Below are 56,667 nucleotides of genomic sequence, written 5' to 3' on the forward strand. Positions count from 1 at the left end.
ACGGTGCGAGAGGGCCACGACTTGGCGCGGACGGCCTACGCACCGCGCTTGAAGCGTATAGGCATCCAGAACTGCCGCAGGGCCTCAACGGCTACGGGAATGTCGCGCCGGACGTTTTGAGCGACGGGCAGCGTTCCCAGCGTGTGCCGGGCCGGGGGTAGCAAGGGCCGACCGGCGTCGTCGATGCAATGGACCAAGATCGGCCGCAGCATAAGGTGTTCGGTTCCGTTCGGGGAGAGAAGCCGCGACCAGACGAGAAGCCGAAGCTTCATGACGGCGTAGAAGCCCATGCACCAGGGCTGCGGGTCGACTTCGCCGTCCGGTGATCGCACGAACAGCGGCTCGAAGCTCTCCGGTCCCGTCGACAGCGTCTCGCTGATTGCGTTGTGGCGCATCAGCGTGGCGGCGATCGCCGAGAACTCCTCGGTGTCGTGATTGAAGGCGTCGCGATCTACGCCGAGGAGCGGGCACACCCATTCCTCGGACGCCATCGAGACCGGCCCGGCAACGACCGCGGCCACCGCGCCGTCGAGCATGGAGAGCGACGTCGCCCGCGGACGCCGAAGCGTCGGCGACCTGGCGCGCTCGCTGATCCATTGCCCGAGCCGTTCGAACGACATGGCATAGTCCGCCATCGTCGTCTTGGCCCGTTTTCCTCGCCGTTGCTTCGGCTTCGTCATGCCACGGCCCGCTTTTCGGCTTCGCGTGCGGCCTTCCAGTTCCAGGCCAGAAGTTCGTGCAGCTGGTTGGTCTTCGTGGCGCCGCTCACCATGCGATCGAGAACGTCGATGAGATACGCCTCGGGGTCGAGACCATTCAATTTCGCTGTGTTAAGAAGCGAAGCGAGTATCGCCCAAGTCTCGCCCCCGCCTTCGTCACCACTGAACAACGAGTTCTTTTTTCCGATCGCAATGGGCCTGATCGATCGCTCGACCGTGTTGGTGTCCGGCTCGAGCCGCCCGTCATCCAGGAACGCCGTCAGGCCCTGCCAGCGTTCGAGCATGTAGTCGATCGCCTTGATGAGCGTCGAGCGGCGGGAGATCCCGTCCTTCACCGCGATCAGACGGATCCTCAACGCTTCCATCAGCGGCTTCGTCTCGGCCTGTCGCGTCGCGCGGCGTTCCCCGGCGTCGAGACCGCGGATCCTCTCCTCGATCGCGTAGACGGCCGCAATGCGCTCGATGACCTCCGCGGCGAAGGGTGAGTTCGTCGTCTTGTGCACCCTCACGAAGTTGCGGCGCGCGTGAACGAGACAATACGCCAGCTGGATCTGGCCCGACATCTTCGCATCGCCCGCCAGCGAGGCGTAGGCGGCATAGCCGTCGACTTGCAGCACGCCTTCGAAGCCGGCCAACTGCGCCACGATCTCCTTCTTGCCGCGACCACCTGCGAACACGTAGGCGACCGCCGGCGGCGCCGGCCCCTTCCACGCCCGATCGTCCGTCGCGTGCGCCCAGAACTGGCAGATCCTCGTGCGGCCGCGTCCCGGATCGAGCACTGGCATCGGCGTCTCGTCGCAGAACAGCCGCTCGAAGCCGTGCATAGTCTTCAGTTGCAGATCGTAGAGGCCCCTGACCAGCCACGCCGCGCTCCCCATCCAGCGCGCCAGCGTCTGACGGTCGACGACGACACCCTGACCCGCCAGGATCTGCGTCTGGCGGTAGAGCGTCGATTGCCAGGCATATTTGGCCGCGGCGATATGCGCGATCAGCGCCGTCGTCGCCATGCCGCCCTCGACGAGCCGCGCCGGTGCCGGGGCCTGGACAATCGCGCCCTCACAGGAGCGGCAGGCGTATTTTGGACGGATCGTGCGGAGCACACGCAGCCACCCGATCGAGCGCTTCGCTGCTCTCCTCGCCGATCCGATGCATCTGACCCGTGCAGCACGGGCACCGCGTGGACGCCGGCTCGATCACCCGCTCGATCCGGGGCAGATGCGCCGGCAGTGCGCCGATGTTGCGCCTCGCTTTGCGCCGCTTCGGTCTCGGCGCGTCCGGTTTGTCGTCATTGGCCGGGAGCTGTGAGCCGGCGGTCGGTTCCAGATCAAACGCGATCTGTTCGGCGCAGACGATCGCCGAGCGCTCCGATCGTGCGCCGAAGATCAGGCTCTTCAACGTGGCGATCTCTGCGCGCAGATCATCGTTCTCGCCTTCGAAAGCCAACACCATCTCGGCAAGAGCTGCAGGGTCACAGGGGAGATCTTCGGGGCGAAGCGCCATATCGCAGAGCTACACGAACACACTCACAATCGCCAGCAAAACAAGACGCGTCAGGCAACCTTCGTCGGCCGCTTCGTCACCTTGGGGACCACACGCGACCACTCCGCAAGACCTTCAATCAGCATCGCCAGTTGCGCCCCCGTTACCGGCATCGTACCCTCGTGAACAGGTGGCCAGGCGAAGCCCCCATTCTCCAGCCACTTCGTCGCTAGAACCATTCCCGAGCCGTCAAAAACCAGTAACTTCAAACGATCCGATCGCTTCGATCGGAAGACATAAACGTCACCGCTGTAGGGCTTGCCGCCCAATCCCTCCGCTACCAGCGCGACAAGGCCATGAACGCCTTTACGAAAGTCAATCGGCTGCGTCGCGACGAACACACGGACCATTGGACCGAAAGAGATCATCGCGTCGATCTCACCGCCGCCAGCACGCGCTCCAGCGTCGCAGTGTCGACGCGGACAGGCACGCGCACCGTCGCGCCCGCGATCATCACCTCGATCCGCTCGGCCGGCCCCGTCAGAACATGCGCCTTATCGATCGCGTTCGGCTGCGCCTCGACGGCGGCGTCGAGCCTGACTTGCACGAACTGCGGCGCTTCGCTCGACGCGAGCCGCGCCTGGCGCCGCCACACACTGAGCAGTCCCCGGTTCACCCCGTTGCGTCGAGCCACCTCGGAAATGCTCGTCTCCGGATCGGCGCTCTCGGCCACGATCCGCGCCTTCTCCGCATCGCTCCAACTGCGCCGTCGCCTTTCCCCTGTGATCACCTCGATCCGTTGATAGGAGGCGGCATCATGCCTGTCTTGATGTCTGTCTTGATGCATGGAACGAGCGTCCCTCGCGTTGTCAAATCCACGCGCGAGTCTCGCTCATCCCGTCCACTTAAACGAGGTGGGGTTGTCGTACCGCTATCGATAGACGAAGCCTTGCGCCATCGGGATGTAGGTGATGTCCATCGCCCAGACCTGGTTCGGACGCGTGATCTCCATACCACGCAGCAGGTACGGATAGATCTTGTGGCCGGGCTCGGGTTGCGTGGTGCGCGGACGGCGATAGAGCGCCTCTATCCCCATCCGCCGCATTAGCGTTTTGACATGCCGGCGGCCGATCTTGCACCCCTCGGCAGCCAGCAGGCCTCGCAGCATTCGCGAACCGGCGAAGGGAAACTCCAGATGCATCCGGTCGAGCCTTTGCATCAGCGCGAGGTCTTTGGGCGGCACTGGACGCGGCAGATAGTAGACGCTGCCGCGGCTGATGTTCAGAGCTTCCGCCTGCTTGCCGATCGGCAGATCGTGTTCACGGTCGATCATCGCTTTGCGCTCAGCAATCCCGCCTTGGTGAGCGCTCCTTCTAAAAAACTGAGCGGGCGCTGCGCGCCCCCTGTGGGATATAAACGGGCGTCAACTCGCCGATCTTGGCATGCAGCGACTTCACGTCGACGGTGGGTTCGGCGATCCGACTCCCGCCGCCCGGACCGAAAACATCGGCAGCGCGGCCTTCGAGCTGGCCCTTCCACGATGTGATCTGATTGGGGTGAACGTCGAACTGCTCCGCTAGTTGCGCCAGCGTGCGGTCACCCTTGACGGCGGCAAGCGCCACCTTCGCCTTGAAAGCCGGAGTGTGGTTCCGCCGTGCTCGTCTGCTCATCGTCTCTCCTGATTCGCGGGTCAATCTTGCCCGCCGTCAGGCAGAAACTCCACTTATCGCACTGTTCAGATTTGCGGGACCGGCTCAATCCTCGAATGGCTCGGAATAAAAACGTCAAAATCACTGTGATGAACCACTAGCGAGAACGCCCAATTGCAACCCTTCTCCACTGTAGCAGGTGTTCTGACGCGTGATCGTTCGTCATAACGCAATCAACAGAGTTGTCGAACGAAACGTTCCGCCCATAAAAAGCGAGCCAAGGTGCTTGTTGCGGAAAATTCGTGTGTTGTTATCACCCTGTTCAAGAGCGCCATGACAGCCTCTTGCGAAACCAAGCCGAAGTCGGCCAAGGCGCAAGAAGCAAGCTGTGATGAAATTATGTCCGCACGAGCCGCAATCGCCTTTGGCAGTACAAGCGCGAAAGTCTCCTTTGCGTATCCGTGTGGAAATACGTCAGAGCCCAAGCGCTCACGCAAGTAAGAACGGAGGAGTTCCTTGCCCGAGCGAAGTGCAAACGGAAGCTTCGCTCCAAAATTGATCAATCTCGGATCGCCGAATGGGCGGACGGGCCAAAGACCTCGCGTCGCGAGTGGGCGAGCATGACAAAGACTTGCGAGCAGAGTTGTGGATAGAGTGGCGCTGAGGGGGGCGCTAAAAAGGAAGGATGAACGAGCGGCGTCGAGCCCACGTTTCGTCAACAGGTCTTCTGCAACCCCAAGCGCGATATCCAGATGCGGTGAAGAGGGAGATCTGGGTTCCCCCTCGTCGCTGCTGAAGCGAGCGCAAAGCTCGTCTCCTCCTATGCCGGACCAGATTATTTCGCAGCCATCGCCGCGAAACCGATCCCAGAGTGACCCGAACGCCTCAAGGTAATACTCTGAATTGAGTGGCAGGCGTCCTTTCAGGTCAAGATCTAGATCAATCGCCGGCATGTGGGCGCACATTTCAACTTTGTGATCGCGGCAGTTCAGTGCGCTCAAAGTGCTCGCTCGGCGATCAATCTGCTTGGGGCTACTCCCGTCGCCCAATAGTATCCCGCCACATGCTAGCGATGCTACGCTCTCGCCAACAGCAATTGCGACGGAAGCGGAGTCCATTCCTCCGCTCAGCTCCACAGCGCTTGCGCAGAAGGTCGTCGGCCGCGAACGAACAACCGCCTGAAGAGTATCAGAAAACTCAAGGACATGATCGCCCTCCTCTCGTCCGGAGAGCTCAGGAGCTGATGAAGTTGTCGCGCCGTACTCAAATGACGTTTCCGATCTGTCGACGTACAAGGTGGAGCCAGCAGTCAGCAGGTTAACGCCAACGCAGGCCTGTCGCGCAGAGTAGAACGTTCTCATCGACAGCTGATGCGCTATAATCTCTGCATCAATCGCTCGCGATTTATCCAAAAACTCGACAAAATCCCAGGAGAGCGTAACCGTGCGAGCGCGCTCCTCCACGTGGAAGTAAATTGGGAGGCTGCCAATATGGCCTGCTCGTACACGCAACCGAGGACCCCGGCGAGCGGCCTCGATCACGATAAAATCGAGCGGCCAGTGCATGCATTTCTGGTAGTGCTGACGAAACTGATCTGTAGACGCATGGTCTATTACGACCGAATGAACGCCAGCCCCGTCCGCCGCTCCTTGACGCTCACGTATGACGAAGAACCATTGCTCAGTGCTCTTCACTAACGAGCTCTCAAGACTCTTATGTTGGAAAGGCCAGATGCAGCTTTCACCAAACTCTATCGAACAGCCTTTGACAACAGGATCGAAGTTTTCCAGGTCGGCTATTTTCAGAGTGGCCTTGAGCATTTGTTCCTCGACTTAAACGTTACCGCCTCTCGTGTGAGAGGCGGTAACAGAGTGAAGAATGATCTTAAAGGTAACCTTCGTTAGCGCTGTCGCTAGGGAAGGGGCCCTTCGGATACGAAGTAGTGGGAGGTGGCAGCACCGGTAAGGGGAGGTCAGTTGTATCGGGCCGCGATGGCCGCTTAGACGTGTCTGCAGTTGCGCTCTTCATGTCGTGTTCCTATTGATAGCGTGATCGGGCTTCTCGTCGCGTGGCGCGGCAGCGTGTCGAGCCACTCTATAGCGTCTCTCATGTGAGAAGCCGGGCGACAACCTACCAAGATTTGCGGGTTGGATGACGGTGCTGGACAGAATTGGGTTGGAGCTTAGTAACGGTAAACGGCAGCAAATTCCGCAGAGCCGCATCTTTACGTGAGATCGTATGGAATCCAGATCGCAAGGCCATGTCGGCTCTCTCAGTGCAAGCAAAGCCCCATTCCCTGGATCCGCCGCAGATCAGGTCAACGACAGCACATTGTCGCCGGTTTCCGAACTTCTGCATGCGTACTGGCGATCCGATCGGCGCTTGCTTCTCATCGTTGCCACAGTGGTGCTGATCTCCAGCACGAGCAGCGTCGCAGCCCCCTATGTATTTTCGGGTCTCATTGATCGCCTCCCGCGGGGGGAAGGCATGTCGGCGTTTGCCTGGGGATTCGCCGGCTATGCGGTCCTGCTCGGCATAGCCTCCGCATTGCAGCGCATGCTGCAGTATCTTTTCTTCATGACAGCCGAGAACCTGGGCTTCATCGCTGCAACTCGCTTTTTCGATCGCATCCTGAGAAAAACCTCAGCCTTTCTTCTTGAGCACAATCCCGTGGAGATACAGAGTGCGGCTGCGCGCGGGTGCAGCGCGTTGACGACGTTGGTCCAGCTTGGAATTATGATATTCATCCCGGCTGCAGCGCAGCTTCTGCTTACGCTCGCTATTCTCGGTGTGCTCGTCAATATCCAGATCGCTGCAATCGTCGTCGCTTATGGGGCTGTCGCGATTACATTGGGGTGGAGTTCCACGCGTCGGGCGCGCGTGTTTCTGGACCGGGCCATCGAAGCCGGACAGGAGAATGCGCGTTTCGTCGGCAACGTCATGAACTCCATGGACACGTTGCGCCATTTCGGCAGTCATTCCTGGACGAGCCAGCGCTTTACGATGAAGGCGCGGGAAGTGCGCGATAACTGGCGAACCTACGTGTTTCAACGATTGGCCTACATAGCCGTGCTCGGCTTAGCCATCGCGCTACAATTTGCCGTCACACTTCTCCTTCTAATACCTGAATACCGGGCCGGCGCGGTCACGATCGGCGATATTGTGCTATTCAACACGCTTCTACTCCAACTCAATATGCCCTTCGAGATGGTCGCGCGCGCGATCTCTGACGCGGCGCGGTCGCGAGCCGACCTCATTCCTCTCGCCAGACTGTGGGTCGCACCAGAAGAGCGGCGAACATCTCATGCTCATGATTTCACGCCCTCCGCTGGCCAGCTATCCTTCGAGGGCATTGGTTATGCCTACAACAACGGTCGTGGCGTTACGAATGTCTCGTTTCTGGCTAGGCGCGGCGCCATTACCTTCCTTGTCGGCGAATCCGGATCGGGGAAGTCGACAATATTCAAGCTCGTCCTGAAATCGATTGAGCCAGACTGCGGCCGTATTCTGGTCGATGGAACCGATATAGCGACCATCGATCACACGGATTGGTATGCCGCAGTTGCTGTTGTGCCGCAGGAGGTGATGTTGCTCAATGAGTCGCTAGCCGACAACATTCTGCTAGTGGTTCATCACAGTGATTTTGACTCTTTGACGACGGCCGGATAGGCGCGGCGGAGTTTGGCGCGGGCTTTGTCGGTTGTGAACATCCACTTGATGCGGTCTTGCGCCTTGTTTCGCTGCCGTTGCCATGCCGCGATCTCGTTTCGGAGCTTTTTGGGGTCGTCGATGCGGCGGCCGAGACACTGGCGCTGCAGCACGCTGATCTCGCGCTCAACCATGTTGGGCCAACTGGCGTGTTTCGGGGTGTAGTGGAATTCGAGGCGGCGCAGGATGCGCCGGGCTTCGGCGGGCGCAAATGCTTGATACAGCGCACCGGCGGTATGGATCGACAGATTGTCCTGCACGACACGGATGCAGGCGGCTTCGGGATAATGGACGTCGACGAGTTCACGCATGCAATGGGCGTAGTCGACGGCGGCGCGGCGCTCGGTCGCCTTCACGTTGCGCCACCCCCGATGTGGATCGAAGGTAACGAAGAGATTGACGGTGCCATTGCGGCGGTACTCGTAATCGTAGCGCTCGCGCTGTCCGGGCTTGGCGGAGACCGGCTGGCGCACCTCGCCGATCAGCTGGACCGGGGTCTCGTCGAAGCAGACCAGCGGCCGGGCCGGATCCGGCCTCTCGGCGTAGAGGTCAAGCACGTCCTCCATGCGGGCGACGTATTCGCCATCGACATGAGGAATGCACCACATGTCCCTGCGCCATGGCTTGAGGTCGTTCTCCGCCAGCCGGCGGCGCACGGTCTCGCCCGACAAGCTGTCGTGATCGGTGAGCTTGACCATCGCGTTGGCCAGCAGCGTCAGCGTCCAGCGTTTGCGGCCGGCCGGCGGCTTGGCGCATGCGGTCGCCACCAGCAGGGCCTCCTCCTTGCCCGTCAGCTTGCGTTCCGCCCCTGGACGCGGCTCCTCGCTCAGGGCCCGCTCCAGATTGCCTTCCACGAAGCGGCGCTTGGTCCGATAGACGGTGGAGAGGCTGACACTTACGGTCCGGGCAATCCCCTCGTCGCGGCGCCCTCCATCGGCCGCCAGCAAAATCTGCGCCCGCTTGAGCTTGCGGGCGGCGCACTTGCCGCCGCCGAGCATCGCCGTCAGTTCGTCTCGCTCGGCTTGGCTCAATTCGACCCGATAACGGACATTCATCCTTTGCCTCCTTGTCGGAAGACCGGGACGAATCGATCCATGAGTCAAAAATCAGGCGCGCGCTTCACCCAGAAGCAGGGGCACTACCTCGCTTTCATCTACACATATTCCAACATGTTCGGACAGCCGCCCGCCGAGAAAGACATCCAGCGCCACTTCCGCGTCAGCCCGCCTTCGGTCCACCAAATGATCGTAACTCTCGAACGAAACGGATGCATCCGTCGTCAACCCGGCGTCCCAAGGAGCATCGAAATTCTCGTGCCGCCGGAAAGCTTGCCGATCCTCGAATGGCTCGGAATAAAAACGTCAAAATCACTGTGATGAACCACTAGGACGGCCCCGCGACGAGGTGCGCCTTCGCGGTGCATCGGAAAAAGCCGCTATTCTCCCCATTATCGAGGCTCTGCCGGAAGGATTTGAAACAACCGTTGGAGAACGCGGTTTGAAGCTTTCAGGCGGGGAGCGCCAGCGTATTGCTATTGCCCGCGCGCTCTATGGCGAGCCGGCGATCCTTCTTCTCGACGAGGCCAGCTCCGCGCTTGACGAACGAGCCGAGCGGGACATTTTGGACCATATTCGCAGCCTAGCGGAAGATGTGACCGTGCTGGCAATCACTCATCGCAAAGGGGTCATTTCTACAACCGACGTCGTGGTCGAGCTGACCGACTGCGGCTTGTCCTTGACATAGGCGAAGGGGATGATCAGCCCGGCGCGTTGATTGTCTGCACTGCAGGCGCATTGCTGGACGAGATGTGACCTTGCCCCCAGATTTTATCCAGTTCTGAGTTCGCTCAAGCCATTGGATTTGCCCAGTTGGGCGGTGGTAGCGACGGGAGCTGGCGCGGAGCCATCGGCATAGCGCAGCGCCAGATCCCGGCGCGGGTGGCAGGTGAAGGCGAACTCGGAGGGTGTCTTCCATCCGAGCTGTGAGTGCGGTCGTGTGTAGTTATACAACAAGGCTCAAGAACGCCCACAGGACCGTTCTTCGCGAGGTTCTTTATCGGCATCATCCCTGGTTTGGTCGCCGAGTTTGCGTTCATGGGGCGGTCGACAAGGTTGACGATGTCGTTTTTCGCTGCACCCTGGACGGATCGCAAGCAGACCGTTGGCTGGAAGTTCCAGCATGGATGTTCGACCGGACGGCCTGCCCTGACGCCGAGCTTCTGACAGCTCAGCCGTTTGTTAGCATCGATGCACTTGCGGCGCTCGCTGCGCTTCTCGATCTGGCGTTGAAGGATCGAACGCCATCAGCTGCCCCGCTTTCTGGCGCATCCAGAGGCTCTCACGACCAGAATCGGGGAGCGACTCATGTCACGCGAGACGGCAATGCCAGGGAGCGGATACCGACACAATCGACAACCGCGGTTGCAGCAGCAGATGGATCTGTTCGGGGGCGGCCTGTCGAACGGCGCCCTCGGCGCGCCGGCATGGTCGGAGCTGCCGGGGGAAGCGCGGGCGGCCCTCACAAGCCTGATGACGCAGTTGATGCTCGACCATGCTGCGATGACAGCGACGCCGCCCGCGAAGGGGGGCGATCATGATCTCTGACAAGGTCAGGCCTCATCATCTGGAGCGTAAGGCGATTCTTTACGTGCGCCAATCCTCAGCACATCAGGTGTTGCACAATCGCGAGAGCAGCGCATTGCAATACGCCATGCGGGACCGGCTGACGGCACTCGGGTGGTCAGAGATCGAAGTGATCGATGATGATCTCGGTCGTTCAGCCGCCGGTGGCGTGCAACGCGCCGGTTTCGAGCGAATGGTAGCGGAGGTTTGCCTCGGTAAGGTCGGTGCCGTTTGCGCCCGCGAGGTCTCGCGCTTCGCCCGCAACAGCCGGGATTGGCAGCAACTCATCGAGATGTGCCGCGTGGTCGATACCGTTCTGGTCGATCAGGAGACTATCTATGCGCCAAGGCACGGCAACGACCGCCTGCTGCTCGGGCTCAAGGGCAGCCTCAACGAGTACGAACTGGATTTGTTGCGCCAACGCTCGCTCTCGGCCCGCTACGAGAAGGCGCGCCGGGGCGAGTTGGTTGTGGCGGCGCCCGTCGGCTTCGTGAAGGCCGGCGACCATTATGAGAAAGATCCGGATCGGCGTGTCCAGGAAGCGATCAAGCTGGTGTTCGACAAGGTCGACGAACTGGGCAGCGCGCGACAGGCGCTCTGCTGGCTCCACGAGTACAATCTCGATCTACCAGTGAAGCAGTCCAACGGCGACACAGCCTGGCGGCGACCGAGTTACTCCGCCATCCACCGGATCATTGAGACCCCGGTCTACGGCGGCGCCTATGCCTATGGTAAGACGGCTGTGGCGGCGGGATACAGCGCCGGGGGCGTGAGCGTGAAGATCCGCCGCAAGACACGGAACGAATGGCTGGCGCTGAAGCCCAACACCCACGACGGGTATGTGAGCTGGGAGAGGTTCGAGGCGATCCGCACCATGGTCAGCAGCAACGTTCCCACCGGTCGGCATCACGGCGCACCCAAGCATGGTGACGCGCTGCTGGCCGGTCTGATCCGGTGCAAGCGCTGCGGCCGCAAGCTCACACTCCGGTACTCCGGCATGAAGCACCATATCCCACGCTACAGCTGCAGCCGCGCCTGGATGGACAATGGCGGTCCTCACTGCATCGCCTTCGGCGGATTGCGTGTCGATGATGCAATCGAGGAAGCACTGCTTGGCGTCGTCGGTCCGGGCGCTATCGCCGCTGCAACCGCTGCCGCCAAGGAAGCCAGGGAACGGCGGGATCAGGTGCGCGATGCGCTCAGTCGCGATCTGGAAGCGGCGCGCTATGCCGCCGACCGGGCTTTCCGGCAATACGATGCCGCTGACCCCGCGAACCGGTTGGTGGCGAGTGAGCTGGAAGCGCGCTGGAACAGGGCACTCGCTCACGCGGCGGAGGTCGAGGGCAAGATCGCCATGCATGATGCGGCCACGCCCGCACCCATTGCCGATCCAGCTTCGCTCGGCGTACTGGCCTCGAACCTCAAAACGGTCTGGGATGCGCCGACGACGGATGCTCGTCTCAAGAAGCGCATTGTACGCACCCTCGTCCATGAGGTCGTGGCCGATATAGACGACGCGGCGTCCGAGATCGTTCTCATCGTCCACTGGGTGGGTGGCGCTCACAGCGAGTTGCGCTTGCCCAAGCGCCGGCGCGGACAGCGCAACAGCACTTCCGCCGATATTATCCAAGCCGTGCGTCAACTGGTGCTGATCGCCAGCGACGATCTGATTGCCGGCCTCCTCAACCGAAACGGCCTCAAGACGGGCAACGGCAATCGCTGGACCCGCGAGCGCGTCACATCGATGCGCTCGAGCTACCACCTCCCGGTGTTCAAGCCCGCCGATGACGGGATCGAACCCTGGCTCAACCTGAGCAACGCCGCAAAGCTCCTGAAGGTCGCGCCCAAGACGCTCCGGCTGGCCGCGGAAGCAGGCGAAATCGCAGCCATCCATCCGCTATCGGACGGCCCGTGGATCTTTGCTCGCGCCTCGCTGATAACAGCTGCCGCTCAGTCTATCGCCGAACGAGCGCGACAGAACCCAAGATACCCCACAGGATCGCATCCCGATCAGCAAACTCTCTTCTCTTCAACAACATAGACAGATGGGTGTTCTGATGCGCGGTTGTAGAAGTCGAGGTATCGGCCAATCGAGGCTCGAGCTTCGCTGACGTTCTCGTAGGCCCGCAGATAAACCTCCTCGTATTTGACGCTGCGCCACAGCCGCTCGACGAACACGTTGTCCCGCCAGGCGCCCCGGCCGTCCATACTGATGGCGACTAGGCAAGGTACGAGCGAGGAGAAGAACGACACGATCTCGCCTGGCCGGAGGCGTTGGCGACAGGCCACTTGGCCTTGGCCATCAACGGCATGGATGTGAAATACGTGCTTCGAAACGTCCAACCCAATTGTCGCGACTTCCATTGGTGAACTGCTGCTGTTAGCGGGTTCGTCCATCGCCAGCATATCGCCGGCGCCGAGGGAGCGGGCCGTCTTCCCCATCAATGGCCGGATGCGCGATGAGCTGCTCAACGAGACCCTGTTCTTCGATCTTGGCGGTGCCCGCGCCAAGATCGAAGAACAGGGTCGACGATGACAATCTCCGGCAGCCTCACTCGTCGCTGTAATATGTTACCCTCCGCGGCCTATGCAGCCCACCTCACCGCAACGGACGATCGGCTACGCAACCCCGACCAGCTTCGCCGATCGTTCGTTGCTCCAACCGCGCCACTTGGCGTCCAAGATCCCGACACTCTAATGCCGCTGGATGAAATTTCAGTGGCAGGTCCATTCGTGAATCCATGATCGCTCCTCCAGATTGGTTAGAAGCCGACATTGTGGTTCGATAGATGCACAACTTAAATTCCGATTCGAGTTTTGCAGGTGTCAGGGTTGCAGTCGCGCGTAAGCGCGCAATCAATCTGCAACCCCGCACACTCGGATCAGCGCATTCGGTCAAGCTTAGAAGCACCAGGCCCCCCCGTTTCATATGATGATGCCACGGCTCAGTTTGATAGAGGCAGTGATACGCCTCATTCACCGTCGTCGAGCGAGTCGTTCTTGGCCCGGCTCGGTACTTTCGAACGAGCAGTTCACTTGTCGATTGGAGACACCCAAGGCCAGAGGCGCGGAACGTGCCAACATCAACATCAATACGGTGGCGCAAAGTTCGCTACGCCCAGGGGAGGGGTCAATCGAGCCGCGCGATCAGGCCGATCCAAGGGGATTGGCGGAGACAGATGCCCCACGTGGGCGACGGAAGTCGTACAGCGGAAAACCGTGGCCAACGACAGGATAGATCGGGGCCGTCTGTATAAAATTGCTCATCGCCAGAAAAAGATTGTTGGCGGAGAGCAATGGGCGCTTGGAACCATCGATGAACCGGAACCATTAGAATTGTTGGGTGCCTTCCCGCGCTGGGGCGTGCCCGGGGCGGTCCCGGTTTTTGCCCCCCAGCCCCGACCGGGACCGTTCACTTAAAAGCTGGCTTCAGCCAGACAAATTTAGCTTGTGCGTTTGCGCCATAATACCGCATTTTTCGCCGGCAATCCCCCGCTTTCCCGGGCCAGTCGTCAGATGGATAGGGCAGACCGGCAGCCGCTTAGTCTTACTGCGTCACAAATCATGACGGCGCATCGACCTGGATTTGGACTGCGCAGCACGGACATCTACGTAGCCGGCTAACCAATGCGCTGGTAAGGCGCCGCCGCATGGTAGCGATCGAATTCGGAATATGACGCTCGGTTCTGAGCGGTAGCGCCCCGCGGCTTTTGATTTTTGGGAAGCGCAAATTCTTTGACGAACGCGGGCCGACGAGGTCGTGAGGGGGGAATCGTCTCCCTTTCGGAGATCAGGAAGCCGTAGGCGGCGATGCATAACGTGGCGTGGTGATGGAAGCCGCGCCAACCACGCCCTTCATAATGCCCCAGGCCGACCTCCTGCTTGAGCTCTTGGTAGTCGCGTTCGATGCGCCATCTGAGCTTGGCGAAGTTGACCAGGGCGCGGAAGGAGATGTTTTCAGGCAGTGTCGAGAACCAGTATTTGGTCGGCTCCGCCTCGCCGTCAGGCCATTCGATCAACAGCCATTCCTCCGCACGGGGCTCGCTCAGCCAGTAATCGCGATTAGCGGGACGGACCCGAACGCGTGCAAAGCGCGAGGTCAGCCAATCAGCACTGCCTTCGCGCCATCTGACATTGCGCCAGGCCGTTCTCGGCAGCGCGAGCGCGAGCGCCTTGACTGAGCAGGGCTTATTTTTGTCGTCGCGCCGGATCAGCTTTGGCGGCCGCCCATTCCCAGACCATCGCTTTGGTGGCAGCGGTCTCGTGCCTGGTGGCCAGACAGAGGTGTGCGGCAAGATACCGGCAACATAGCGCAACCCCAGTGCCGTCACTTCCCCGCGCAGCGCGGTATCGGCCCCATATCCCGCATCCATCAGCACAACACCGCGTGCAATGCCCGCTGCACACGCCGACCGGATCTGCTCCAGCGCGATCTCAGGCTTGGTCTTGAAGGTGACATCCTTTGGTACGCCCGCCTTCTCTCGGCGATCCTCATCCTCGGCCCAACTTTCCGGCAGGTACAAACGGTAGGCGATCGGCAAACTCGCATGATGATTGGCAATCGATAGCGAGACCGCCACTTGGCAATTGTCCTGCTTGCCAAGCTGACCGCAGTATTGCCGTGCCACGCCAACCGAATGCCGCCCTTTCTTGGGAAAGCCAGTATCATCGATGATCCAGGCCTCGATCGGACCGTGTCGCTCGATCTTGGGCTGGACCATCTCTCGCACCTTGCTCAAGACCTTCTCGTCCGACCATCCGCCCGCGCCGACGAAATGCAATAATGATTGATGCTGGGCCGCCGTTCGCTCCGGGGCTGTTATCGCCGCCATCGGCTCGACGCTTTTGCGATCCCCGGGCAGCATCAGGCCAACACAGTAGTCCCTCAGCGGTCTCGTCCGATCCGCGTGCCCGATCACGCTCGCCAAACCCTCGACATTAGGCCGTAAATCGCGATTCACCCTGGTTACCGCTTCGGCTACCCATTCCAGCTCCCCCTCGCGTGAGTCCCTCGGGTAGCCGATTCGTCGTCAAAAACGTCCGCGACTTTCTGACTCAGTAAGATTAGGAGGCCGCGCAGATTCGGTGGAAAAACGGGTGCCGGACTATTCACGCTCGCTACGTCCGCGACGCCACATGCAGGTCGTTCGGATAGGTCTAGATCTGGCGAAGTATGTCTTCGAAGTTCACGGCGTCGAACAACCACGGGAACGTCGTTGTGCGAAAGAGGTTGCGTCGCGATGATGGCCAGCTTTTTCGCCAGGTTACCGGCCTGCCTGGTCGGCATGGAGGCTTCCAACGGGGCGCGTTATTGGGCGCTCGCGTGCTCACGGAGCTTGGCCATCAGGTCCGACTGATCAGTTCGTGACGCCCGACAAGCGGAAATCGTCAGCGCAGCAGAAGCTGGAGGAGTGCATACAAACCGGCCACGCCTACGCCGAAACGAATGCAGAGACCGAAGACAGATCAAATTGACCTTGAACGGAGACCGATTAAACGACCCACAAGTGCTTGCTTTAATTGCGGGGGCTTCGATCGAAGACTCTTGAATCAGATGAATCGCTTGTGATTCATTGTTGAACACCTGAATCGCGACGGCGAGGTGCTTTCATGTGTTCAAGCGGTGCGACATTCGTCGATCGACCGGCTCGAATAGTCGCCAGAATGATCGTGATGAAAGCACCCGCCAACGGGCGCGTAGAGAAAGCCGACATTCTCAGCGGCCACTTCGCCGCCACGCGCACGCGTTACGATGATTGTGCAGGCCCGATTCTCCTCATTCAGGAACACACGGCGCAGCGCAAGAACAAGATCAACCCGACCCGCGTTCTCATCGAGAAGAAGGAGAGCATTCGTTGACTCGACAGTCTCAGACAATCGATCGATCGGTTCGGACAACCGGAGTATTGCATTCATATCGGTGACCGCGAAAGCGACATCTGTGAATTTACCTGACGCAAGACCTTGGCGCTCACTTCCTTCTCCGCGCCTGCGTCGATTCGTTGGTGAGCGATGGCGGCCATACGATTACGGCCGAGATGGAAGAGACCAGCGTCAAAGGCCTGCATTACATCGACGTTCGGGACGACAAGGGTGCGATGATGAAAGCCGCGCTGGAAATTAAGTTCAAGCGGATTGCCGAGATGGTGTTGACGGACACCGAGATCGCATTCGATGAACTCATCAGCGACGCCGACAATCGACGATGTCGCCCTGGGACCCTGGCATTCTACCTTACCAAACTTGCCCGATTGGGTGGCCACCTGGCCAGGAATGTTGTCATCTGGCGCGGCCTCTCAAGACTCACCGATATCGAACTCGGCGCGGCTGGAAATGTGTAATTGAAAGCTTCACCGGACGGATACCCGGATCGTCACCCTGCTGCCAGAGCGTGAGCCAGCGAACCGCACAAGCCTGGCTCGACGTTCATCCCACACGCGCGATCGTCGCCCGCGATCGCGGCGGGGATATGGCGAAGCTGCGGCAAAGGCTCTGCTGCACGCGGTTCAAGTCGCAGATCCTTGGGAGAACGCCACTCGAGCATTCCTCGATGCCGTCCGCAAATCGAGGCGCCAGATTCCGCAGTCAATCGGAGCGACAACAATCGATCCAAACTGCTCACGATCCGTGAAATCCGCACCCTGTCGAAAAGCGGAACGCCAATCAAGCAGATCGTTCGCCGAACTCTTGACGGAGCACAAGGAAGATAGAGGCTGCTCGATTAGCGTCGTCCGACCCGGAATTCGCGTCAAACCTCCACTCGGCTCCTTCGCCGTTTCCGCAATAGCGATGGCGTTTCTCAGCTTCGCGATGCTTCCCGTATAAATCTGCTACGGCTCTCATCCTGTGATGAGGATTGGCTCGGACCGCCCGAGCAACCCTCGGACGCGCAGCGTAGGGCGAGCCACCTCATCGGCAGAGGCGGACATACGGGCTTACGCTCATTCGGGCGAGCGTACTTGACAAACAGATAGGGTCAGCGGACAAGATGCTGGCTTTCGGACCGCGAGGGCCAGCACATGCTGCGGACTCGGCCGCTGCTCGATGAACTGCCATTGAGGCGCATCATCGGCCTCGCCCTGGCTAAACGAGATGGAAGCCGGATTCAGCGAGAAGGAAAAACTGTCGAGTGGGCGACTCAATCCCTCGCCGGTCGCCTTGATGAAAGCCTCCTTCAGGGTCCAGAGACGGAAGAAGCATTCGGCTTGCTCGTCTGGCGGTGCGCCGCGCAAGATGGCGACCTCCGACGGGCTGAAATAGCGTTCAGCGATATCGAGGCTCGCCCGGCTCGGCGTGAGCGTCTCAACGTCGATCCCGACGTCGACGCCCACGCTGACCGCACAGGCAACGAAGCCCCTGGTATGCGACAGATTGAACCGAAGTTCGGACCGGCCGAGGGCTCGATCGATCTTGGGCTTGCCATGCTCTTCGACGATGAAACGCCAGTTCGCGGGCGGCAAGTTGCCTACCGATGCAAGCGCGCTACGAACCAGCCAATGTGCTGCGACGTATGTCGATCGATCGGCCTGGACATAGAACTTGTCCGCCTGTGCCTGCTCAGAAGGGTCCAGACAAGCACGCCATTGCTTGACAGCTGCGGCCGAAGGAGAGCCCAGCCTCATCCACCACACCGCGACTTCGGTCGATCTCGAGGTGCAGATCATTACTTCACCTGACGCGAGCGGGACCGGCCCGCCACGATCACGCCGCACTTCCGGCCGCAGGCGTCTGGAGGTGCCCGCCGTTCGAGTGCGAATCCCGGCAACCGGTCAGATACGTCGATAACAGCAAAACGTCATTTTCGGAAATCCGGTCAAGCCCGAATGCCGAGCCAGGAGAAATTGTCGTATTGGCGGCTCAATGGAAGGATCTGACCCGAGGAAGAAATTCATTGTCGATGAAATGTGATACGCAGGTTGAGAGCAAACCTCGATCGATTGACGGACACGAGATATCACTGCCAAAGAGGCCGGCCAACGTATTCTGGCAGCTGATGGTGACCGGAAGATCCGCACCTTGGGGGTATTCCTCCGAGCAACGGCGCGATCCAAAAAAGGCCGCGCTCACACCACGTTGCGAACGGGACAACTGAAACTGATACCCGTAGCTACCGAGCACCTCGAGGATCGAGATCCAGCGACAGACGCGCCGTTGGCAAGTGGAATGTCTGTCCGGACAAAAGCTGCCAAGCGACAGGTGACGATGGCTTTGCTCGCATAGTCGACGGGAATAACGTTCACCGGGCTGTGTTTCGGCATGGATGCCGATAGGGGGGTCCCAGTCAAACGCCGATTGACACATAAAGGAGAGCAGCGCCATGACGAGAGATATCACACCGGCTGGTTGGCCGGCGACCGGGGCGGTGGACGAAGCGTTTGCAGAAGTACGGGCGAGCTTCGATCGGTTCTGCCTTGCGGCAGGGATCGAGGCGCTCGGCACGATGATGGAGGCGGATGTTGTGGCGGGCCGCGCCACGATCGCGAGGCGGCGCGGCGGACGCACCTTGGGCCGAACGCGGGGACGGATCGGCTTCCACGGCGGCAAGATCGAGGTCGAGCGCCCGCGGGTCCGGGGCGTGGATGGCGGCGAGGTCACGATCCCGAGCTGGGAAACGGCGGCGCAGGAGGATTGGCTCGGTCGCGGGGCGATGAACCTGATGCGGATCAATGTGTCGACGCGCCGGTTCAGCCGCGCCGTCCGGCTGCCCGAAGGTGACGTGCCGGTACCGCCCGGATCGGGGGTTTCGAAGTCGGCGGCCTCGCGGAGGTTCGTAGCGCTGTCGGCGGCGCGGCTGGCTGACTTCATGGCTGCCGATCTGTCCACGCTCGACCTTCTGGTGGTCCAAATCGACGGGCTGCATCTCGGCGACGATCTCGTGCTGGTCGCCGCAATCGGAGTTGACGGCGAAGGCAGCAAGCATCCGCTGGCGCTGGTGGAAGGGGCGACCGAGAATGCCGCAACGGTTCAGGCCCTGCTGGACAACCTGGTCTCGCGCGGGCTCGACCCGACGGTGCCAAGACTGTTCATCGCCGACGGCGCGAAAGCGTTGTCGAAGGCGATCCGCCGCACCCTCGATTCGGCCGCTGCGATCCAGCGCTGCCAGATCCACAAGGCACGCAACATCATGGAACGCCTGCCGAAAGAGCATCATGCGGCCACCCGTCGGGTGCTGCGCCAGGCCTGGCAGCTCGATGACGCCGACAAGGCTGAAAAATTGATCCGCAATCTCGCGCGTCGACTCGACCAGCAATGGCCCGGCGTAGCGGCCAGCATCCTCGAAGGCCTCGACGAAATCCTGACTGTCGTCCGGTTGAAGCTGCCGAAGGAGCTTCGTCCACGAGACAAGCGCCATGCGCGCCGATGTTCGGGGGACACGCAGCGCGCAACGCACGCCGAATTTCCGGACGTTCGCATCGATTGTCAACAGTTCGACCTTCACGCGGCGCGGTCGTCTGGGCTCGTACCCCCAATCAGCTCAAGCCGTGGTGGTTGCGCGTAGCTATCGCGCCAAGCCCGTAGAGGATGCTGATCGGCACATCATAGGTGATGGAGGGCCGGCACATCGTGAATCTATCGCCTTCAGATATCCATGTTCCTTAGGGCCGTAATTGCTTTGTTGAGCGCGTTCGAGGCTTGCTTGAGGCCGTCCACATATTCGGTTGTGACAACGGCCTCGGAGCCACCCACCGCATGGACACGGACTTGGCGACCTCCAAGACCTGCCCAAAGCTGATCAATGTTCGCTCGCTCTCGCTCCAACTCTTCAATGATCGAACCATGTTTTGCCATCCCGCTTCCTTACTCCTCAGGTTTGACTGTTGTACTCGCGGCCACCGTTAAACTCGACGAACCGGCGTGTTCGCTCATCGTATCGCCAGCACGCTCGGGTGGTGTGTCCGCTTGTGAACGTGCCGCGATACCGAATGAAGCCCCAGAAGAACAGACGCATGCCGCCGAAATCGGGGGGGGGGGCACCTTCGTAGTCATCAAGCTCCACATCATTCCACGCAAGCCCCTCATCCAGATCGTTGCGGGGCTCGCCAGGCACGAGGACAGCAGAGATCGCAGGGGGATGGTTGTGGTCGTAGTTGACCGGAGCTGGCGGCTCTGCGTGCACGCTCAGGCTTACTTGCATAGCTTCGATGACGGCAGGGAGCTTCCCATAGTTTGCGACCGAGTAGGTGACGGACAACCTCACACCCTCGGTCCCGTTTTCCCAATCCTCCCAACGTACGATTTTGAGAGAGCTCACATTGAAGACGAAGCCATAAGGGCGCTCGATCTTGGCGAGGGCGTCTTCGGCAACACGAGCTTGCCGAGTGGCCGCCTCAGATGCGACCTTGGCGTCATCCAAACTGAGCTTGATCACACGAAGCTGATAGAAGAAGAGTGCCGCTTGGACTGTCGCGACAACGACTTGCACCGAAGTGAAAATGCCACTCGCATCCTTGGTGAACCAACTGAGCAAGGGTTCGCCTGCTCTCGCAGACGGCATGAAGACCATTCCCACCGCGAAAGCGGCGACCGTGAGCAAGCAACCTATAACAACCTCGGGCACTCGGAACTTCATGCTCGCTCGTCTGTTGAGAGGTGCCATTATCCGTACCAGTAACGCAATCTAAGGATGCTGCACCAAACGGTGGTTCAATTGAATAGCTGGCTTCCAGCCCGATCCGTATTGGGATTTGGTTGCGGGAGGACGGACCTTCTCCCCGCGATGCGTCAACGAGATATTCCGCAGGTTGAGCGTGCTAACGTCTAATGGCTTCGCCGTCAGGTTGGCACCTATGCAGACAAGTAGGTGTGCCGCGCCTCGCAGCGGACGCCCCGTGAAGTGCTGGAACTGTGTAGTGCGTGGCGACTTTCCGTTGATCGCATGCGTCATTTTGATAGGACCAGATCGCCTTAGCGGTCGCAATATTCATCCAATGAGGCGGCCGACCCTCGTGTAGAGCCGCCTTGTCCGATGCCGGTGCCGATCTGAAGATTTACATCGCGACGCGGCCGATCGACTCCGCTGTGGCCACGATGGGCTTGCGGCGAAGGTGCGGGAGATGCTTCGTCTCGACCCGTTCAGCGGCGCAGCCTTCGTGTTCCGATCGAAACGAGCCCAACGCCCGACATTCTGCATACAGTCTTCGAAGCGCGACAATTGCATATCCGTGGCTTCCCCGTTTTGGACGAACGCTTCAAGTCGCACCGTTCCGACGCGGCAAGGATTTGAAGTGCATCTACACGGAGGAACGCCGTGGGTTTATTCGTGAGGTACCCAACTGGATGTTCGACAAAAGCTATTGCTCCGGCATGGCGCTTGGACCGCCGTGGGTCAGTATTGAGGGGCTCAACGAATTTGCTGCTGTTCTGAAGCTTCTGGGCGCGACTCAGGCGTCGGGTCCCGTCCTTCTTTGAAGAGGGAGAAAGGACGTGCGGAGAAAAAGCCAATATCGCGAGCCGATGCAACTGGGTCTGGATCTGCGTCTTCGGATTCCCCAGAACCCGCTGGGCGCCAATCCCAAAGGTCTGATCGAGGCGCTCGCCGATCTGTTGCTGGAAGCGGCTGGCGTCGAACCCGCTCAGATGTCGGGAGGTGACCATGAGTGTCAAGATCACACGTGATCACCTCGACCGCGCCGCCGTCGTCTATGTTCGCCAATCGACAATGTCCCAAGTTATGGGGAATCTCGAAAGCCAGCGGCGGCAATATGACCTGGCGCAGGCCGCGGAAACCGCCGGATTTAAGTCGGTGGCGGTAATTGACGATGATCTTGGCCGCTCAGGCTCTGGCAGCACTCAACGGCCCGGATTTGAGCGGCTTGTGGCGATGGTTTGTTCGGGTAACGTCGGTGCCGTTTATTGCATTGAGGCGTCGCGGCTGGCGCGCAATGGACGCGACTGGCATCACTTGATCGACCTATGCGCCCTCGCGGGCGCGTTGGTCATTGATCCCGACGGCGCCTATGATCCGCGGCTTGTCAACGACCGCCTGCTTCTCGGACTGAAGGGAACGATGTCGGAGTATGAGCTGAGCCTGCTTCGCCAACGTGGAATCGCCGCTCGGGACTCTAAGGCCAAGCGCGGCGAGTACCGCTTCATGCTTCCACCTGGATTTTGTTGGAGTGAACTCGGCAAGATCGAAATGGATCCCGACGAACATGTGGCGGGATTGGTTCGACTCGTCTTCACGAAGTTCCGCGAGCTCGGTAGCGCCCGGCAGGTCTTTCTTTGGCTGCGTGCTGCCGACATCAAAATGCCTGTGGTTCTAAAAAACGTTCAAATCTACAAGCTCAGCTGGAAGGCGCCGGCCTATCACACGGTGATGCAGATCCTGCACAATCCGCTCTATGCTGGCGCCTATGCGTTTGGCCGAATCGCCCAGAAGACACGGATCGTGGACGGTCGCGCCCGCAAGGTCAGCGGGTTCAAAAAGCCGCGGGAGGAATGGAATGTTCTCCTGCGCGACAATCATCCCGGCTATGTCAGCTGGCAGGAGTATGAGGACAATCAGAGGCTGCTGCTGGAAAACGCCCACATGAAGAAGAACTGCTCGCGAAAATCGGCGCGCGGGGGACGCGCACTTCTGACCGGATTGATGCGGTGCGGCCATTGCGGGCGGATGATGCGTGTGTTCTACGGCCAGGCCAAGGGGAATGCCCATCGTTATCAATGCCGCGGCGATGACGCCCATGTCGGCGCTGGCCTATGTATCGGCATCGGCGGGGTGCGGGTCGATCGTGCGGTCGCGCTGCAAATCCTTGAGGCCGTCTCCGATCGGGCTGTTGAAGCAGCGATATTGGCGTCCGACCAGGTTGAGCGCTCAAGACAAGAGATCATCACGGCCGTCGAACGGGAGCTTGAAGTCGTACGCTACGAAGCGTCTCTTGCGGCACGCCGATACGAGCTTGTGGATCCGGCCAAGCGCCACGTTGCCCGCGAACTCGAGGCGCGCTGGAATGGCGCATTGGAGCGGGTTGCCGAGCTTGAAGGTCGTATAAAGGAGCTGCGCACCGCATCGGCGGAAAGTCCCAAGATCGACCGCGCCCTGCTTCTGCAACTTGCGCATGATCTTCCGCGGGTTTGGAATGCACCGTCCACGGACACGCGCACCAAGCAGCGGCTGGTTCACATTGTGGTCCGAGAGATTGTTTGCGATCTCGATGAGGACACCAACGAGGCCGTTCTGCTCATCCACTGGACCGGCGGCCGGCACACGGAGGTTCGCGTTGCTCGCGTTAAGACGGGCCGATATCCGGGGGATATGGCGCCCACTGCCGTCGAGCCGGTCGACCCGGTCCCTGGCGACGCGAACTGCTTCGACCATTTCTTGTAGCGCGATCTGATGTGCGGGGTGGTCGAACTGTTGTTCCTGGAGCCAACGCAAATAGCGCATCGTCCAGCCCTTTTTGCGGGGGTAGCTGCGGCCATGCTTGAGCATGAAGGCGCTCACCTGCTGCCGGTGGATCCGCAGCGTCTCAACGTGAGCGTCATGCGGAGACCACGCGCTGAGGGTTGATCTGGTCGGCTAGGAAGATCTCGCGGAATGGTTTGTCGCGAGGTCACAATGTCAAAGGATAGTCGTAAGGATAGCGATAAGGATAGGCATATGCCTATCCTCGAACACGGCGCCGACACGCTGCAGCGTGTCGAGATCATCACCGGGACGGGCCGACGTCGGCGCTGGTCGACCGATGCGAAGGCGGCGATTGTTGCGAAGAGTTTTGCGCCGGGTGCAAGCGTGTCCGCAGTGGCGCGGCGACACGACATCAGTCCAAGCCTGTTGTTTCTCTGGCGTCGCCAGGCTACGCGGGCGCAGGTCGCGAGCGCGGGGACAGAGGCATGCCACCTGGCTTTGTGCCGGTCGCGATCACCGGCTGTGGGCGCCCGAGTGAGGAGCAGGCGGCGATCGAGATCGAGGTCGGCGCGATTCGCATCCGTGTCAGGGGGACAGTGGACCGGGAGGCACTGTGCGAGGTGCTGGCGGCGGTCGGGACGGTTGGTCGATGATCGGGCTTCGAGCTGGGTTGTCGATCTGGATTGCGACGCAGCCGGTCGATTTCCGCCGCGGCATGGACTCGCTGGCGATGCTGGTGAGCGAGGCCTTTGGAGCCGATCCGTTCGACGGCGGACTTTATGTCTTCCGCTCCAAGCGCCGACAGCTCGTTTCATTGTACGTCCCTTTGTCAGATGCCGGGTAGGCGGATCATTCTATCATATTGATAATCAATGTAGTTTCTCGGCCGACGCTCGATCACGCGCTGCACCGCTATACGTACTGTTTCCGAGCTCAGCGCGTCGACAGGAACCAACCATTGCGGGCCCTTGATTGCTTGTGTGGCCGGCAAGATGTCCTTCAGCACCAAGCTCTTTGCTGATCCGACGCAAAATCCAAAGTGTGCCGCAGCCTTCGCAAGGCTGATCATTTTGCCGTCGGACGATGCGGGGTCGTATTCCGGCAAGCCCAGGCGTTCGCGCATTTCCCGCACGCGAACAGTCGTCCAGGTCTCGCCGTCGCCGGTCTTGCAGCGCATCCGATTGAGCGACACGGCGAGCTCTCGATCAGGCCAATGACCAGCGAGTTTACGAAGTGCGTCAACGGCAGTCGGTGCCATGTCGCCCGGATATCGGCCCGTCTTAACGCGAGCAACGCGAACCTCCGTGTGCCGGCCGCCGGTCCAGTGGATGAGCAGAACGGCCTCATTGGTGTCCTCATCGAGATCGCAAACAATCTCTCGGACCACAATGTGAACCAGCCGCTGCTTGGTGCGCGTGTCCGTGGACGGTGCATTCCAAACCCGCGGAAGATCATGCGCAAGTTGCAGAAGCAGGGCGCGGTCGATCTTGGGACTTTCCGCCGATGCGGTGCGCAGCTCCTTTATACGACCTTCAAGCTCGGCAACCCGCTCCAATGCGCCATTCCAGCGCGCCTCGAGTTCGCGGGCAACGTGGCGCTTGGCCGGATCCACAAGCTCGTATCGGCGTGCCGCAAGAGACGCTTCGTAGCGTACGACTTCAAGCTCCCGTTCGACGGCCGTGATGATCTCTTGTCTTGAGCGCTCAACCTGGTCGGACGCCAATATCGCTGCTTCAACAGCCCGATCGGAGACGGCCTCAAGGATTTGCAGCGCGACCGCACGATCGACCCGCACCCCGCCGATGCCGATACATAGGCCAGCGCCGACATGGGCGTCATCGCCGCGGCATTGATAACGATGGGCATTCCCCTTGGCCTGGCCGTAGAACACACGCATCATCCGCCCGCAATGGCCGCACCGCATCAATCCGGTCAGAAGTGCGCGTCCCCCGCGCGCCGATTTTCGCGAGCAGTTCTTCTTCATGTGGGCGTTTTCCAGCAGCAGCCTCTGATTGTCCTCATACTCCTGCCAGCTGACATAGCCGGGATGATTGTCGCGCAGGAGAACATTCCATTCCTCCCGCGGCTTTTTGAACCCGCTGACCTTGCGGGCGCGACCGTCCACGATCCGTGTCTTCTGGGCGATTCGGCCAAACGCATAGGCGCCAGCATAGAGCGGATTGTGCAGGATCTGCATCACCGTGTGATAGGCCGGCGCCTTCCAGCTGAGCTTGTAGATTTGAACGTTTTTTAGAACCACAGGCATTTTGATGTCGGCAGCACGCAGCCAAAGAAAGACCTGCCGGGCGCTACCGAGCTCGCGGAACTTCGTGAAGACGAGTCGAACCAATCCCGCCACATGTTCGTCGGGATCCATTTCGATCTTGCCGAGTTCACTCCAACAAAATCCAGGTGGAAGCATGAAGCGGTACTCGCCGCGCTTGGCCTTAGAGTCCCGAGCGGCGATTCCACGTTGGCGAAGCAGGCTCAGCTCATACTCCGACATCGTTCCCTTCAGTCCGAGAAGCAGGCGGTCGTTGACAAGCCGCGGATCATAGGCGCCGTCGGGATCAATGACCAACGCGCCCGCGAGGGCGCATAGGTCGATCAAGTGATGCCAGTCGCGTCCATTGCGCGCCAGCCGCGACGCCTCAATGCAATAAACGGCACCGACGTTACCCGAACAAACCATCGCCACAAGCCGCTCAAATCCGGGCCGTTTTGAGTGCTGCCAGAGCCTGAGCGGCCAAGATCATCGTCAATTACCGCCACCGACTTAAATCCGGCGGTTTCCGCGGCCTGCGCCAGGTCATATTGCCGCCGCTGGCTTTCGAGATTCCCCATAACTTGGGACATTGTCGATTGGCGAACATAGACGACGGCGGCGCGGTCGAGGTGATCACGTGTGATCTTGACACTCATGGTCACCTCCCGACATCTGAGCGGGTTCGACGCCAGCCGCTTCCAGCAACAGATCGGCGAGCGCCTCGATCAGACCTTTGGGATTGGCGCCCAGCGGGTTCTGGGGAATCCGAAGACGCAGATCCAGACCCAGTTGCATCGGCTCGCGATATTGGCTTTTTCTCCGCACGTCCTTTCTCCCTCTTCAAAGAAGGACGGGACCCGACGCCTGAGTCGCGCCCAGAAGCTTCAGAACAGCAGCAAATTCGTTGAGCCCCTCAATACTGACCCACGGCGGTCCAAGCGCCATGCCGGAGCAATAGCTTTTGTCGAACATCCAGTTGGGTACCTCACGAATAAACCCACGGCGTTCCTCCGTGTAGATGCACTTCAAATCCTTGCCGCGTCGGAACGGTGCGACTTGAAGCGTTCGTCCAAAACGGGGAAGCCACGGATATGCAATTGTCGCGCTTCGAAGACTGTATGCAGAATGTCGGGCGTTGGGCTCGTTTCGATCGGAACACGAAGGCTGCGCCGCTGAACGGGTCGAGACGAAGCATCTCCCGCACCTTCGCCGCAAGCCCATCGTGGCCACAGCGGAGTCGATCGGCCGCGTCGCGATGTAAATCTTCAGATCGGCACCGGCCGCGCGATTACCTGGTGCCCAGGTGTCCGAGGTGGCGCGCAAGCTCTCATTCCGTCATCACCCAGGTTCCCGCATAGCTCACGCTGCCTGAGCGGCTCAGCGTGGCGCTTACGCCCCATTGCGGAAATGGTCGGTTTTAAGGGCGCGCGCCGTAAACCTTCGTATCGTTCCGTGGCCCCCTTGGATGCCCGACGATTACCTACGTTCAATTGAGTCTCTGATCGCAATCGTCCTAGGCTGCAGCGTTGGAAAAGCGGACAGGCTCATGAAGTAGGAGGTGAAAACGGACGATCGACGAACAGGGACGATAATACCAAGAGGAGACTACAATGCCCAATTGCTCCGATAATCTTGGATCTGGTAGAGCCGCGCGATGCGCAGGTTGTGATGGCACGTGTGGTCTCGTCCGGTACTACTCATGGCGCCCCATTTGTTCCAAGTAGTGTTTCGATCGCTTCAGAACGCGCCGGGCAAGTGACCGCGGTTGGCTACCCTGGCGCCACATCGCCTTAGACCAGGCGCCTGAGAACCGCGCGAGGGCTCTGTGATGTTCCAGACACAAGGAGAGCCGCGTCGCATGACCATTTTCACCGGATTGCTGTTCGAGATGATCTCCTTGTCCTGGGGGCCGATGTGGAGCGCGCTGGCGGTAGGCTATGCGGTGATTGGCTTGGATGGCCAAGTTTATCTGACAGATGCGGGCGCGGAATACCTAGCGTGGGCGGGAGCTTCAGCTTACAACGAGGCAAGGAATACTTACAAACCGCATAGACTTTGCTCCGCGCTGCCCAAACCATGACCGACCGAGCGATTGCGGGTCAGCTTAAAGCCCTAGCTGACGACTACCAGTGGCGAGCTGAGAAAGCGTCGCGTGTTGATGCTGCCAAAGCACTGGTTCGCTCACCTGCCAGCGCTGAACGCGATGCCCGTGGGGTCTCGTGGAGTAACGGCGTGTCTGGGCGTGAGCCTCAGGCCGATGCAAATTTGATTTCGGCGTTTGCGTTGACGATCGGCGGCGCGTTGGGTGCCGGCCTCCCGATGGCGTTCCTGATTATTTGGCTCTGCTCCTGAAATGTCCCTGACAGCGCCGCACCATGCATCACATTGATCTGGCTCGCATAACCATTCTCTGACATGTACATCGCTGCATAACTGCCAGCCAGACGTCCGGTCAGGTCGAACGTGCTGACGATCGGACCGTGGATTTCGTCGAGCATCGGGGCCGGCTTGCTGTCCATCGTGCGAATATACAAGCCACGATATTCGAAGTTATTGCCAGCGGGTTGTTGCCAAAGTCGAAACTTGCCTCGCCGAGAGCCTGCACGTTGCCACGCTGGGTGAATGTGTGATCCTTGCCATAGGCGAACATGACGCCGCGCGCATAGGCGCCGTCCGCATAGACACGGGTCCCGGGCAGGATTGTTATCGAATTGTTTCCGCCATCTACACGGATGCCAGAGCCCCCGGCTCCGCCTGAAAGCAGGTCGGCGCGCTGAACCACGGTGTTGCTACTGCCATAAACGTGCAATCCTAGTCCGAGCGTGGCCGTGTTGTAGGTATTCGCGAGATAGGCGGTGCCGTCAGCGTTACGGGCGAAGAAGGGGTCATCATTCACCAGAGTCTGGCCGTTGCCGTAGATGGAGTAACTGAAGAAATTGCGCTGATCGATGATGTAGCCGAGATCCTGCAACGTTGCGATCTCCGCCTCCATCAGATAGGTGTAGTTCCGGTATCTCTGGTGGCTCATCAAACTGTTCTTATGCTCGGTATGCGACGCGAACGGTATATCCGGCTGACCATTCTCCCTCATCGCTCGCACCGGAATGCCGGGCATGGCCACCGGCTAGCACTTCATTCACATGCTTCCCGGCGAAATAGCCTTGATCGTGCCACAGATCAAAACCTCGTCAGCTGGCGAGTTCGCGCAGCCGGAACAATAAATCGCCTGTCCCGGCTTAGCCTGCTTGCCATTGTCATCGTACAAATGGCTCGTCCAAGCATTTATCGCGTCAGGGAAATACGGTGAGTGTGCAAAATAGGCGAAAATACTACTGCCGATACCGAGCTGATGTGCGCCCTCGTGAAACACAACGGCTGTCAGATTCGCCTGCGGCGTCATCGACAATTGCGATGGGATACATGCCTCGGATGAAACACCCATCTCGCCGATTGTTATCATGCCATGCGCCCCATAGATCGGTTTGCCCGGATCCTGACCGGTGAGTGCCGCCTGCACCTTGGTGCCGGCACCCTGTATATCGCTGGACGTATGGATAGAGGCATGTGCGTTGTTATCGAGAAACCCGCCGATATTGACACTGGCCGGCGATTGACCATGTACGACCTTGATGATTTCAGCCCAATCCCGAATTGCCGCCAGTGATTGATCTATTTCCCCTCGCGACAGATTGCGCAGTGAAGCCTCAGGCTTCCTAGTTTCACCGCAACAGTAAGGGCCGTCGCCGGTACCGAATATCCGCACCCGCATGAACGGCACACCGTTCGAATCCCTGATATCGTAGGTTTCAATGGCCTGGCCGGGCGTGGCGAGTAACGCGTGAACTGCAACGGCTGTGGCCGTCATTGCGATTTTCTTGGTTTTTAAATCATAAACTTCCAGCTGGGGACTAGTTGTGCATCAGCGTGTTTTTGCTATCTCACTGCGACCGTGTGTGCACGTTGACCGCCCGCGACCTACCGCTGCGGGCGTCATTGGTGACATCGTAGGTTACGCGCGTGCCTTCCTGAGGCTCCGAGCCGAGTGGCAGCGCTTTAATATGCAGGAAGACATCGTCGCCCCCTGAGTCGGGCTTGATGAACCCAAAGCCGCGATCGGCGACCCACTTCGTCACTATTCCTGATTGCCTTGATCTCAACTTCCTTCCCCTCGAAGCTAAGCCGCCTCAGTTGGCGGCTCGGAGTGCTGTTGACCGGAGTCTCTATTGAGATGAGTGAGCTTCAGTGGACAATCCGACAAAGCAGAGGAACTGCAGGCTGTTGGCAAGTAGTGCAGCAAAAACCGAGCCAATCACCTGACGGTCCGCGCAGGCGCAGTAAACTTGACGCACGGCGCAAGGGGCACGCACGGTGGATGCTTTCTGTCTGAAAGCAAGCCAACACTTGTTCGGCGCCCGCCAACGATGTCGCGAGCTCGACATTGCATACGAAGTACGACAACTCGCCGCACGTATGCGTGAGATGAGCAAGGCTCCTAGCTAGGAGCTTGTCTGGATAGTCGCTGTTCAAATCTGGTCGGGTCTGATTCAACATTGGGCGATGAGCAAGTATTTTCGGCCTTGGAACGTCGATCAGACGCTGCTTCTGCCGCCGAATGTGCAGGACTTCGTGCCGAAAGGCCATGTCTCGCGGTTTATGGTTGATCTGGTGCGGGAGAGCCTCGATCTCAGGGAGATCGTGGGCAGCTATGTGAGCGGGCTTGGGCAGCCGCCGTTTGATCCGCGGATGATGGTGGCGCTGCTGCTGCATAGCTATGCGAGTGGGCTGTATTCGTCGCGTCGGATTGCCAAGGCCTGCCGGGAGCGGAACGATTTTGTGATGATCGTGGCGCTGGATGCGCCGGATTTTCGGACGATCAGCGACTTTCGCAAGCGACATTTGAAGGCGCTCGGCGCGCTATTCGTGCAGGTTCTGAAGTTGTGCGAGACGGCCGGGCTGGTCAAGCTCGGTCATGTCGCGCTGGATGGTACGAAGATCAAGGCGAACGCGTCGAAACACAAGGCGATGAGTTATGAGCGCATGAAGAAGCGCGAGGCGGAATTGAAGGCCGAGGTCGCTCGCATGCTGGCGGCCGCCGAGGCGGCGGATGCCTCGGAGGATGAGACTTTCGGCAACAGCGACGAACTGCCGGACTGGACCGTCGACAAGCAGAAACTGCTGGCGAAGATCCAGCAAGCGATGGCGGCGCTGGAAGCGGACGCCAAACTGGCGGCGGAGCAAGAGCACCGCATCGAGGCCGAAAAGGAACAGCAGCGCCAGGCCGAAGGCCGCAAGAAGCCGGGCAAACCGGCGGCGCTGCCATCGGAGGAACCCAATCCCAAGGCGCAACGCAACTTCACCGATCCGGAAAGCCGCATCATGAAGTCGAAGGATAGCTTCGTTCAGGCCTATAATGCCCAGGCGGCCCGTCGATGCACATGCCCAGATCATTGTCGCGCAAGAACTGACCCAGCACGGCAGCGATCAGGGCCAGTTGGTGCCCCTGATCGAGGCCATCGAGAGCAATCTTGGCCGCAAGCCGCGGCAGGCCTCAGCGGATTTCGGCTACTGCAGCGAAGCCAATCTCGAAGCGCTCGACACACGCAGCATCGATGGCTATGTCGCGCCCGGACGCGCCAAGCACCCGACAGTAGCGAACGGAAAAGTCGGCGGCCCGCTGACACAGGCCATGCGAAAGAAGATCGACGATGGCGGCTTCGAAACACCCTACCGATTGCGAAAGCAAGTGGTGGAGCCGGTGTTCGGACAGATCAAACAGGCAAGAGGCTTCCGCCAGTTCCTGTTGCGGGGCATCGAGAAAGTGCGCGCCGAGTGGACAATGATCTGCACCGTCCATAACCTCCTCAAGCTGTTCAACCTCGCAAACGCAGCCTGAGCCTGCTACTCTACAACAAATGCCCGTCACGAAAACATATCTGGACGGGCTCCTAGCACTACTTTGGCAGATTTATTCACGCCGTTGCTTTTCGCCGATTTGTCTTCTGCAGTACGGGCATCGCTGAGGTCGTGGTCGAACGATGAGTTCGACGATGGTTTGGCGCACGGCCGGCAGGCTCGGTTGAGGCGGAGGACCGCTGATTCTTTGTTTCCGCCCCGCTTGTGCGAGACGGCGATACTGGAGGAATGCGTAAGCGATCATGGTCATAAGAGCATGACGATGGAGGCCTTGCCAGGACCGTCCCTCGAAGTGATCGAGCCCCAGTTCCTCTTTCAACTGCTGATGGGCCTGTTCGCCACTCCATCGGGCTTTGATCGTGGCAGCTAACGTGCGCAGGTCCGTTTTGGTCGGCAGATTGGCGAGATAATACTTCGTCTCTCCCGACGCCCTGTGTTCACCGATGAGCCACGCTTCGTCTCCCGGACGATGCTGCTGGCCCATGTCCTTGATCCGCTGCGGAGGTCCATCCGCGGTCCGCACGCGAACCGCGGCGAAGCGAGCTTCCAACCTCCCCTTGGTCCCGTTTCGCCAACTCACATTTTGCCACTTGGCATTGGCCAGCATGTCTTCGGCCGCCGTCGACAATACATCGGGAATGTGCCGCTTGCGGGGACGACCTCGACCGGCGACCGGCCAGATCAGTTTAACCCGGACCGGATAAACCTTCTGGTGACGAGGGATACCGACGGCCCAGGCCAGGCCGCGTGTCGTGAGCCCCTGACGGAACGGCGCGCTGAGACCGTATCCAGCATCTGCCAGCACACAGCCAAAGCGAACACCGGCTGCGATCACGCGATCAATCTCGGCCAACGCGATCTCTGGCTTGGTTCGCGCTACGCGATGCTCGACTGGAACACCGGCGCGGTTCAAACGCACCGGATTACTCGTCCAACTCTCGGGAACGAAGAGACGTCATGCCACCATGACCGGCACTTCACCCCGCGCAAGCGTCAGCGACACCAATGTTTGGCAATTGGCCGTCTTGCCGAGAGACGAGGCATATTGCGGAGCGACACCAACCGAACGATCGCCCTTCTTCGGCATCGCGGTGTCGTCGATGACCAGCACCGCATCTTTGCCGCCGACCAGGCGATCGGCCTAAACCAGCAATTCCGACTCCAATGGCGTCGCATCCCAGACGCCATCAGCGATGAAGTGGTGCAACTGGTTATAGTCACCCGGTGCCAGACGCGCCGCCATCCGCTGGATGCTCGTGCGATCGCCTGGTCCAATCAGTCCCGAGATATAAAGCGGACACATCCTTCGCCGAGCCCTGTGACCCAAGCGATCCAGGAATGGCTTGAGCCAGCGTCCAAGCTCGTCTTCCCACTTCGGCGTCGTGTTCACCATGGTCGGCCCTCCAAAAGCCGACCGCCCATGAATCATTGAAAATCCGATTCGGGAATCTGGAGGGTTCTGTGAGGTCGCGCTCACGCGAGGGCGCGGCAGGCGCTTATGACGCGACCTCATTGAAGCCGGATTGAACGAAGGCGCGGGAGGCTATTCGCGGTTTTGCAGCTATGGGGATTGTTCGAGATCGCCATGCCCGATCTGCTGGCTCGGCGCGTGAGGCAGAGACACAGGAGTGCGCATCCTGGAAGAGTTGAGATCAGACGCGCTTCGCCTGAGATCGCGATAGGCCTTTTGCTGCATCGGACGGTTGTTGTCGCGCAGTGTGACAGCACGGATTCGACATCGTCCGCGATGATCGAGACGCTGGGAGCGAAATGACGAATGATGATCGTCGTGCACGACATGACTTGGCTCACGATGTGTCGCATCGGAACGGTGATGTTCGAGGGCTGGGGCGTCTGAAGCTATGTCGAAAGCGCTCAATGATGCGCATGACGCCACCACAATCGGGACAGGCAGGAACCTCGGCCCAGGTTTGAGCCTCCGAATCCACAGGCGACGGCTGGCCATCGTTTGGGGCTGTTCGCTCATGATCGAGAAGTTCGCGGCAAAGGGCGAGCTTGGCAGCGCGATGGCGGTTGGCCATGAAGCCGAAGTGGCGGATGCGGTGGAAGCCGTCAGGCAGCGTATGAAGCAGGAAACGGCGAATGAACTCATCGGGCTTGAGATTCATGATCTTTGTCGCGCTGTTTTGGCGATAGTCCTTCCATGAGAAGGCGACATGATCGTCGTCGAGTGCGACGAGCCGGCTGTTGGCGATCGCGACGCGATGGGTGTAGCGGCCGAGATAGGCCAGGACCTGTGCGGGTCCGCCGAAGGGCCGCTTGGCGTAAACAACCCAGTTGATGCGTCGCATGGCGTCGAGGTGGGCCGCAAAGGCAGCCGGCTCGGCCAGAGCTCCGAGATCGCCGAAGAAACGCAAGGCACCGGAGTTGAAGGCTGCCGACAGACGTTTGAGAAAAAGTGTGCGAAATAGTCTGGACAACGGTTTGACGGCCAGGAAGAAGTTCGGTCGGCAAGCGGTCCAGCGCGCGCCATCGGGCGAGAGGCCGCCACCCGGAACGACGCAATGGACGTGGGGATGATGCATCAGCGTCTGTCCCCAGGTGTGGAGGACGGCGACGCCGCCGATCGCACCGCCGAGCCGGCGTGGATTGGCGGCGAGCGTCGTCATCGCCTCGGCGGCAGCCTTGAACAGGATGGCATAGACGACGGCCTTGTTCTGGAAAGCGATCGCGGCGATCGGTGCGGGAAGTGTAAAGACGACGTGGAAATAGGGAACCGGAAGCAGGTCGGCTTGACGCGCGGCGAGCCACGCGGCTCGGGCTCTCCCCTGACACTTCGGACAGTGCCGATTGCGGCAGGAATTATAGGCAACGCGTGTCGTGCCGCAGTCGTCGCAAGCCTGCATGTGGCCGCCGAGCGCCTCGGTCCGGCACGCAACGATCGCGCTCATTACGCGCCGCTCGACCCGCCCCAGATGACCGGCATGTACACGGCGATAGGCGTCGCCATGCCGGCGCAGAATATCGGCAATCTCGATGGCGGGCCTGTTGGAGCGGATGTCGGAGCGGGTCATGACCCGCATCCCGCTGCGGGTCATCCAGGTGGCGTCACCTCCAGCGACAGGCGATCGAGCGGGCTCTGCGTCGCTCGGATCGTATCGGTGGCGACCTGCGTGTAGCGCGCTGTCGACGACAAATTATTGTGCCCGAGCAAGACCTGGATGATCCGGATATCGGTTCCGTTCTCGAGAAGATGTGTCGCGAAGCTGTGGCGCAGCGTGTGCAGCGTGACGCGCTTGGTCAGGCCCGCAGCCTTCACCGCCGACCGGCAGGCGGCATGCAGCACGGTCTGATCGATCGGATGATCTTCGTCACGACCAGGGAACAGATAAAGCCGCGGCCGGGCGAGCCGCCAGTAGGTGCGCAGGATGCCCAGCAGCTGGGGCGACAGCATCACGTTGCGATCCTTCGCGCCCTTGCCGTGGCGCACCTGGATGACGCCGCGGGCGCTGTCGATGTCTTCGATCCGCAGTCCCGCAACCTCCGAGGCCCTGAGCCCGGCCGCATAGGCGGTGGTGAGCGCGGCGCGGCTCTTCAGGCTCGATACCGCTTCAAGAAACTGAACCACTTCGTCGGCGCTGAGAACGACCGGCAGCTTGCGCGGTTCTCGCGCATAGGGAATGCGCTCTGGGATGAGCGCCTCGCCGAGCGTGACGCCGTAGAAAAACCGTAGCGCACAGACGATCTGGTTCAGCGCCGGCCATGAGATGCCGGTCGAGACCAAATGCACCTGGAAGGCGCGGACGTCTTCCAGCTCTAACCGGTCAGGCGATCGGCCAAAATAGCGGCTGAACTTCGAAACCGCGCTGATGTAGGATCTTTGCGTCGCCGGCGACAGATTGCGGACGGTCATGTCTTCGATCAGGCGGCGGCGAAGAGGGCTCAAATCGGCCATCTCGATACTCCTGTCTGAGGGGGTGGGCTCCAACACCCACATCCTCTCAGCCAGGAGGCGATCTATGCCACCTTGCCCCCTACGCCGCGGCAGCGGCTTAGTTCAATCAATTTGTGGCTGCTTGCGAGCAATCTGCCGACCGCTAATATACTAGGTCCCTTCAATGACGGATCGATTGTGAATGCTTCGTTGACGTGCGACTCGGTACCGGCGCTGCAACCCATACAGGATTTCGCGATGCCCATCATCTCGTGAGCATCAGCCAGATTGTGATCCAGGGCCAAGGCTCGCTTGCACTCAGCCACGCCTTGGGTCACCCGCTTCGTAATAAGCGCGCTCGATTGCACAGCCGGTGAGTGTCTCGGTGCGGTCAACAACGTCCCGCAATATGTGACAGTCGAGGGCGCGGGCAAGCCGAGGGTTGGGTGCGAGAGTGAGCAACGCGTCTTCCGACCCAGCATGCTGGCAGTAGAGTTGCCGACGCCATATTGGCTTTTTCCGGTCCCGGTCGTTGCAGGCCGCTGCGGGATGACTGCCGATTGTGCTCGCGAGAAGGTATACTCTGACGATTCGTTCAACCCAGTCGGAGAATGCCAGATGGCCAAAAAGCCACCGTCTACCTCGCCCTTCAAGACCGTACACCCAATCACTTCATCGAAGATCAAGCGCCTTGCAGGCGTTGCGACGGCCACGCCGAGCAAGCTATCGAACAAGCAAACCCAGGAACTCGGAGCATCCGTGCTGCGACACATTGAGCCGAGAGGCGGTAAGGTGAAGTAACAGTATAAGCCCTTTTTCATTTGAGCATTAGCTGGGCCGCGCGGGCCATGTCCGCTCGGTCTACCGCTTTCGGTAGGTTGCAACCCTCAGCGGGGGTGTGCAACCTACCGGGACTTTGATCCCCGCGGAGAGGCGTACGCCCATGAAGCGAATGTCGGCCCGTGAAGCGATCATCGCTGTCTCCCTCTTGGTCGTCTTCGCGCTTGCGATTTGGTTTGGCGCTATGCCGTGAAGGCCGAGCACGCGGCGATCGGCCTCGATGGCCACACTTCGACCGTCAACGAAAAATAGCCGGCAGGCTCGGATGTATGGTTTGCCGGGTGTCTGAGTCGGCCGCTGTGCCTGCCACTCAGGCGGCTTCACACTCTTGCGGGAGCGGGCGCTCCACCGCGACCGGATCACGGTCGATAATCGTCAAATAGGCGCGCTCGGTCTGATCAGGAGCATATTGCCCTTGCTGCCGATCTCGCAGGATCGGCCAGCTTTACAGAGAAGCGCAGGGCAAATCCCTCCTGCGTCAGTCCGACCTTCTTCCGAATCCTGGCGCATCTGCAGGACATGGTCCCTGCCTACATGTCCGGGCGCGAAGATCTTGCCGAGATCGCCGAGTACATCGCGAAGAAGCGGGAAACGGTGAACGAGACAGAATCCTGCGCAGCGCGTAGGGCGCTTGCCAGCGCGCTACTTTTGGTCGCCATTTTTGCGTCAAGGTTGTGCGGGATTAGAGTCCGATATAATCGCGTCAGAGAGCCTGGGAATGCGTTCCCCGACAAAGTGTCGCCGCGTGGCATTGGAGGTTAGCTATGAAACCACGCGCCGCTGGGGACGGAAATTCGGCAACGTGCTCTCTGACCGCGTCCGCCAGCGCGCTCTCGATCGCGGGCGGACAACATTGGCTCTGGTGCGCTGTCAATCACAATGGCTTCGTTCTCGACGTCTTAATTCACCCGATACTTCTTCTCGATATAAGCTCAAGCACATCTCAATCTGGAAAGTGTGACGAACTGCGCCAAAGCATCCGCCCGCTCAGCGCTCAGCACCGCCGTCGAATCGACCTTGTCTTTTCGACCGCAGCAACTGATTAGGGAGCTTTGGCCTCCACAAAGACCACTATTGCTATTTCTTGACGAGCAAAGGGTGTGCCAACGAAGATTGCGCAGTGAATGCTCAATGGCGATAGAAAAGGTGTGCCTCGCTGGTGCGGGCTTCGATCGCGTCGGCCTTGCGGCAACGGCGCCGACTGAAACAGTGACGATGACGGCGCCAACGGGATTTCATCCATGTCTGAGCTGCAGCGAAAGAGTCGCTTGCACGGGTCGATGATTGCGGAGAGGATAAGGTCAACATGACGCCGCCGCGGCCAGGCCTGAGTGCAAGGACCACAACCTGAGTAAGTCGCAAAGCAGACAAAGCCAACACAAATACGGTACGAACTGTCGACTATTGCCTGGCACGAAGAATGCTGACCCTCGACGTGCCGAGGGCACCCTCCCTCAGGCATGGCTACCATCGCAAGTTGAGGCCGTGGCTGGCCAGTGAGGTTAGCGGCGCGTGACATAAGCCAAGGACGGCGTCTGCTCGGCCGATACCGACGGGCGTCTTGTCACGTCGCTGCTAACTTTCAATGCTGCGTAACAGCGTGTTTGTGATCCGCGTAGGATTAGTGCCTCACAGAGAGAACAGATGGATCCGGGCGGCAGGTGAAAATGGCAAGAAAACGCGTGCTGTGGTTCTGTCTCGGCCTCTTGCTGGTCTGTGTGGCTGACTCGGCCCTCAGAAGCAACGGTGTTCGCGCCAACGACAATCCCCTCATCCATAAAGTCAAATCGATCTGGCGAGCGCAGAACGGACAGACCGTCGAACGCATTATCTCGAAGCTCTCGAAAGTAGCGCACTTGGTCCCCCAAACCTGGGGCATTGCTGGAGGAGGATGCTTGACACCTTGCTGGCTCGAAAAAGCAGGTGGATCGAAGTCGGGAGGTCTTGGAGAGAACTGGCCGATGCCAACCTTACTCCCAGTGCTCTCAGGGATAGGAACTTCTCGCAGATCGCAGTGGGAGCAAACCCCGGTTGATAATTGCTGTGGGACGACCGAGCGATTTCGGCAATGCGCGGGCGAGGGAGCGAGATGTCCAATGAGGACAGGCGTACTATGACGCGCCGCTTTCGGAGCCGGCCGAGCGGCAGCGTAGAAGAGGTCCGCTAAAATGAAGCAAATCGCCGCACAAGGAGCCGATCGGAATCATGATGCCAGCGTGAGCATGGCGGAGGTTTGCAACTTGATTGATATCAAACCACGGAGTGATTTAGCAATGAGTCCAGACCAGAGCGAGACACCACGAAAATCCGGCAAGGGCAACCCGAACGCGGATCGGCAGAGCGACGAAACTGCACAGCAGAGGCGGAAATCGGGTCAACAAGAGGGCCCGCCGCCAGATCAATTGCAGCACACGCGAAGGAGATCGGCGCGCAGTTCGCGTCAACTGACACCTCTTCGACTGACACCTCTTCGAACGGCCGGATCGTATCAGCGGAAACAACGCCGGTCAGCTATCAAGAAATCGCAAAAACCTATGCTGACTATGTCAAAAAATCCTTCGAACACACCAAGTCGTTTTTCGAGAAGTTGGCGGGCGCGCGATCGTTTTACGAAGCTCTTGAGCTTCAAACCGATTTCCTGAAACAGACTCATGAAACTCTCATTGCTGGCTCTCAGAAGATCCATAGGCTCCACGGGGAATTGGCCAAGCAGACGATAATGCGTTTGCAGGGGTTAGGGCCCAAGACAAACCTGCCACGCTCTACAGACGTGCGACCGGGACAGTAATCCTGCGAAACAGCGAGTAACGCAAATCGCGGTTCCGACGATCGTGGCCGGCTTGCGCTGGAAGTCGTACCTTCGCGGCGGATGATCCTGGAAGGACCGGGAGTTTCCGCCAAGCTCAGCGCGCCTCTGCGTTCCGGAGGAAGGCGTTGGAGAGGTGTCATTCGCTTTGCGGCCGCAAGCAGCCTCCTGTCATCGAGAAACCGATGGAAACCCGTTTCGAGCTGGACGTCGTCGTGCGTCAATTGCGCGAACGAGCCAATGAGGTCTCTGCTCAGTTACTATTCGACATTCGCTACGTGCTGCAGATAAAGCCGCGGTTTGGTCCTAAAGTCGAGGATTACCTCAAAGTCAGAGGCAGTCCGGCATCCAAATGCTGCAGATATCCAGGGTTCGCTTTGGAATTCGACAAAGTTGCTGAAGCCCAGCTTCGCTAGGGCGGCGTTGTCGTCCGGGCCATGCACCTATGCAAGCCAGTAGTTGTTGGGACTCGGATTGCCGTGTCAGGCTGTCGAACGCAGCGGGCCGAATTGTGCAGGTTGATCGTGTCCCCGGAGTGCACGCTCCGTCCTCGCGTCTGGAGCTGTGTAGTGCGCGGCGACCTACCGTACCTAGGCTGCGTGATTTTCATGGGCCTGGTCTCCATCGGCATCATAGTAGTCGCAATACTTATGCAATGAGGTGAAGACAACGCCTACTTCGCGTTCCCGGAGCGCAGCAAGATGGACGGTTGGTTAGTGACTGCTGCTGTCTTCAAGGAAGATGGCGACGACGAAGAATTCAGACACGTAGTATACGCGGTTGCCGTCGCTGACCCGGCGGAAGCGGTGAGGATGACGATAGCCGACTGCGGCGCAAGGGCCGGAATGCTTAACTGTCCGCTTCAAAAAGAGCAGTTACAAAAGCTCGGTTTGGAGCCCGGCGAACTGATCGCGATACACGATGGCAATCATCCAATCCCCGCGCCCTCTCGGCGTCATTAGCCACGTCTGGTTTCGTTCAAACGGCGTCGGGTTGACTGCGTGCATGTCTGAAAGTCGCACGAGAAGTGCACCGGGATTGCGCCGTTTACTCTCCGGTCGTCTGGCACGCGCGTTGCTGAGCAGTCTATGGCTTGGCCGCTTATTGATTGACCCTCGTGAGGGCCAGGTCTGTTTGAGGTGCGACGGCGTGCGGGCGGTCGTCAGCAGTCGCCCGCACGCTTTTCCGTCGCGTCGGCCTCACTGTGCTCTGTCGATACCGCGCCGTTTGGCTCTACTTCTGCACGGTGCCGTGGCATGCGAGTTGTTGAGAGGCTTATCGGCTTGGCTGTTTATCTTCACGCAACACGGACCAAGCTTGACGTAGCAAACTCCGCGCGGGCGGTCTCCAAATGCCCGCGCGTTCTTTCGGAGTCGCAGGCCGCGCGGCCGGCCACAGGGGGGCTGTGGAGATTGTTCCGTGACCCGTGATGAGGCTTTAAAGAACGCGATAGAGGCGCTGAAGGGATGGTCCGAAGGAAAGGCCGATACGAGCGTCGTACTTGCCGCGATTGCGGAGCTTATGGCGACCAGGCCGCCACCAAGGCCGCCTTCAAAACCGGAGCTTTCTTCATAAGGAATGTGTTGCAATGGACAGGCTGGAATTTATACCGGCTTTCGAGGCAGCTATTCGCTCCGCCGACCCTGAGAAGCTGGCCGCACTTCGGGAGATCGTCCGCCAGCAAGGAGGCCCGGACGAGTTCGCGAAGACGAGCACAGAGCTTGTACGCAAACATCCGCTTACACTCTTTAGGTCGATCAAGATCATCTGCGACGCGGCGCATCAGGAGCCTCGCTCATGAGAGGGCAAGCCGATGAACGGTAAGCTCGACAATCGCGCTTTGTTCGTTGATGACTTGGTCAGGGTGGCTGCGAGCGACGACAGATAGCAATGACAACATCATCCCGGACGTCGGACCGCCTTCCATCGACCTGACCGGAATTACATGACAGCGGTTCAATTGGCCGCGCACTTCAAGATTACACCTGCAACGATCGTCCGTTGGGCGGAACGGCCCAACTTCCATGCGCGAGCACTTCCGCCGGAGAGGCAGCTTGGCTTGTGACAGACGTGCAAGAATGGAACCGCCAGCGTAAACGCGCATACCGCGCCGCGCTGCGAGCCCAAGAGAAGGCGGTCGAGACGGCCGTGGAGAGAGCTCGTCACCGCCAGCGCTTAATCGCCGCGTTTGCTCGCACATGTCCGCCGCAGGTCGGGCGATCGGCTGTTCCGCTGTCGGGCGCGCCTCTTTCGCGCAAGATGATCGTCCAAGCGGATGGTTCCCTTGCGCCTGCGCCCAGTGAGCAGCATGACCGGCGCACGATGCCCAAAAATAGCCGCTGATCGTACCAGATCGGCGACCACAGAGAGGGCGCACGCAGTTAATCGCATGCGCTACAGTCGATCCACAGCCCAACGCCGCCCGCTTGAAATACATGCGGACGGCGTTGGCTCTAGCCCAGGAGGGTGTATGCAAAATCCTGACTTGGACAAAGTATGGATGAGGGGGCGCGCCTTCGCCATCCGTATGACTCCGGTACTCCCCAATGAGTAGGGGAGCTGTGCCGCGAGGTCTAGGGTCGCGGGCGACTAAGTTACTCCGGCCTCAGCCTATGCCGGGGCGACCCAGACAATGGTAACCGAGTCGAGTGCGGTAATTGATGGAGCCGGCGCGGAGATCGCCCCGCATGTCGTTGGTGGCGTGAAGCTCCATGGCTAAGCGTTCGGCGTTTAGGACTTTAGGCGCCGATTCAGCGCTTCAGCCAAGCGTCGTTCGAAATCGGCCTTACGCTCCGCAATGGGGCGATCGAAAAAGTTGTCACGGACAACAATTCCGCGAGCCTCGTCTGCGTCGATATGATCGATGTTGCAGTCCTTGAACGTGCAGCCGGTGAAGGCGAGTTGTTCGGCGCTGCTATCAAGCACGATGGTGCATTTCACGAAGGTGCAGCCATCAAAGCGGGCAAAATGAACCTGGCCGCGGAAATCAAATATCTCGGCGTGAACGGTATCATTCCAGAATACGCTTCTTCGTGGATATCGGTCACTGTTTCGCCTTTTAGCCCTCCGTGCCGCTGAGTTGCCTTCCGTCGAGCCCTTCGACACGCACCGTCAAATACCTTGAACCGACCGCGAAGCTGTGGGCCAGCTTGACGCTCCCGAACTCCTCGGCGAAGCGTGAGGTTCGCGACCGCTTCAAACTCTTCGGCAGCGAGATTGCGGCCGCGATTCCTGTTCAATTCGCTGAGCAAGTCTTTACGGTCACGCCTCACGTTTCTTTAGCCCGTCAGTCATTGCTCGCGCGCTTCACCGGCCTAGTTTGCACGTCGTTCTCACCGGAAGATTGTCGATCAGTGAGCGGCGCCTTGAAGAGCGTTTTGGTCGATCCTGCGCCATTCCAGATCGACATCGGGAAGATCTCTCGGAACCAATGTGGCAGTGAGGCTCCGCAATTGCGATGCCGCACGCCTGTATGCCTCCGACAAATCCAGGGCGACGCGATGATCGTTTTCCGAATGCAGTTGCTTCCCCCAAGACTTGGTAGTTGAAGTTTGTTGGATAGCGCCCTTTGATAACCAATGATCCGATGGCCTGCAGGCCGAACCTGCAGGCCGAAAGGCAAGCCCAGGTTTGCCGGAAAAGGCGCGGATTCCGGCGAAAGTTGCCTCGGGCTGTTGCGACAATGGAAGCGGTAGGACACACGATGCTCCGCACTCTCTTTCTGATCGCCTTAACGTTTGTCGTCACGACAAAATCGGATGCTCAAGGCACCGACGCCAATCCCATCTATCTTGACCAGGGTGTGGATTGGACCGCGGCAGCGAGAGCTGACTTCTATTCGCGCGATCAGGGCTCGCGTTTGATTACGTTGTCTTGGATGCAGGCGCTGAAGCAAAGGAACGGACAGCCATTCCTCGCGGATGGTTTGTCACGGTACGGCTATCTACCGAATCCTGCAAACACGGCCAATCTTCCCGTCGGCTTTCACGCTTCTGGCCCTCAAGACTTCCAGGTCGTCGGAATGACCTGCTCAGCCTGTCACACGCGCCAGATCGAAGCTGATGGCAAGATGTATCGGGTGGATGGCGGTCCGGCGTTTGTAGACTTCTACGCATTGCTTGGCGATCTGGACAAGGCTGTGGGCGACGTGATTGCCAGTGACAGCTCGTTCGCTCCGTTTGCTGCAGCTGTCCTGCGGTCCACAACGCCGGACGCGGCCGACGTTGCGGATCTTCGTCGGCAGGTCGAGGGGTGGTACTTGCGGTTTCACACGCTTATTGTGCGCGCGCTGCCCAAGACCGGCTGGGGAGTTGGCCGTCTGGACGCTGTGGGGATGATTTTCAACCGCATATCCGGACTGGACATAGGCCCGCCGCCCGACTTCATGATCCCGGGAAACATGAAAACCGCGGACGCTCCCGTGAGATACCCATTCCTCTGGAATTCGCCGCGGCAAGATAAGACGCAATGGCCTGGCTTCGCAAAAAATGGAAATGACATCTTGGGGCTGGCTCGGAACGTTGGCGAGGTTCTGGGAGTATTCGCTACGTTCGAGCCGAAGCGCCAGGGCGCGATCATCAATTTTCTTGACAATAATTCCACCAATTTCGACGGCCTGAGCCAGCTTGAAAACCTGGTGAAGCGGATCGGCCCTCCGAAATGGCCCTGGACGATTGACGCTGCTTTAGCCGCGCGCGGCAAAGCGATTTTTGAAAGGGATTCCGCTGAAGCGGGATGTAGCGGTTGCCACGGGATAGAAGACGGAGAGCAACGCTTTCCATTTGTCAAAACATGGCGAACTCCGGTCCAGAACGTTGGTACCGATACACGAGAATACGACATCCTCGCCTGGAAAGCGAATACGGGCGTGCTGAAGGGAGCGTACATTCCCTTCGCGACCGCCCCCCTAAAGGAGAACGATGAGATTCTTAACATTCTTGCGACCTCGGTCATTGGTTCGATCGCGGAACACCTGTTGGCCGGCGGCGCCCCTTCAACCAATGCCCGGGTGGCAGCGGCGCCAGATCCGGGCTCGTCGGACACACCGGAGTCTCTGGGGCTGGTGCGGCTACCGCCAACGCTGCAGGATCTGCTAACGGCTTTCGATACTGTCAGCACCTCGGAAGCAATCAAGAAGGCCAGGCGGCAGGGAGCAGAACGAGCGTCTCACGCTCAGCTCCCTCCGTGGGGCTCCTACGAGGCCCGTGTTCTGCAGGGTATTTGGGCCGCCGCACCTTATCTCCATAACGGCTCGGTCCCGACGCTGGCGGAATTGCTCAAGCCATCAGGGCAGCGCAGATCGCAGTTTAGCGTCGGACGGAAATACGACATTGAAAACGTTGGTCTTGCTGCTACCCAGGAGCCGCTGAGCGACACTCTATCCGTGACGGACTGCAGCAATATCAACTCTGGAAATAGCCGATGCGGCCACGAGTACGGGACAAGTTTGAGCGATCAGGACAAAAAGGCGTTGCTTGAATACCTCAAGACACTGTGACCCGCTTAGGCGCCCCTCTTTGACCGGCTTCCAGCCTGCTGCCGGTTCCAGTATCGTTTGCGCAAAAGACCCTCATTCACCGAGTTCTCGCTGCCCGCGCGAGCATTGGAGTGGACATCTGATCCAGCGCAGCTGCTCAAGGTCGCACAAGTGATGGCCCACCAACGTTTGCCCCTCTGCCGTACGCGTCGCTTGTGTGTAAGAAAAGAGGTTCCACATGCTCCCAAGCTCAACAGTGCATCACAAAGAATGCGTTCGCTGTGGTTCTGGATTAGTGACCCTTGAGTGGCACGAGCTCGTCAACGCGAATGAAGCTCAAGATCTTTGGCGCTGCTGGAACTGCAAACACCAGTTTGTCTCCGTCGTCACTTCAGATGAGAGGGAGCCCTCAGCCGCAGAGATCACAAGACCATTCTTTACGAGCCTGCTGGTGTGACCAATGACGCCGGAGCAGGTCGACCTTGTCAGGACTGCTAGGCCACGCCGTGCCCGGCATCAGCGGGCGCTATATCGGCGAGCTAGCCATGCTGCGCTCGACTGAGTTACGCGAGGCGCAAGAGAAGATCAGCGCTCACGTGTTCAAGCTTCTCGGGTTGAAGCTTCCACGGGGTACGATGAGGGCCGCCGGCTAAGTCGGGGGCCTAAGCACGGACGATCTAATCCAATCTGCCAGGTGAGCGGTCACTTGATACTCGCGCGCTTTGCGCAATATCGCGTCGCGCTTTGCGCATGCCGGCATTTGGTCAGCGCGGCTCCTTAAGCGCGCCGCCTCTTCCAACAGGCGGTCAGTAAGGGGCTTTGTTAGCTTGAAAAGCCTCCGGTGTTTGGTCATGCACGTTCTCCCCGGATGTGTACCTTAGACCATGCGATCTCTGCCGAGAGAAACCTATGCTGGGTCGCTGGCAACACGATACGCGGGCGGGTTGGAGCGGACCGCCCGCGCTAGTTCTCACTTTGACGTTAGTGTCCCGCGACATCGGGGCCAAGCAACCAAGCCCAGCAACTAGCGTGCCAAACAATCGCACGCGGCCCGAAAAGGCTCTGGTCAGCCGTGCCTTGAGGATTGGGGCGGCTCGATCCTAGCCGGTATCAGGACGCCACGTCCGCGAGATCAGCGGATCAATCCGATCATCGTATATGGTCACAAGCTCGCCGGCTCTTAGGCCAAGGCCCTTCAAGTCGGCTTCGCGGAGTTCGGAATTCGAGATCGCTGCTTCGCCCGCGCTGGCCGCCAATGAAGCCTTTACTGCTTCTGCCGCATCGGCGATTGCGACCGCATAGGTTACATATCGAAGCTTGCCGTCGTCTTTGGGGACGCCGATCGTAACCATCCATCCTGCTGCCATCACTCCTCCGATATTCAAGACAGGCGGTTACTCTACGCATTCACCCCTAGCAGCCACCTCCCAATAACGGCAGGATTGCAAATCCGTGGCGGCCCAGTCCGCAAGATCACGGGACTCTCTTCCATGCGTGGCGCGAGCTGCGCTGGACTGCGACTTGGAGGAACGCCGCAGTGGCGAGCAAGTTTGAGCGGATCGACACTGTCGCGCGGCCGGTCAGGCGGCGGCGGTTATGGGCTGACGGTCAGTCGGTTTGGCGATGACCTCGATCCCGTCGTTGAATGTCACACCGAGAACGAGTTTTGGCAACTGGTTGTGGCCATCGAGACGACGCCAGCTTTTCTGCGCGGCCTCAAGCAGTTTGAAGACCATCGCGAGCGCCGTTCTGTTGGACAGGCAGCCCTTCGATCGGATCGTGCGGTGGCGCACGGTAGCGAAGGTGCTTTCAATGGGATTGGTGGTCCGCAGGTGTTTCCAGTGTTCGGCCGGGAAGTCGTAGAACGCCAGTAGCGTGTCCCGATCCTTGCTCAGGCAGTCGGCCGCCTTCTCGTATTTGGGCGTGTAGCTCTCGATGAAGGCGTCGAACGCCAGCTCGGCGGCGGCCTTGGTTTCGGCCATCCAGATCTCCTGCAACGCGCGTTTGGCTTTAGGCTGCTGGCTCTTCGGCAACTTGGCGATCACGTTGGCGGTCTTGTGTACCCAGCAGCGCTGCTCGCGCGTTTTCGGCCAGACCTCGCCGGCGGCCTTCCAGAACCCGAGCGCGCCGTCGGCGATGGTGAGCCGCGGCGGCACGCCGAGCCCGCGCCGCTTCAGGTCGAGCAGCAGATCGCGCCAGTCCTGCGCGCTCTCGCGGGCGCCATCGGTGAAGCCGACCAGTTCCTTGCGGCCTTCCGGCGTCGCGCCGATCAGCACCAGGATGCAATGCTTTTCGTCTTCGAGGCGTGCTTGGAGATGGATGCCATCGGCCCAGATGTAGACGTAGCGCTTCGCCGACAGATCGCGCCTCTGCCACGCGGTGTGTTCGTCAAGCCAACCGTCCTTCAGACGGCCGATGGCGGATGCCGACAACCCGGCAGCATCCTTGCCGAGCAGCGCCGCCAGAGCCTCGGAGAAGTCGCCGGTGGAGATACCCTTCAGGTAAAGGATCGGCAGCAGCGTCTCGATCGATTTCGAGCGGCGCATGTAGGGCGGCAGGATCGACGGAGAGAACCGGATGCGGTCGGGATCGGTAGCCTCCGCCTCGCGATCGCGTACACGCGGCTGGCGGACGCCGACCGGACCGATACCGGTCATCACCTCGCGTTCCGGCAGGTGACCGTGGCGCACGAGCGCTGGTGGCCGTCCGCAGTCTTCAAATCGGCATGCTTGCCGAGAAAGTCCGCGACCTCGGCCTCGACCGCCTGGGCCAACAGAGCACGCGCCCCATTGCGCAAGATTTCGGTGAGTTGATCGTCGACGTTTCCTGGCTGAATCAACTTGATGATGTTATCTTTGGACACGGCATATCGCTCCTTCGGTGGAGAAGTGGAGGCGTCAAGCACCCCCACGATATGCCGCCTTCCCGATTCCCGCCGTCACCAACTTTCAGCGATAGCTCGTCTCCGTGCGCGCCAAAGCCATCCTCGCCGGGATCATCGATCGCTAGGGGGCGCCGGGGGCAGCGCAGCAAATAGCCAAATCAAGCATCGGGCCGTACAGCCTGCCGGCTCCGATCAATAGTTCTTCCGCGACAATTTCGATAGCGCGCCAGCTTTCCGCCACGAGCGTCTTTGCTTTCGCCTCATAGTGCTCGCGCGGCTCCGGCAATTGCGTCATTGCGCTGGTGATGTTGGCTTCGTCATCGCCAGCACAAAGCAGCCGGCCGGTGAAGCGAGCTTCCGCGAATGGCCCTGCCATCGTGATCAAGATTTCAGTCTTGGGGCTGGCCTTCTCGTGCCACATGTGCCCATGTGCGACCCATAAAAGGAATGATGGCAACACACGCGACCTCTATGTCTAGTGCGCGAGCAATCACTGCATGACCCGCCTCGTGATATGCAGCGATCTCGCGCTCTTCGAATACTTCGGTGTACTCCTGCTCGATATCCGGAGGATGGCAGCGCGACCCCAGGGGCCTGACATTGCTAGGGCGTAACTTTAACGCGCGCATCCGCGTTATGGAAGAGAGCTTCCGTTTTGGAGGCCGCCTAGGTGTCGGCCTACGCGCTTCGAGCTTCGAGCTTCGCGATCGCGGCAAGCACGACGGCCGTTGCGACCTTCCGTTGAGACCATTGTGTGAGCGCCTCAATGGCGATCTTCAACGCCCCTTCACGGGTCATGGCATGATCTCCACAGCGTGCACCAACCAGAGCATTTTCCGATCACGTCCAGCATGGAGCTGCCAAAGCCCATCCGGCGAAGTCATAGGCACCGAAAGGACTCGGCATGGCCAGGGCAACCTCTGCGGTCACGTCGGTTGTGCGCGTCACGAGGCCGCGGTCCGGATGGTAAGATGCCGCAGCAGCGCGGCGATCTGTGGCCATATCATTGGGCCGGCGTCCGGCTCGATCTCCGAGCCAACCGCCCAAGGGTGCAGCAGCAATTCCTACTGCATTGCTGACGACCGTGCTCGCAAAGGCGAGAGGCGGCAACTTGCAGGACGTTTCGGGCAGGACACTGCGCAACCAAAATCCGAACGGCAGCGTACCGGCACCGAGCAGAAACGCGATCCGCCATCCGTACGCGTCCAGCGCCTCGCTTGTTATGGCGACGGAGAGTATTTCTCCGACCAGCGCTCCGCGCCGTTTCTTTCGCTCCGCCTGACTAGCACTACTTTGGCAGATTTTGGCGATTGATCGGCGAAACTGGATTGAACGAAGCCGCTGCCGCGGCGTAGGGGGCAAGGTGGCATAGATCGCCTCCTGGCTGAGAGGATGTGGGTGTTGGAGCCCACCCCCTCAGACAGGAGTATCGAGATGGCCGATTTGAGCCCTCTTCGCCGCCGCCTGATCGAAGACATGACCGTCCGCAATCTGTCGCCGGCGACGCAAAGATCCTACATCAGCGCGGTTTCGAAGTTCAGCCGCTATTTTGGCCGATCGCCTGACCGGTTAGAGCTGGAAGACGTCCGCGCCTTCCAGGTGCATTTGGTCTCGACCGGCATCTCATGGCCGGCGCTGAACCAGATCGTCTGTGCGCTACGGTTTTTCTACGGCGTCACGCTCGGCGAGGCGCTCATCCCAGAGCGCATTCCCTATGCGCGAGAACCGCGCAAGCTGCCGGTCGTTCTCAGCGCCGACGAAGTGGTTCAGTTTCTTGAAGCGGTATCGAGCCTGAAGAGCCGCGCCGCTCGGGGAATACGCAGGACAACTTCGCGGCCAAGCCGAGGCGCCGGTCCGCCATGGCCAGAAGCATGACGCCGCCATCCGACGTCAGCTTGCCGCCGTCGAACGAGGCTGTGATCTTCTTGCGGGAAACGGCTGGAAATGAGAACGGCAGACTCGTATCGTCGGTCATGGCGAGTGTGGCGGCCCGGATGCGCGGAGGGTGGGTGTCAGCAACCGAATCCTACGCCATCTCAGCGGCTTACGCCACGCTCGCCAGCCTCTCAACAAGCCGCTGATGAATAAGACGGGCTAGCCGAGCTAGGCCGCGGACAGTGGATCCCCGATTTCACCGCTTGAGGGGTTCCGGGTTTTCCTTGTGTATCCTGATGAGCTCCATCAGGTTTTCGATGCCGAAGCCGGTGAACGCCATGACGCCTTCGTCACCTATGCCGTAAACCCAGATGACGCCGTCCTCCGGATCGGAAGCAGGAAGCGCGACGCTGCTGCGCCGTCCGCCGGCGGCGCCATCCGCTTGTCCACGCAGACCAGCTGCAGCAGCTCGGCCATCGCGCGCTCGCCGGCCTCCGCCAGGCTAGCGCCGCTGATGATTACGGGCGGCAGCGCTCTTCCAGTTCTTCAGTCGCTGCAGAACTTCTCTAACTTCAAGATTGGGGCCGTTCCGTTCAGCGTCCTTATTGCGGCCGGTCTGGTCGCGGTGGTTTCGATCCTGATCAATGGCACCATCGTTGGGCGGCGCTATATCGCGGTAGGTGCCAATCCAGCGACGGCGCAATCATCCGGCATCAAGATTTTGCGGTATCAGATTGGTACATATGTGGCGGCGGCCATTTGCTACGCGATCACCGGAATTCTTCTTGCAGGCTTTGTCGGCTACGCCTCGCCTACCGCAGGAAGCGACTACCTCTTGCCAAGCATTGCTGCAGTCGTCGTGGGAGGCACTCCGTTCACAGGCGGTCGTGGAAGCGTGATCGCAAGTGGCGCCGCAGCCTTGTTCATGGCGCAACTGGGACAGATGGTGCTCGCGCTCGGGGCGGGACCGGCTCAGCAATTGCTCGTTCAGGCCGCAACAATCGTCTTGGCGACCTCGATCCGCAGAATTCCGGTCAAATCGCTGCTGCCGTTCACGAACTCTCGCATGGCAGAGCAATCGACTGGTTCCGATGCGAGGGGTTGACGACCGAGAAAGTCGCATCGGCGGGCGCCCACTTAGGCGTGGAGAGGACGAGCTTGACGGTTCATCAGCAACACCTTCCGAAAAACGACTATGAGCCTTCCCAGCACCATTGCTGAAGTCCCCCAACATAACCGCCGGCTGTGGGTGACGAATGAGAGGTAATATATTGCTTACACTCGAGCGATCCTGTCTCGGGCGACTTCCGAGGGACGGCGAAGACAGCGGATGGCGGCGCGTACGGACAAGTGAACTTGGCGCTTGCAGGCTAGTAGGGGATGCTCCACTCAACTAGAATTGAAGAGGCTCGAACATGGTTGGAGGCTTCATCATGGCCGCGATTACTTCACTTCCGATTGCTCGTCCCGTCGCGATCCCCCTGCGGGAAATCTTGCCTTGGGCTGTCTTCGGAGGCTTGTTGCTTGTTCTCGGTATCTACTTCATCGGCGTGGAGCAGGGCGCGACAGCATTGTTCAACGGCACCTATGTGCATGAGTTTGTCCACGACGGGCGTCACCTCCTCGGCTTCCCCTGCCACTGAGCATCGCTTTCGTCCGACGAGTTTCCAGGATGCTCGTCGGATTTGGGCAACGTTCGCCTGGCGAAGCGAATATCGATGATGGGAAAGCTCCTTGCGCGCGGGATGATTGTCGGCCTCGTCGCCGCGCTTCTCTCGTTTGGCTTTCTCAAGGTATTTGGTGAGCCGTCGATCGAGCGGGCGATTGCCTTCGAAAAGGTGATGGAGGCGGCCGCGGCGAAACAGGCCGCTCACGAAGGGGCGCTACCGCCGGCGGGCGAGAGTGAACCGGAACTCGTTAGCCGGGGCGTTCAGTCTGGCATCGGATTGCTGGTTGGCTTGTGCGTCTACAGCGCGGCCTGCGGTGGTCTCTTTGCCCTCGCGTTTGCGCTAGCCTATCGACGCATGGGCGATTTTAGTCCTCGAGCTACGTCGGCTTTGCTTGCGGCTGCGGGATTCATCAGCGTTTACGTGACGCCGATGCTCAAATATCCGGCCAGTCCGCCGTCTGTCGGCCTGCCGGAGACGATCGACATGAGAACGAGCCTCTATTTTGCAATGGTCCTGATCTCGCTTGCAGCGATGATCGCGGCGGGAGTGCTGCGGAGGCGCGTCAATAGCCGCTTTGGCGAGTGGAATTCGGCGCTAATCGCGGGGGGGGGCTATGTCGTCGTGATGATCTTTATTTCGCTAGCGATGCCCGCACTCGATGAAGTACCCGACGGTTTCCCGGCCACGTTACTTTGGCAGTTTCGCATCGCGTCGTTTGGTGGCCAAATCGTCATGTGGGCAACGCTGGGTCTGTTGTTTGGCGTAGCGGCCGAGCGAGCGCTTGTCGAGCGGCGACTACCTTTACGCGACGCGATGGTATGAATGGTTGCGCGCCGGACCGGCACGATCCGCCTTCATCTGCTGTGTTCAGCCTCCACATGCTCACGCAATGCTGTTGCATTCGCATCCGACGGTTCTCTCGATTCTAGCGTTCGAGAGGGACTGTCTAAGCTTCCCGGCCATCTCTCCTTCTTCAATGCTGTTTTGCGCAGCCCGTCACTTTGCGCGGGCCAGACTGCGGAGATGCTTGGCCTCGAGGCAGCAGTCCTGCCGCAGTTGCGGGACTGCGATTTCGGCTCCTGGATAGGGCTATCCCTTGAAGAAGTTCGACTAAAGGCCCCTGAGGGTCTTGCCGTCTGGCTACGAGATCCACGTGCCGCACCGCACGGAGGAGAGTCGTTCGTGGATGTGGTGAGGCGCGTCGGCCAATGGATGGACGGGTTGTCCTCCAATCCTCGGTCAATCCTTGCAATTTCGCACACGTCGGTCATCCGCGCAGCAATCGTGCATGCTCTTGGAGTCGGCCCTGACTCTTTTCGGCACATCGACATCGCGCCGTTGACGCGAGCCGAACTCTCAGCATTTGGCGAGCGCTGGACATTCTCGGCGCTGGTGCCCTTGAAGGATGTGCGATGACCAGTCGGCTCGAGAGAATGTTGGCCAATGCGGGGTGCGTATGGCTCTTCACCGTCGCCTCTTGGCTCGCGGTCTGCGCACCAGCCTGGGCACATCATCAAATTGTGCGAAAAGGCCCTGTGGTCGGGATTGCTATTCCTGCTATTGCTCATGGAGAAATGCTCGTCATTGCCAAATATCGTGCCACGATCCTCGATCAGGCCACTCACCATCTGCAAACGGATCCGATCTTCCTCCGGCTCGCGGGTTTCGTCAGCCTGCAATACTTTGCGTGTGTTTGGGGCCTTGTTCCGGGCAGTCTGACCGATGAGGGTAGTCCCTTCAATGAATGCTCGCACGCCTATCTCGCAGGCGCACGTGCGCTCTTGGCGCACATGGCAGAAATGAGTGACGGTCAATCGGCTGCGAAGGCTCTTCAAGAACGGATCAACACTGAGCTCAGCAGTGACCCCGCCTTTGGCGCCATCTGCTCGAACAGTGCCGAAACCTTCGATAGCGGCGTCATCGTTTGGCCGGACTGGGGCATTGCATTCACGCATTCGCCCACCGTCCTGATGCTTTCCGGTTTGTCGGCGCTCGCCGTCATTGGACTCTGGAGTCTTCATTTTATCTTCAATCTGAAAAGAAGGGCGACGCGTGCCTCGAACCTAATCCCCTTTTGAGTTGTGGGCAGACTGGAGATCGCTCAGCTTGCCATCATCGACGAATGAAACCGATGTTTTCCGGACAAGCACAATGACGGCCGCGATAGAAACGATGACCAAGAGCATTGACGTGGAGATCGATCAGCGTGACGTTCACGCCACGCCAATGATTCCCTCTAACCTTCGGCGGCGTTGTGGCAAATCGTCCTCTGTTTGCGGGAATGACTTCAAGTGCGTTCCGCGAAGACCTGCGAGCGTGATCTCAAACGTCGCTCGAATTTCCAATCCACCCGTACAACCCAGCTAATGCAATGGTCACCCAGTCGCCCGCACCAAATGCGCCTTGCTCTCATTCCCTGCCAGCAACCGATCAAGCTCGGCACTCCAGGCACCCATCTTCGGGAGCGGCTGCGTCTCGCGCTCGTACCGGAACTCCGTCGCTTGAGAACGAATGACCTTGCGAACCACCTTCCGAGATACGCCAAGTTCTCGGCAGATCGCCTTGATCGGACGACCATCAACAAAGTAGGCGCGACGGATCTTACCAATCGTCTCCACCACCAGCATCCCAACCTCGGCTTCCATGACTCGATGGAAGCCACTGTGGCCCTTATCCCGGGGTCCCGATTAGATGCCGATCACCCCGAAAACGGGGTCCTTATTCCATGCCGAAACACACCGCTGGGCGGCAAAGCCGATCATCTCGCGCAACAGATCGGCATCAGGGGGCTTCTCCACGAGCGTCCGCAGGTTCATCATATCGTCGGTCATCGGTGGTTCCTCGGTTGCGTTGGCGTGTCGCAACCCGATCCTACCGGAGAACTGCCGGTGACCACCGCAAAGCCGCCCGCCCGCTACGGCGCTATTTGAGGCGCGCGTGCGGGCGGCTTTGCTCTACCGACCGACACCATCACTGAGGACACGACCAACGTTCGGTCTCGGCACGCTACGAGAAGGCCCCGCGAACTGGTTGTGGCCACGCCCGTCGGCTGAGCATGAGCACAAACGGCTTGAAGCGCACGTAGCGTCAGGTTGTACGATCATAGGTGTTTGCGAACGGCCCTAGAGCCGTTCATCGAGGAGTAAAAATGCTTCGATTCTCAAATGGAGATCCACTTAGCCTTACTAGCGCGGCGGCGCGAGCGATTGAGCTCGGTGAGCTGGATGCCTGTTATCGCGAGCTCACAGGCCGCCAGCGTCCGTAGAACAGAAGAAACGGCTGCTTATTTCACGATGCAAGTAGCGAGAATGAGTGATTGAGCGACGATCTCCATCTTGAAGAGAAAGCCATCAAGGCGGTACTGTTTTACCGAGAGGCTCTTACCGCTGCCGAGAAGTCTGAAACCGTGCAAGCGCTCGCACATCGAGCGCTCATGAACATGCTGCCCGAGCTCGAGCGCGCAGTTCTCGAGGATCGATCTCCATCAATACGGAGCAAGCTGTTTGATGCCGGTGCGAAAGCGGTCGTTCGATTGAATGAGGCGCGGCAGGTCTTGGATGAGGCGACCGCACGGTTAGAGGGAGCTCGCCAGGCCCTGGCGGCTCTCGAGGGGCAGCTCGGATACATTCCAAATGTTCCGGCGACAGCAAATCGAATTTAGATGACGGCTGCGTGAGCACTGTCGTGAACTGACGGAGAAGATCTGGATGGCTCGCGTCGCGAGCGGGCATCTGAAAGTTGAGCCCGCAATGTAGCGGGGTCTATCGCGTCAGTACGTCAATTTCGCTGCTCGACCGTTGGACAATGCGGCGCCTCCGATCTGCTCGCATTCCTGAGGCAACCACGATGCTCGGCCCGGCGCGCCGCCGAAGTGTCTCGCGGAGAATGCGCAACGCTCTTAAGAAATTGATAGTGCAGCAAAATCATGTTGGAACTCGATAGACAAGTCGCTGATTGCGCTCGTTAGAAATGTCACCGCAAGGCCCGGCGAGGAGGGCGCACGGACGCGAAGCTGGCCGGGGTTGCGCAGCGGCCGGGCGCCCGGATGAGAGCCCCAATGCCAGCGACGGCGACTGGTCGACTTCCGGGTTTTAGCCCGCCTTGAACAAGCTCGGACCTTGGCCACGTCTTCGCGGAGCCTTCTGGCTGCGGCTGAAGTCGAGCAGCTTCTGCTGCTCGGCAAGTGTACGCCAGAACCGACCCTAACCGCTTGTTCTCGACGATCTCCGCCTGGTCGACTTGTCGCACCTTGTCGAACGTCCGGTAGGGCGGCGCACGGCCCCTGTGCTTGATCACAAGCCGCCCGTCCGGATGGTCGAACACGGTGACGCGCTGGCGGGCGAGGGTCCTCGTAATCTCGTTCGGCTCGAGGATGAACAGCATCTTGTCGTATTGCAGCGTCAGACTCTGCGATACCGTGCGCTCTTCCTTCCAGGCAAAGGCATCATCGACGACGTCGTGCTCAGTCAGCGGTCGATGCACGTCCTTGTCACTGAAGGGAGGCTTCGCAAACCGCCGATTGTAGCCTTCCATGAACGCGGGCAAAAATGCGTTGCCGGCCTCGATGGTTGAGATTCCGGCCAGCCGCATCTCCTTCAACAGACGATCTTGCAGCGTTCCATTGGCTCGTTCGACGCGACCCTTCGACTGCGGAGCGTTGGCACAGATGATATCGATGTTGAGCTCGTGCAACGCCCGGCCAAACTGGGTCATGCCGTCACCCCCGGGCGCCCCGACCCTTGTTTACCCGGAACGTCGCGTGCTTATCCGAGTAGAATGCGATCGGCTTGCCGTAGCGCTGCAAATAGGCGCGCGTCGCAGCTCTTCTAACGGTGGTCTATTGCTCGCATAACATAGATTATGGAATATATTCCTAGATGGATTTTGAGAAAAGCGAGGCCGGCGGCGTTTCGAACAAGTGGCGGCGCATCGGCTCACAGTCCAAAGCGTAAGGGGCCCAAAAGGGCCCCTTACTCAGCCGAGAACACGAACACCCGCCTGCACACTGCCGCCATATCCTCCGAGATCGACGGCAACATGCCAATGGCCAGCGCTGGGCACCTGCAAACGAATCGGAGACTGCTTCGCATGACCACCAAAAAAGCGATGTTGGCCACCTTGACGATAGTTGGCGAAATTTGAGCTATCCATGAGCTTGACGTTGGCCTGACTCGACAACGTCACCTCGACCAACTCGCCGCCACGCAGCAATCCGAGGTCATTGTGGACGAACTGCATCTGTCACTTCTCCTTGACCGTGGTGTTCGGATGGGACTTGCCGAAGCTGTTGCTGACGTACTGGCCGGATTTGGCGCTCCGGTAGTGCGGTCCGCTCGATCCGCTCGGACCGGCAGCTTCGCGAACCGTTGTGCTCGGATGGCGGTTGCCATACGAGTTAGAAACGTACTGGCCAGAAACGGCACTGCGGGTGTGGGTACCCGAACCTTTGTTCTTCGACATGGATCATTCCTCAGCCCCCAATGGGCTATTGCTATGTAGGCATTCAATTGCTATATAG

Annotated in this window: 43 protein-coding genes and 21 pseudogenes; 30 read left to right on the forward strand and 34 right to left on the reverse strand. The window is 59.7% G+C overall.

Features of this window, described 5'->3' with window-relative positions; translation table 11 throughout:
* Positions 1-35: 35 nt before the first annotated feature.
* The 6 genes and pseudogenes from HU230_RS42975 to HU230_RS43000 form a co-directional block, all read right to left on the reverse strand.
* Positions 36-680: a UPF0149 family protein gene (locus HU230_RS42975; protein WP_224944508.1), complete on the reverse strand. Its 645-nt coding sequence runs from the start codon at positions 678-680 to the stop codon at positions 36-38.
* Positions 677-2,219, reverse strand: a pseudogene (gene tnpC, locus HU230_RS42980) (IS66 family transposase). Before tnpC ends, HU230_RS42975 begins: the two are co-directional and overlap by 4 nt.
* Before the next feature lie 50 nt (positions 2,220-2,269).
* The gene (gene tnpB, locus HU230_RS42985; protein WP_176528770.1) at positions 2,270-2,626 is read right to left on the reverse strand and encodes an IS66 family insertion sequence element accessory protein TnpB; all 357 of its coding nucleotides are present in this window, start codon (positions 2,624-2,626) and stop codon (positions 2,270-2,272) included.
* A complete protein-coding gene (locus HU230_RS43795; protein ID WP_420840936.1) occupies positions 2,623-2,931 on the reverse strand; it encodes a transposase in 309 nt (102 codons plus the stop codon). Before HU230_RS43795 ends, tnpB (HU230_RS42985) begins: the two co-directional genes overlap by 4 nt.
* Positions 2,932-3,135: 204 nt before the next feature.
* Positions 3,136-3,868, reverse strand: a pseudogene (locus HU230_RS42995) (IS3 family transposase); the annotation flags it as partial.
* Positions 3,869-4,080: 212 nt separating this feature from the next.
* Positions 4,081-5,667: an asparagine synthetase B family protein gene (locus HU230_RS43000; RefSeq protein ID WP_224944511.1), complete on the reverse strand. Its 1,587-nt coding sequence runs from the start codon at positions 5,665-5,667 to the stop codon at positions 4,081-4,083.
* Between the two features lie 418 nt (positions 5,668-6,085).
* Between HU230_RS43000 and HU230_RS43005 the strand changes: the two genes are divergently transcribed.
* Positions 6,086-7,516 (forward strand): ABC transporter transmembrane domain-containing protein, encoded by a 1,431-nt coding sequence (locus HU230_RS43005; protein ID WP_224944515.1) that lies wholly within the window; start codon positions 6,086-6,088, stop codon positions 7,514-7,516.
* On the opposite strand, the gene HU230_RS43010 is transcribed toward HU230_RS43005, so the two are convergent.
* Complete coding sequence (locus HU230_RS43010; RefSeq protein WP_224944518.1) at positions 7,480-8,610, reverse strand: IS630 family transposase; 1,131 nt, start codon at positions 8,608-8,610, stop codon at positions 7,480-7,482. The genes HU230_RS43005 and HU230_RS43010 overlap by 37 nt on opposite strands.
* Positions 8,611-8,649: 39 nt before the next feature.
* On the opposite strand from HU230_RS43010, the gene HU230_RS43015 reads away from it, so the two are divergent.
* Together HU230_RS43015 and HU230_RS43020 are read left to right on the forward strand one after the other, a co-directional pair.
* Positions 8,650-8,931, forward strand: a complete 282-nt coding sequence (locus HU230_RS43015) for a LexA family protein (protein ID WP_166106965.1) — start codon at positions 8,650-8,652, stop codon at positions 8,929-8,931.
* A 7-nt stretch (positions 8,932-8,938) separates the two neighbouring features.
* A pseudogene (locus tag HU230_RS43020) lies at positions 8,939-9,298 on the forward strand (ATP-binding cassette domain-containing protein); the annotation flags it as partial.
* An 83-nt stretch (positions 9,299-9,381) separates the two neighbouring features.
* Here the strand turns inward: HU230_RS43020 and HU230_RS43025 are convergent.
* Positions 9,382-9,561 (reverse strand): annotated as a pseudogene (locus tag HU230_RS43025) (IS3 family transposase); the annotation flags it as partial.
* A 426-nt stretch (positions 9,562-9,987) separates the two neighbouring features.
* On the opposite strand from HU230_RS43025, the gene HU230_RS43030 reads away from it, so the two are divergent.
* Both HU230_RS43030 and HU230_RS43035 read left to right on the forward strand, forming a co-directional pair.
* Positions 9,988-10,158 carry a hypothetical protein gene (locus HU230_RS43030; protein WP_207841054.1) on the forward strand — a complete coding sequence of 57 codons (171 nt, stop codon included), beginning with the start codon at positions 9,988-9,990 and terminating at the stop codon, positions 10,156-10,158.
* A complete protein-coding gene (locus tag HU230_RS43035) occupies positions 10,148-12,217 on the forward strand; it encodes a recombinase family protein (protein ID WP_207841052.1) in 2,070 nt (689 codons plus the stop codon). Before HU230_RS43030 ends, HU230_RS43035 begins: the two co-directional genes overlap by 11 nt.
* Here the strand turns inward: HU230_RS43035 and HU230_RS43040 are convergent.
* Positions 12,187-12,396 (reverse strand): annotated as a pseudogene (locus tag HU230_RS43040) (integrase core domain-containing protein); the annotation flags it as partial. The gene HU230_RS43035 and the pseudogene HU230_RS43040 overlap by 31 nt on opposite strands.
* Before the next feature lie 223 nt (positions 12,397-12,619).
* Between HU230_RS43040 and HU230_RS43045 the strand changes: the two are divergent.
* Positions 12,620-12,918, forward strand: a pseudogene (locus tag HU230_RS43045) (integrase core domain-containing protein); the annotation flags it as partial.
* Positions 12,919-13,796: 878 nt separating this feature from the next.
* Here HU230_RS43045 and HU230_RS43050 read toward each other — a convergent pair.
* A pseudogene (locus HU230_RS43050) lies at positions 13,797-15,162 on the reverse strand (IS701 family transposase).
* 150 nt (positions 15,163-15,312) lie between these two features.
* Here HU230_RS43050 and HU230_RS43055 point away from each other — a divergent pair.
* The 4 genes and pseudogenes from HU230_RS43055 to HU230_RS43070 all read left to right on the forward strand — a co-directional run.
* Positions 15,313-15,535 (forward strand): annotated as a pseudogene (locus tag HU230_RS43055) (IS110 family transposase); the annotation flags it as partial.
* 305 nt (positions 15,536-15,840) lie between these two features.
* Positions 15,841-16,035, forward strand: a complete 195-nt coding sequence (locus tag HU230_RS43060; protein WP_176396406.1) for a hypothetical protein — start codon at positions 15,841-15,843, stop codon at positions 16,033-16,035.
* A gap of 146 nt (positions 16,036-16,181) precedes the next feature.
* Positions 16,182-16,517: a hypothetical protein gene (locus HU230_RS43065; protein ID WP_176396405.1), complete on the forward strand. Its 336-nt coding sequence runs from the start codon at positions 16,182-16,184 to the stop codon at positions 16,515-16,517.
* 25 nt (positions 16,518-16,542) lie between these two features.
* Positions 16,543-16,862: pseudogene (locus HU230_RS43070) on the forward strand (hypothetical protein); the annotation flags it as partial.
* 255 nt (positions 16,863-17,117) lie between these two features.
* On the opposite strand, the gene HU230_RS43075 reads toward HU230_RS43070, so the two are convergent.
* The gene (locus HU230_RS43075; RefSeq protein WP_176396404.1) at positions 17,118-17,840 is read right to left on the reverse strand and encodes a 4'-phosphopantetheinyl transferase family protein; all 723 of its coding nucleotides are present in this window, start codon (positions 17,838-17,840) and stop codon (positions 17,118-17,120) included.
* Between the two features lie 653 nt (positions 17,841-18,493).
* Between HU230_RS43075 and HU230_RS43080 the strand changes: the two are divergent.
* Positions 18,494-19,510, forward strand: a pseudogene (locus HU230_RS43080) (IS256 family transposase); the annotation flags it as partial.
* A 245-nt stretch (positions 19,511-19,755) separates the two neighbouring features.
* Here HU230_RS43080 and HU230_RS43085 read toward each other — a convergent pair.
* Positions 19,756-19,965, reverse strand: coding sequence for a hypothetical protein (locus HU230_RS43085; RefSeq protein ID WP_176396403.1), 210 nt, complete (start codon positions 19,963-19,965; stop codon positions 19,756-19,758).
* Positions 19,966-19,981: 16 nt separating this feature from the next.
* Positions 19,982-20,746, reverse strand: a complete 765-nt coding sequence (locus HU230_RS43090; RefSeq protein ID WP_224944523.1) for a hypothetical protein — start codon at positions 20,744-20,746, stop codon at positions 19,982-19,984.
* A gap of 484 nt (positions 20,747-21,230) precedes the next feature.
* Between HU230_RS43090 and HU230_RS43095 the strand changes: the two genes are divergently transcribed.
* The 3 genes and pseudogenes from HU230_RS43095 to HU230_RS43105 all read left to right on the forward strand — a co-directional run.
* A complete protein-coding gene (locus tag HU230_RS43095) occupies positions 21,231-21,440 on the forward strand; it encodes a transposase (protein WP_234633927.1) in 210 nt (69 codons plus the stop codon).
* Positions 21,441-21,600: 160 nt separating this feature from the next.
* On the forward strand, positions 21,601-21,792 hold the full coding sequence (locus tag HU230_RS43100; RefSeq protein WP_224944537.1) for a hypothetical protein: 192 nt from the start codon (positions 21,601-21,603) through the stop codon (positions 21,790-21,792).
* A pseudogene (locus tag HU230_RS43105) lies at positions 21,770-23,473 on the forward strand (recombinase family protein); the annotation flags it as partial. The gene HU230_RS43100 and the pseudogene HU230_RS43105, both read left to right, overlap by 23 nt.
* Here HU230_RS43105 and HU230_RS43110 read toward each other — a convergent pair.
* Positions 23,441-23,656, reverse strand: a pseudogene (locus tag HU230_RS43110) (IS110 family transposase); the annotation flags it as partial. The pseudogenes HU230_RS43105 and HU230_RS43110 overlap by 33 nt on opposite strands.
* 120 nt (positions 23,657-23,776) lie before the next feature.
* Here HU230_RS43110 and HU230_RS43115 point away from each other — a divergent pair.
* The 3 genes and pseudogenes from HU230_RS43115 to tnpB (HU230_RS43125) form a co-directional block, all read left to right on the forward strand.
* A pseudogene (locus HU230_RS43115) lies at positions 23,777-23,983 on the forward strand (transposase); the annotation flags it as partial.
* A 26-nt stretch (positions 23,984-24,009) separates the two neighbouring features.
* On the forward strand, positions 24,010-24,177 hold the full coding sequence (locus HU230_RS43120) for a hypothetical protein (protein WP_166294297.1): 168 nt from the start codon (positions 24,010-24,012) through the stop codon (positions 24,175-24,177).
* Positions 24,174-24,368 carry an IS66 family insertion sequence element accessory protein TnpB gene (tnpB, locus tag HU230_RS43125; protein ID WP_207841044.1) on the forward strand — a complete coding sequence of 65 codons (195 nt, stop codon included), beginning with the start codon at positions 24,174-24,176 and terminating at the stop codon, positions 24,366-24,368. The genes HU230_RS43120 and tnpB (HU230_RS43125) overlap by 4 nt, the downstream gene beginning before the upstream one ends.
* Here the strand turns inward: tnpB (HU230_RS43125) and HU230_RS43130 are convergent.
* The 3 genes and pseudogenes from HU230_RS43130 to HU230_RS44370 form a co-directional block, all read right to left on the reverse strand.
* Positions 24,354-26,446, reverse strand: a pseudogene (locus HU230_RS43130) (recombinase family protein). The gene tnpB (HU230_RS43125) and the pseudogene HU230_RS43130 overlap by 15 nt on opposite strands.
* On the reverse strand, positions 26,424-26,615 hold the full coding sequence (locus HU230_RS43135; RefSeq protein ID WP_224944537.1) for a hypothetical protein: 192 nt from the start codon (positions 26,613-26,615) through the stop codon (positions 26,424-26,426). The pseudogene HU230_RS43130 and the gene HU230_RS43135 overlap by 23 nt, the downstream one beginning before the upstream one ends.
* A gap of 160 nt (positions 26,616-26,775) precedes the next feature.
* The gene (locus tag HU230_RS44370; protein WP_234633927.1) at positions 26,776-26,985 is read right to left on the reverse strand and encodes a transposase; all 210 of its coding nucleotides are present in this window, start codon (positions 26,983-26,985) and stop codon (positions 26,776-26,778) included.
* 663 nt (positions 26,986-27,648) lie between these two features.
* Here HU230_RS44370 and HU230_RS43140 point away from each other — a divergent pair.
* A complete protein-coding gene (locus HU230_RS43140) occupies positions 27,649-27,870 on the forward strand; it encodes a hypothetical protein (protein WP_176396401.1) in 222 nt (73 codons plus the stop codon).
* Positions 27,871-28,039: 169 nt separating this feature from the next.
* On the opposite strand, the gene HU230_RS43145 is transcribed toward HU230_RS43140, so the two are convergent.
* The 4 genes from HU230_RS43145 to HU230_RS43160 form a co-directional block, all read right to left on the reverse strand.
* The gene (locus tag HU230_RS43145) at positions 28,040-28,288 is read right to left on the reverse strand and encodes a hypothetical protein (RefSeq protein ID WP_224944555.1); all 249 of its coding nucleotides are present in this window, start codon (positions 28,286-28,288) and stop codon (positions 28,040-28,042) included.
* Complete coding sequence (locus HU230_RS43150) at positions 28,243-28,911, reverse strand: hypothetical protein (protein WP_224944558.1); 669 nt, start codon at positions 28,909-28,911, stop codon at positions 28,243-28,245. Before HU230_RS43150 ends, HU230_RS43145 begins: the two co-directional genes overlap by 46 nt.
* A gap of 15 nt (positions 28,912-28,926) precedes the next feature.
* Positions 28,927-29,655 (reverse strand): hypothetical protein, encoded by a 729-nt coding sequence (locus HU230_RS43155; protein ID WP_224944560.1) that lies wholly within the window; start codon positions 29,653-29,655, stop codon positions 28,927-28,929.
* 73 nt (positions 29,656-29,728) lie between these two features.
* The gene (locus HU230_RS43160) at positions 29,729-29,923 is read right to left on the reverse strand and encodes a cold-shock protein (RefSeq protein ID WP_371821856.1); all 195 of its coding nucleotides are present in this window, start codon (positions 29,921-29,923) and stop codon (positions 29,729-29,731) included.
* 424 nt (positions 29,924-30,347) lie between these two features.
* On the opposite strand from HU230_RS43160, the pseudogene HU230_RS43165 reads away from it, so the two are divergent.
* Positions 30,348-31,683 (forward strand): annotated as a pseudogene (locus tag HU230_RS43165) (IS1182 family transposase).
* Positions 31,684-31,759: 76 nt separating this feature from the next.
* Here HU230_RS43165 and HU230_RS43170 read toward each other — a convergent pair.
* From HU230_RS43170 to HU230_RS43180, 3 genes and pseudogenes are all read right to left on the reverse strand, one after another.
* Positions 31,760-33,096, reverse strand: a pseudogene (locus tag HU230_RS43170) (IS701 family transposase).
* A 415-nt stretch (positions 33,097-33,511) separates the two neighbouring features.
* On the reverse strand, positions 33,512-34,738 hold the full coding sequence (locus HU230_RS43175) for an IS91 family transposase (RefSeq protein ID WP_176396397.1): 1,227 nt from the start codon (positions 34,736-34,738) through the stop codon (positions 33,512-33,514).
* Between the two features lie 20 nt (positions 34,739-34,758).
* Positions 34,759-35,619, reverse strand: a complete 861-nt coding sequence (locus HU230_RS43180; protein ID WP_176534546.1) for a tyrosine-type recombinase/integrase — start codon at positions 35,617-35,619, stop codon at positions 34,759-34,761.
* A 3,340-nt stretch (positions 35,620-38,959) separates the two neighbouring features.
* Here HU230_RS43180 and HU230_RS44375 point away from each other — a divergent pair.
* The 3 genes from HU230_RS44375 to HU230_RS43200 all read left to right on the forward strand — a co-directional run bounded on the left by HU230_RS44375 (position 38,960) and on the right by HU230_RS43200 (position 40,206).
* Positions 38,960-39,226 (forward strand): phasin family protein, encoded by a 267-nt coding sequence (locus HU230_RS44375; protein WP_224944641.1) that lies wholly within the window; start codon positions 38,960-38,962, stop codon positions 39,224-39,226.
* Between the two features lie 203 nt (positions 39,227-39,429).
* Complete coding sequence (locus HU230_RS43195) at positions 39,430-39,660, forward strand: hypothetical protein (RefSeq protein WP_224944563.1); 231 nt, start codon at positions 39,430-39,432, stop codon at positions 39,658-39,660.
* Positions 39,661-39,945: 285 nt separating this feature from the next.
* Complete coding sequence (locus HU230_RS43200; RefSeq protein ID WP_176396394.1) at positions 39,946-40,206, forward strand: hypothetical protein; 261 nt, start codon at positions 39,946-39,948, stop codon at positions 40,204-40,206.
* 1,768 nt (positions 40,207-41,974) lie between these two features.
* Here HU230_RS43200 and HU230_RS43205 read toward each other — a convergent pair.
* The gene (locus tag HU230_RS43205) at positions 41,975-42,349 is read right to left on the reverse strand and encodes a hypothetical protein (protein ID WP_234633929.1); all 375 of its coding nucleotides are present in this window, start codon (positions 42,347-42,349) and stop codon (positions 41,975-41,977) included.
* Between the two features lie 598 nt (positions 42,350-42,947).
* Here HU230_RS43205 and HU230_RS43210 point away from each other — a divergent pair.
* Positions 42,948-44,741 carry a di-heme-cytochrome C peroxidase gene (locus HU230_RS43210; RefSeq protein WP_224497198.1) on the forward strand — a complete coding sequence of 598 codons (1,794 nt, stop codon included), beginning with the start codon at positions 42,948-42,950 and terminating at the stop codon, positions 44,739-44,741.
* Positions 44,742-45,820: 1,079 nt separating this feature from the next.
* Here HU230_RS43210 and HU230_RS43215 read toward each other — a convergent pair.
* The 3 genes and pseudogenes from HU230_RS43215 to HU230_RS43225 all read right to left on the reverse strand — a co-directional run bounded on the left by HU230_RS43215 (position 45,821) and on the right by HU230_RS43225 (position 48,025).
* Complete coding sequence (locus HU230_RS43215) at positions 45,821-46,087, reverse strand: hypothetical protein (protein WP_173644004.1); 267 nt, start codon at positions 46,085-46,087, stop codon at positions 45,821-45,823.
* Positions 46,088-46,300: 213 nt separating this feature from the next.
* Positions 46,301-47,583 (reverse strand): annotated as a pseudogene (locus HU230_RS43220) (IS256 family transposase).
* Positions 47,584-47,725: 142 nt separating this feature from the next.
* The gene (locus HU230_RS43225) at positions 47,726-48,025 is read right to left on the reverse strand and encodes a hypothetical protein (protein WP_176535512.1); all 300 of its coding nucleotides are present in this window, start codon (positions 48,023-48,025) and stop codon (positions 47,726-47,728) included.
* A gap of 1,013 nt (positions 48,026-49,038) precedes the next feature.
* Between HU230_RS43225 and HU230_RS43235 the strand changes: the two are divergent.
* Positions 49,039-49,413 (forward strand): annotated as a pseudogene (locus HU230_RS43235) (phage integrase N-terminal SAM-like domain-containing protein); the annotation flags it as partial.
* Here HU230_RS43235 and HU230_RS43240 read toward each other — a convergent pair.
* A pseudogene (locus HU230_RS43240) lies at positions 49,406-49,579 on the reverse strand (transposase); the annotation flags it as partial. The pseudogenes HU230_RS43235 and HU230_RS43240 sit on opposite strands and share 8 nt — an antisense overlap.
* A gap of 414 nt (positions 49,580-49,993) precedes the next feature.
* On the opposite strand from HU230_RS43240, the gene HU230_RS43245 reads away from it, so the two are divergent.
* The 5 genes from HU230_RS43245 (at position 49,994) to HU230_RS43265 (ending at position 53,227) form a co-directional block, all read left to right on the forward strand.
* Positions 49,994-50,584 carry an ABC transporter permease gene (locus HU230_RS43245; RefSeq protein ID WP_176535528.1) on the forward strand — a complete coding sequence of 197 codons (591 nt, stop codon included), beginning with the start codon at positions 49,994-49,996 and terminating at the stop codon, positions 50,582-50,584.
* A 328-nt stretch (positions 50,585-50,912) separates the two neighbouring features.
* Positions 50,913-51,122: a CbtB domain-containing protein gene (locus HU230_RS43250; RefSeq protein ID WP_166308653.1), complete on the forward strand. Its 210-nt coding sequence runs from the start codon at positions 50,913-50,915 to the stop codon at positions 51,120-51,122.
* A 75-nt stretch (positions 51,123-51,197) separates the two neighbouring features.
* Positions 51,198-51,971, forward strand: a complete 774-nt coding sequence (locus HU230_RS43255; RefSeq protein ID WP_176396389.1) for a CbtA family protein — start codon at positions 51,198-51,200, stop codon at positions 51,969-51,971.
* Entirely contained in the window at positions 51,972-52,565 is a 594-nt protein-coding gene (locus HU230_RS43260) for a histidine phosphatase family protein (protein ID WP_166217299.1), read from the forward strand. It begins immediately after the preceding gene.
* Positions 52,562-53,227: a hypothetical protein gene (locus tag HU230_RS43265; RefSeq protein WP_166217296.1), complete on the forward strand. Its 666-nt coding sequence runs from the start codon at positions 52,562-52,564 to the stop codon at positions 53,225-53,227. Before HU230_RS43260 ends, HU230_RS43265 begins: the two co-directional genes overlap by 4 nt.
* 303 nt (positions 53,228-53,530) lie before the next feature.
* Here HU230_RS43265 and HU230_RS43270 read toward each other — a convergent pair.
* Both HU230_RS43270 and HU230_RS43275 read right to left on the reverse strand, forming a co-directional pair.
* Positions 53,531-53,776 (reverse strand): annotated as a pseudogene (locus tag HU230_RS43270) (IS21 family transposase); the annotation flags it as partial.
* A gap of 60 nt (positions 53,777-53,836) precedes the next feature.
* On the reverse strand, positions 53,837-53,980 hold the full coding sequence (locus HU230_RS43275; protein ID WP_176535511.1) for a hypothetical protein: 144 nt from the start codon (positions 53,978-53,980) through the stop codon (positions 53,837-53,839).
* Positions 53,981-54,465: 485 nt separating this feature from the next.
* On the opposite strand from HU230_RS43275, the gene HU230_RS43280 reads away from it, so the two are divergent.
* Positions 54,466-54,810, forward strand: coding sequence for a hypothetical protein (locus tag HU230_RS43280; protein WP_166107354.1), 345 nt, complete (start codon positions 54,466-54,468; stop codon positions 54,808-54,810).
* 430 nt (positions 54,811-55,240) lie between these two features.
* Here HU230_RS43280 and HU230_RS43285 read toward each other — a convergent pair.
* The 3 genes and pseudogenes from HU230_RS43285 to HU230_RS43295 form a co-directional block, all read right to left on the reverse strand.
* Positions 55,241-55,965, reverse strand: a pseudogene (locus tag HU230_RS43285) (transposase family protein); the annotation flags it as partial.
* A 158-nt stretch (positions 55,966-56,123) separates the two neighbouring features.
* Positions 56,124-56,387 carry a DUF1883 domain-containing protein gene (locus HU230_RS43290; RefSeq protein ID WP_166106986.1) on the reverse strand — a complete coding sequence of 88 codons (264 nt, stop codon included), beginning with the start codon at positions 56,385-56,387 and terminating at the stop codon, positions 56,124-56,126.
* Positions 56,388-56,390: 3 nt separating this feature from the next.
* Entirely contained in the window at positions 56,391-56,609 is a 219-nt protein-coding gene (locus HU230_RS43295; RefSeq protein WP_166106983.1) for a hypothetical protein, read from the reverse strand.
* Positions 56,610-56,667: the final 58 nt, after the last annotated feature.

This window comes from Bradyrhizobium quebecense, assembly GCF_013373795.3.
GTDB classification, from domain to species: domain Bacteria; phylum Pseudomonadota; class Alphaproteobacteria; order Rhizobiales; family Xanthobacteraceae; genus Bradyrhizobium; species Bradyrhizobium quebecense.

What these genes read in the sequence shown, in the direction of transcription:
- HU230_RS43295 (WP_166106983.1), bottom strand. Translation starts at nt 56,609, where the DNA reads ATGTCGAAGAACAAAGGTTCGGGTACCCACACCCGCAGTGCCGTTTCT.
- HU230_RS43145 (WP_224944555.1), bottom strand. Translation starts at nt 28,288, where the DNA reads ATGCTCGACGAAATCCACGGTCCGATCGTCAGCACGTTCGACCTGACC.
- HU230_RS43035 (WP_207841052.1), top strand. Translation starts at nt 10,148, where the DNA reads ATGATCTCTGACAAGGTCAGGCCTCATCATCTGGAGCGTAAGGCGATT.
- HU230_RS43010 (WP_224944518.1), bottom strand. Translation starts at nt 8,610, where the DNA reads ATGAATGTCCGTTATCGGGTCGAATTGAGCCAAGCCGAGCGAGACGAA.
- HU230_RS43120 (WP_166294297.1), top strand. Translation starts at nt 24,010, where the DNA reads ATGCCACCTGGCTTTGTGCCGGTCGCGATCACCGGCTGTGGGCGCCCG.
- HU230_RS43210 (WP_224497198.1), top strand. Translation starts at nt 42,948, where the DNA reads ATGCTCCGCACTCTCTTTCTGATCGCCTTAACGTTTGTCGTCACGACA.
- HU230_RS43195 (WP_224944563.1), top strand. Translation starts at nt 39,430, where the DNA reads ATGGAAACCCGTTTCGAGCTGGACGTCGTCGTGCGTCAATTGCGCGAA.
- HU230_RS43175 (WP_176396397.1), bottom strand. Translation starts at nt 34,738, where the DNA reads ATGACCCGCTCCGACATCCGCTCCAACAGGCCCGCCATCGAGATTGCC.
- HU230_RS43250 (WP_166308653.1), top strand. Translation starts at nt 50,913, where the DNA reads ATGGCCGCGATTACTTCACTTCCGATTGCTCGTCCCGTCGCGATCCCC.
- HU230_RS43245 (WP_176535528.1), top strand. Translation starts at nt 49,994, where the DNA reads ATGATTACGGGCGGCAGCGCTCTTCCAGTTCTTCAGTCGCTGCAGAAC.
- HU230_RS43030 (WP_207841054.1), top strand. Translation starts at nt 9,988, where the DNA reads ATGGATCTGTTCGGGGGCGGCCTGTCGAACGGCGCCCTCGGCGCGCCG.
- tnpB (WP_176528770.1), bottom strand. Translation starts at nt 2,626, where the DNA reads ATGATCTCTTTCGGTCCAATGGTCCGTGTGTTCGTCGCGACGCAGCCG.
- HU230_RS43255 (WP_176396389.1), top strand. Translation starts at nt 51,198, where the DNA reads ATGATGGGAAAGCTCCTTGCGCGCGGGATGATTGTCGGCCTCGTCGCC.
- HU230_RS43060 (WP_176396406.1), top strand. Translation starts at nt 15,841, where the DNA reads ATGATCGTGATGAAAGCACCCGCCAACGGGCGCGTAGAGAAAGCCGAC.
- HU230_RS43275 (WP_176535511.1), bottom strand. Translation starts at nt 53,980, where the DNA reads ATGACCGACGATATGATGAACCTGCGGACGCTCGTGGAGAAGCCCCCT.
- HU230_RS43290 (WP_166106986.1), bottom strand. Translation starts at nt 56,387, where the DNA reads ATGCAGTTCGTCCACAATGACCTCGGATTGCTGCGTGGCGGCGAGTTG.
- HU230_RS43155 (WP_224944560.1), bottom strand. Translation starts at nt 29,655, where the DNA reads ATGACGGCCACAGCCGTTGCAGTTCACGCGTTACTCGCCACGCCCGGC.
- tnpB (WP_207841044.1), top strand. Translation starts at nt 24,174, where the DNA reads ATGATCGGGCTTCGAGCTGGGTTGTCGATCTGGATTGCGACGCAGCCG.
- HU230_RS44370 (WP_234633927.1), bottom strand. Translation starts at nt 26,985, where the DNA reads ATGCTTCGTCTCGACCCGTTCAGCGGCGCAGCCTTCGTGTTCCGATCG.
- HU230_RS43200 (WP_176396394.1), top strand. Translation starts at nt 39,946, where the DNA reads ATGGACGGTTGGTTAGTGACTGCTGCTGTCTTCAAGGAAGATGGCGAC.
- HU230_RS43075 (WP_176396404.1), bottom strand. Translation starts at nt 17,840, where the DNA reads ATGATCTGCACCTCGAGATCGACCGAAGTCGCGGTGTGGTGGATGAGG.
- HU230_RS43225 (WP_176535512.1), bottom strand. Translation starts at nt 48,025, where the DNA reads ATGTGGCACGAGAAGGCCAGCCCCAAGACTGAAATCTTGATCACGATG.
- HU230_RS43215 (WP_173644004.1), bottom strand. Translation starts at nt 46,087, where the DNA reads ATGGCAGCAGGATGGATGGTTACGATCGGCGTCCCCAAAGACGACGGC.
- HU230_RS43095 (WP_234633927.1), top strand. Translation starts at nt 21,231, where the DNA reads ATGCTTCGTCTCGACCCGTTCAGCGGCGCAGCCTTCGTGTTCCGATCG.
- HU230_RS43015 (WP_166106965.1), top strand. Translation starts at nt 8,650, where the DNA reads ATGAGTCAAAAATCAGGCGCGCGCTTCACCCAGAAGCAGGGGCACTAC.
- HU230_RS43265 (WP_166217296.1), top strand. Translation starts at nt 52,562, where the DNA reads ATGACCAGTCGGCTCGAGAGAATGTTGGCCAATGCGGGGTGCGTATGG.
- HU230_RS43085 (WP_176396403.1), bottom strand. Translation starts at nt 19,965, where the DNA reads ATGGCAAAACATGGTTCGATCATTGAAGAGTTGGAGCGAGAGCGAGCG.
- HU230_RS43180 (WP_176534546.1), bottom strand. Translation starts at nt 35,619, where the DNA reads ATGGCCGATTTGAGCCCTCTTCGCCGCCGCCTGATCGAAGACATGACC.
- HU230_RS43090 (WP_224944523.1), bottom strand. Translation starts at nt 20,746, where the DNA reads ATGAAGTTCCGAGTGCCCGAGGTTGTTATAGGTTGCTTGCTCACGGTC.
- HU230_RS43005 (WP_224944515.1), top strand. Translation starts at nt 6,086, where the DNA reads ATGGAATCCAGATCGCAAGGCCATGTCGGCTCTCTCAGTGCAAGCAAA.
- HU230_RS43260 (WP_166217299.1), top strand. Translation starts at nt 51,972, where the DNA reads ATGGTTGCGCGCCGGACCGGCACGATCCGCCTTCATCTGCTGTGTTCA.
- HU230_RS42975 (WP_224944508.1), bottom strand. Translation starts at nt 680, where the DNA reads ATGACGAAGCCGAAGCAACGGCGAGGAAAACGGGCCAAGACGACGATG.
- HU230_RS43000 (WP_224944511.1), bottom strand. Translation starts at nt 5,667, where the DNA reads ATGCTCAAGGCCACTCTGAAAATAGCCGACCTGGAAAACTTCGATCCT.
- HU230_RS43140 (WP_176396401.1), top strand. Translation starts at nt 27,649, where the DNA reads ATGACCATTTTCACCGGATTGCTGTTCGAGATGATCTCCTTGTCCTGG.